General features: G+C 58.7%; 41 protein-coding genes and 5 pseudogenes (2 of these 46 cut by a window edge). 23 read left to right on the top strand and 23 right to left on the bottom strand.

The window, feature by feature from the left end:
* The 3 genes and pseudogenes from BM321_RS17030 to BM321_RS31340 all read right to left on the bottom strand — a co-directional run.
* Window positions 1-765, bottom strand: the 5' portion of a protein-coding gene (locus BM321_RS17030; protein WP_092443519.1) for an aromatic ring-hydroxylating oxygenase subunit alpha. Its footprint begins 309 nt before the window's first position; 765 of the gene's 1,074 nt are visible here — the first part of the coding sequence; it begins with the start codon at window positions 763-765; its stop codon lies beyond the left edge, outside the window.
* A gap of 42 nt (window positions 766-807) precedes the next feature.
* Window positions 808-2,022 (bottom strand): FAD-dependent oxidoreductase, encoded by a 1,215-nt coding sequence (locus BM321_RS17025; RefSeq protein WP_092443517.1) that lies wholly within the window; start codon window positions 2,020-2,022, stop codon window positions 808-810.
* 549 nt (window positions 2,023-2,571) lie between these two features.
* Window positions 2,572-2,684: pseudogene (locus tag BM321_RS31340) on the bottom strand (short-chain dehydrogenase); the annotation flags it as partial.
* 136 nt (window positions 2,685-2,820) lie between these two features.
* On the opposite strand from BM321_RS31340, the gene BM321_RS17020 reads away from it, so the two are divergent.
* The 4 genes and pseudogenes from BM321_RS17020 to BM321_RS17005 all read left to right on the top strand — a co-directional run bounded on the left by BM321_RS17020 (window position 2,821) and on the right by BM321_RS17005 (window position 6,644).
* The gene (locus tag BM321_RS17020; protein ID WP_175534972.1) at window positions 2,821-3,717 is read left to right on the top strand and encodes a LysR family transcriptional regulator; all 897 of its coding nucleotides are present in this window, start codon (window positions 2,821-2,823) and stop codon (window positions 3,715-3,717) included.
* 57 nt (window positions 3,718-3,774) lie between these two features.
* Window positions 3,775-4,025: pseudogene (locus BM321_RS17015) on the top strand (transposase); the annotation flags it as partial.
* 299 nt (window positions 4,026-4,324) lie between these two features.
* Window positions 4,325-5,245: an SMP-30/gluconolactonase/LRE family protein gene (locus BM321_RS17010; RefSeq protein ID WP_092443513.1), complete on the top strand. Its 921-nt coding sequence runs from the start codon at window positions 4,325-4,327 to the stop codon at window positions 5,243-5,245.
* A gap of 55 nt (window positions 5,246-5,300) precedes the next feature.
* Window positions 5,301-6,644, top strand: a complete 1,344-nt coding sequence (locus BM321_RS17005) for an MFS transporter (RefSeq protein WP_092443511.1) — start codon at window positions 5,301-5,303, stop codon at window positions 6,642-6,644.
* Here BM321_RS17005 and BM321_RS17000 read toward each other — a convergent pair.
* A complete protein-coding gene (locus BM321_RS17000) occupies window positions 6,631-7,875 on the bottom strand; it encodes an MFS transporter (protein WP_092443509.1) in 1,245 nt (414 codons plus the stop codon). The two genes, BM321_RS17005 and BM321_RS17000, sit on opposite strands and share 14 nt — an antisense overlap.
* Window positions 7,876-7,957: 82 nt before the next feature.
* Window positions 7,958-8,635 carry an RraA family protein gene (locus BM321_RS16995; RefSeq protein WP_092443507.1) on the bottom strand — a complete coding sequence of 226 codons (678 nt, stop codon included), beginning with the start codon at window positions 8,633-8,635 and terminating at the stop codon, window positions 7,958-7,960.
* Window positions 8,636-8,860: 225 nt separating this feature from the next.
* Between BM321_RS16995 and BM321_RS16990 the strand changes: the two genes are divergently transcribed.
* The 5 genes and pseudogenes from BM321_RS16990 to BM321_RS16970 all read left to right on the top strand — a co-directional run bounded on the left by BM321_RS16990 (window position 8,861) and on the right by BM321_RS16970 (window position 14,171).
* Window positions 8,861-9,838 (top strand): hydroxyacid dehydrogenase, encoded by a 978-nt coding sequence (locus BM321_RS16990; RefSeq protein ID WP_092443505.1) that lies wholly within the window; start codon window positions 8,861-8,863, stop codon window positions 9,836-9,838.
* An 86-nt stretch (window positions 9,839-9,924) separates the two neighbouring features.
* Window positions 9,925-11,259 carry an MFS transporter gene (locus BM321_RS16985; RefSeq protein ID WP_092443503.1) on the top strand — a complete coding sequence of 445 codons (1,335 nt, stop codon included), beginning with the start codon at window positions 9,925-9,927 and terminating at the stop codon, window positions 11,257-11,259.
* Window positions 11,260-11,374: 115 nt separating this feature from the next.
* A complete protein-coding gene (locus BM321_RS16980; protein ID WP_092328606.1) occupies window positions 11,375-13,018 on the top strand; it encodes an acetolactate synthase large subunit in 1,644 nt (547 codons plus the stop codon).
* Window positions 13,019-13,062: 44 nt separating this feature from the next.
* A pseudogene (locus BM321_RS16975) lies at window positions 13,063-13,203 on the top strand (aldehyde dehydrogenase); the annotation flags it as partial.
* 101 nt (window positions 13,204-13,304) lie between these two features.
* Entirely contained in the window at window positions 13,305-14,171 is an 867-nt protein-coding gene (locus tag BM321_RS16970) for an amidohydrolase family protein (RefSeq protein WP_256573491.1), read from the top strand.
* Here BM321_RS16970 and BM321_RS16965 read toward each other — a convergent pair.
* Window positions 14,164-14,904, bottom strand: coding sequence for an IclR family transcriptional regulator (locus BM321_RS16965; RefSeq protein WP_092328611.1), 741 nt, complete (start codon window positions 14,902-14,904; stop codon window positions 14,164-14,166). The two genes, BM321_RS16970 and BM321_RS16965, sit on opposite strands and share 8 nt — an antisense overlap.
* A gap of 238 nt (window positions 14,905-15,142) precedes the next feature.
* Here BM321_RS16965 and BM321_RS31335 point away from each other — a divergent pair.
* From BM321_RS31335 to BM321_RS16945, 5 genes and pseudogenes are all read left to right on the top strand, one after another.
* Window positions 15,143-15,961: pseudogene (locus tag BM321_RS31335) on the top strand (MCP four helix bundle domain-containing protein); the annotation flags it as partial.
* On the top strand, window positions 15,956-16,819 hold the full coding sequence (locus BM321_RS31330) for a methyl-accepting chemotaxis protein (RefSeq protein ID WP_371856631.1): 864 nt from the start codon (window positions 15,956-15,958) through the stop codon (window positions 16,817-16,819). The pseudogene BM321_RS31335 and the gene BM321_RS31330, both read left to right, overlap by 6 nt.
* Window positions 16,820-17,021: 202 nt before the next feature.
* Window positions 17,022-17,756, top strand: a complete 735-nt coding sequence (locus BM321_RS16955; protein ID WP_092443497.1) for a gluconate 2-dehydrogenase subunit 3 family protein — start codon at window positions 17,022-17,024, stop codon at window positions 17,754-17,756.
* Between the two features lie 6 nt (window positions 17,757-17,762).
* Window positions 17,763-19,541 carry a GMC family oxidoreductase gene (locus BM321_RS16950; RefSeq protein ID WP_092328618.1) on the top strand — a complete coding sequence of 593 codons (1,779 nt, stop codon included), beginning with the start codon at window positions 17,763-17,765 and terminating at the stop codon, window positions 19,539-19,541.
* A 1-nt stretch (window position 19,542) separates the two neighbouring features.
* Window positions 19,543-20,814, top strand: coding sequence for a c-type cytochrome (locus BM321_RS16945; protein ID WP_092443495.1), 1,272 nt, complete (start codon window positions 19,543-19,545; stop codon window positions 20,812-20,814).
* 282 nt (window positions 20,815-21,096) lie between these two features.
* Here BM321_RS16945 and BM321_RS16940 read toward each other — a convergent pair whose 3' ends face one another.
* From BM321_RS16940 to BM321_RS16905, 8 genes and pseudogenes are all read right to left on the bottom strand, one after another.
* A complete protein-coding gene (locus BM321_RS16940; RefSeq protein WP_092443494.1) occupies window positions 21,097-21,660 on the bottom strand; it encodes a TetR/AcrR family transcriptional regulator in 564 nt (187 codons plus the stop codon).
* 234 nt (window positions 21,661-21,894) lie between these two features.
* A pseudogene (locus BM321_RS16935) lies at window positions 21,895-22,595 on the bottom strand (glutathione S-transferase family protein).
* Window positions 22,596-22,920: 325 nt separating this feature from the next.
* Window positions 22,921-24,243, bottom strand: coding sequence for a purine-cytosine permease family protein (locus BM321_RS16930; protein ID WP_092443492.1), 1,323 nt, complete (start codon window positions 24,241-24,243; stop codon window positions 22,921-22,923).
* A gap of 111 nt (window positions 24,244-24,354) precedes the next feature.
* Window positions 24,355-25,329, bottom strand: a complete 975-nt coding sequence (locus BM321_RS16925; RefSeq protein ID WP_092443490.1) for a 5-oxoprolinase subunit C family protein — start codon at window positions 25,327-25,329, stop codon at window positions 24,355-24,357.
* Window positions 25,326-26,198 carry a 5-oxoprolinase subunit B family protein gene (locus BM321_RS16920; RefSeq protein WP_092443488.1) on the bottom strand — a complete coding sequence of 291 codons (873 nt, stop codon included), beginning with the start codon at window positions 26,196-26,198 and terminating at the stop codon, window positions 25,326-25,328. Before BM321_RS16920 ends, BM321_RS16925 begins: the two co-directional genes overlap by 4 nt.
* Entirely contained in the window at window positions 26,195-27,568 is a 1,374-nt protein-coding gene (locus BM321_RS16915; protein WP_092443486.1) for an acetyl-CoA carboxylase biotin carboxylase subunit, read from the bottom strand. Before BM321_RS16915 ends, BM321_RS16920 begins: the two co-directional genes overlap by 4 nt.
* A 10-nt stretch (window positions 27,569-27,578) precedes the next feature.
* Window positions 27,579-27,824 (bottom strand): acetyl-CoA carboxylase, encoded by a 246-nt coding sequence (locus tag BM321_RS16910; protein ID WP_092443484.1) that lies wholly within the window; start codon window positions 27,822-27,824, stop codon window positions 27,579-27,581.
* A 95-nt stretch (window positions 27,825-27,919) separates the two neighbouring features.
* On the bottom strand, window positions 27,920-28,678 hold the full coding sequence (locus BM321_RS16905) for a 5-oxoprolinase subunit PxpA (protein ID WP_092443482.1): 759 nt from the start codon (window positions 28,676-28,678) through the stop codon (window positions 27,920-27,922).
* 125 nt (window positions 28,679-28,803) lie between these two features.
* Here BM321_RS16905 and BM321_RS16900 point away from each other — a divergent pair, with 125 nt between their 5' ends.
* Window positions 28,804-29,721: a LysR family transcriptional regulator gene (locus tag BM321_RS16900; protein ID WP_092328642.1), complete on the top strand. Its 918-nt coding sequence runs from the start codon at window positions 28,804-28,806 to the stop codon at window positions 29,719-29,721.
* Window positions 29,722-29,844: 123 nt separating this feature from the next.
* Here BM321_RS16900 and BM321_RS16895 read toward each other — a convergent pair whose 3' ends face one another.
* On the bottom strand, window positions 29,845-30,861 hold the full coding sequence (locus tag BM321_RS16895; RefSeq protein ID WP_092443564.1) for an alpha/beta hydrolase: 1,017 nt from the start codon (window positions 30,859-30,861) through the stop codon (window positions 29,845-29,847).
* A 271-nt stretch (window positions 30,862-31,132) separates the two neighbouring features.
* Between BM321_RS16895 and BM321_RS16890 the strand changes: the two genes are divergently transcribed.
* On the top strand, window positions 31,133-32,011 hold the full coding sequence (locus BM321_RS16890; RefSeq protein WP_175535175.1) for a LysR family transcriptional regulator: 879 nt from the start codon (window positions 31,133-31,135) through the stop codon (window positions 32,009-32,011).
* Between the two features lie 99 nt (window positions 32,012-32,110).
* Here the strand turns inward: BM321_RS16890 and BM321_RS16885 are convergent, their stop codons facing one another.
* Window positions 32,111-33,049 carry an AraC family transcriptional regulator gene (locus tag BM321_RS16885; protein ID WP_092443478.1) on the bottom strand — a complete coding sequence of 313 codons (939 nt, stop codon included), beginning with the start codon at window positions 33,047-33,049 and terminating at the stop codon, window positions 32,111-32,113.
* 22 nt (window positions 33,050-33,071) lie between these two features.
* Window positions 33,072-33,905 (bottom strand): oxidoreductase, encoded by an 834-nt coding sequence (locus BM321_RS16880; protein WP_092443476.1) that lies wholly within the window; start codon window positions 33,903-33,905, stop codon window positions 33,072-33,074.
* Window positions 33,906-34,114: 209 nt separating this feature from the next.
* On the opposite strand from BM321_RS16880, the gene BM321_RS16875 reads away from it, so the two are divergent.
* The 3 genes from BM321_RS16875 to BM321_RS16865 all read left to right on the top strand — a co-directional run bounded on the left by BM321_RS16875 (window position 34,115) and on the right by BM321_RS16865 (window position 38,094).
* A complete protein-coding gene (locus tag BM321_RS16875; protein WP_092443562.1) occupies window positions 34,115-34,630 on the top strand; it encodes a sigma-70 family RNA polymerase sigma factor in 516 nt (171 codons plus the stop codon).
* Entirely contained in the window at window positions 34,617-35,600 is a 984-nt protein-coding gene (locus tag BM321_RS16870; protein ID WP_092443474.1) for a DUF4880 domain-containing protein, read from the top strand. The genes BM321_RS16875 and BM321_RS16870 overlap by 14 nt, the downstream gene beginning before the upstream one ends.
* A gap of 124 nt (window positions 35,601-35,724) precedes the next feature.
* Complete coding sequence (locus BM321_RS16865) at window positions 35,725-38,094, top strand: TonB-dependent siderophore receptor (RefSeq protein ID WP_092443472.1); 2,370 nt, start codon at window positions 35,725-35,727, stop codon at window positions 38,092-38,094.
* Window positions 38,095-38,215: 121 nt separating this feature from the next.
* On the opposite strand, the gene BM321_RS16860 is transcribed toward BM321_RS16865, so the two are convergent.
* A complete protein-coding gene (locus BM321_RS16860; RefSeq protein WP_092443470.1) occupies window positions 38,216-39,697 on the bottom strand; it encodes a hypothetical protein in 1,482 nt (493 codons plus the stop codon).
* A gap of 488 nt (window positions 39,698-40,185) precedes the next feature.
* Between BM321_RS16860 and BM321_RS16855 the strand changes: the two genes are divergently transcribed.
* From BM321_RS16855 to BM321_RS16845, 3 genes are all read left to right on the top strand, one after another.
* Window positions 40,186-40,458, top strand: a complete 273-nt coding sequence (locus BM321_RS16855) for a hypothetical protein (protein WP_092443468.1) — start codon at window positions 40,186-40,188, stop codon at window positions 40,456-40,458.
* A 469-nt stretch (window positions 40,459-40,927) separates the two neighbouring features.
* Complete coding sequence (locus BM321_RS16850; protein WP_092443466.1) at window positions 40,928-41,548, top strand: hypothetical protein; 621 nt, start codon at window positions 40,928-40,930, stop codon at window positions 41,546-41,548.
* A gap of 351 nt (window positions 41,549-41,899) precedes the next feature.
* The gene (locus BM321_RS16845) at window positions 41,900-43,093 is read left to right on the top strand and encodes an IS4 family transposase (protein ID WP_092443464.1); all 1,194 of its coding nucleotides are present in this window, start codon (window positions 41,900-41,902) and stop codon (window positions 43,091-43,093) included.
* A gap of 340 nt (window positions 43,094-43,433) precedes the next feature.
* Here the strand turns inward: BM321_RS16845 and BM321_RS16840 are convergent, their stop codons facing one another.
* The 5 genes from BM321_RS16840 to BM321_RS16820 all read right to left on the bottom strand — a co-directional run bounded on the left by BM321_RS16840 (window position 43,434) and on the right by BM321_RS16820 (window position 56,847).
* Window positions 43,434-43,736, bottom strand: coding sequence for an immunity protein YezG family protein (locus BM321_RS16840; protein WP_092443462.1), 303 nt, complete (start codon window positions 43,734-43,736; stop codon window positions 43,434-43,436).
* Window positions 43,726-53,130: a hemagglutinin repeat-containing protein gene (locus tag BM321_RS16835; RefSeq protein ID WP_256573485.1), complete on the bottom strand. Its 9,405-nt coding sequence runs from the start codon at window positions 53,128-53,130 to the stop codon at window positions 43,726-43,728. Before BM321_RS16835 ends, BM321_RS16840 begins: the two co-directional genes overlap by 11 nt.
* A 23-nt stretch (window positions 53,131-53,153) precedes the next feature.
* Window positions 53,154-54,860 carry a ShlB/FhaC/HecB family hemolysin secretion/activation protein gene (locus BM321_RS16830; protein ID WP_092443460.1) on the bottom strand — a complete coding sequence of 569 codons (1,707 nt, stop codon included), beginning with the start codon at window positions 54,858-54,860 and terminating at the stop codon, window positions 53,154-53,156.
* Between the two features lie 235 nt (window positions 54,861-55,095).
* Window positions 55,096-55,995: a proline iminopeptidase-family hydrolase gene (locus tag BM321_RS16825; protein WP_092443458.1), complete on the bottom strand. Its 900-nt coding sequence runs from the start codon at window positions 55,993-55,995 to the stop codon at window positions 55,096-55,098.
* Window positions 55,996-56,085: 90 nt separating this feature from the next.
* Window positions 56,086-56,847 carry a LuxR family transcriptional regulator gene (locus BM321_RS16820; protein ID WP_092443456.1) on the bottom strand — a complete coding sequence of 254 codons (762 nt, stop codon included), beginning with the start codon at window positions 56,845-56,847 and terminating at the stop codon, window positions 56,086-56,088.
* A 165-nt stretch (window positions 56,848-57,012) separates the two neighbouring features.
* Between BM321_RS16820 and BM321_RS16815 the strand changes: the two genes are divergently transcribed.
* A protein-coding gene (locus tag BM321_RS16815; RefSeq protein WP_092443454.1) for a proline iminopeptidase-family hydrolase crosses the window boundary here: on the top strand, window positions 57,013-57,671 show its 5' portion. The gene runs 229 nt beyond the window's last position; 659 of the gene's 888 nt are visible here — the first part of the coding sequence; the start codon lies at window positions 57,013-57,015; the stop codon falls past the right edge of the window.

Genomic DNA, 57,671 nt, shown 5'->3' with positions numbered 1-57,671 from the left:
GCCCGCATCTACCGCGCCAGTCCAGATGAGTAGATGGCTAATGTGAAATTCGATTTCCTGCCATCGATCGACGTTGCCGGTGAAGGGATACGCCGCAGTATAGGTTGGAGGCGGCACAGAGTTGAGCATGTGTCGGACTACCTTTACGCTGTTCTCATCACTGTCCACTTTCATCTCGGCATTCATATGAATACGCGCGTTACCGCCAATAGTGCGCAAGTGCACATAGCCCAGATGACTAAGGTCGAGCAAATTGTCATGGATCAGTTGGTAGGGGGCATCGTAGTGGTAAACATCACCTTCAAAGAGATATTGCTTATCGTTGTGCACCTCATAAGAGGGTGGCTCAGAGGTCGGTTGCGAATTTGCTCCACTGCCATGCCAGATCCACACGATCTGATCCCGTTCTCGCACCACATAAGCCGGCACTAATGCCTTGCTCGGGACCCGCTCCTGGCCTGGCACTTCGACGCACTTGCCTTGAGCATTGAACAACAGGCCGTGATAACCACACCGCAGCCCACATTCCTCCAAAGTGCCGTTGGAGAGAGGCAATGCCCGATGACAGCATCGGTCCTGCAGCGCAGCGACCGAACCATCTGCGCAGCGAAACAGAACAACGGGGTTGCCCAGTAGTGTTCGTGCTAGGGGGGTGTCTTTCAGCTCCCAGGCCAGTGCCGCCACGTACCATTGATTGACCGGAAATGTAGCGAGGGTGGGTGTCACTGAAGCGTCGCCTGAGGCATTCACGACGGATACACTCATGGTGTCTTCACCTTTACAATTATTCGATGAGGTCAGTCTCAGTCAGACCGGACTGAGTACGGCGCGCAGCAACGCCTGTGCGTCCCGAGTCACGCCCTTGCTGATCATCTTCGCCGGCAGATTAGAGTGGTCCAAGAACAGGTCGCGCAAGCGGTCGAATGGCGCAGGTACGCCGTGGTACATCCGTCCAAGAAAACGCGCAAACGCGGTTGTTTGGTTGGTGTACTGAACCCGCTGCTCGTCATAGCGATCAAGTCCGGCTGCGAGAGTTATCAGGTTGCCAAGGTCGCGACCCTGAAGGTACTTAGCCAGAAAATAACCGTCCTCGATGGCCATACCCGCGCCATACGCGGCGTAGGGAGAAGTCGGATGCGCCGCGTCTCCCATGATGGTAACTCGCCCTTTCGACCATTTTTTCAAGGGGTCTCGGTATTTGACTACCCAGCGGAACAAGTTATGCGAGCTGTCGGTGGCCTCGATAATTTGCGGGCTGGGATATGAGAAACCACCAATACGCTCTTTCACATACGCAGCTGGATCTCCCGGCTCGGCTTGGTTCACTGCACATTTTTCGACGAACCACCATTCGAAGCATTCCTTGCCCTTGTGCAGCAATGGCGCATAGCCCATCTGGAAGGCATGGTCATGCTGAATGACGATCTTCTTACGTTCCGGCCCAGAGAGCTCGCACCATCCCAACCAGACAGCGATACCCAAATGCTTAAGCTCTGAAACGCCCCACAATTGTTCACGGACTTTGGAATGGATACCATCGGCGCCGATGACCAAATCGGCCTCGTAACTCTGCCCTTCGGCAAAATGTACTGTGACGCCGTCGTATGTTTCCTTGTAATGGCTGAAGGTATGGCTTGGGACAATCATGCCTTGCGGAGCAGCCACCAACAGGCGCTCGTACAGTTCCGAGCGCATCATCCCGGACTGCCAACCGGTGACGCCAGCCTGGTTCATCAGCTCCATATCGATGTCGAAATTCACCCGGACGCGGCCGTCGTGACGCCGAAACTCAGGCAAGCCAGCTGCGAAAATGTCGTCTACCTGAACACCGAGGCTGCGCAAAATCACGATGCCAGTGGCATTAAGAATGATAGCGCCGCCTAGTGGGCGAAGTTCGGGGTGACGCTCAAAGACTTTAACGTTGAACCCGGCTTTGCTCAGGGCAACGCCCGCTGCGATTCCACCAGGACCGGCGCCGATGATGGCGACGCGCCTGCCCTTGGCACCGAAGAATTTACTCATATCCAGAGCCCTCTTTCTTGTATTTATAGGGGCAGGTCGCTGCCTACCAACGCTTGGAAGGAGGCTAGACCTTAACGCTTCTTGACTTCTAGCTACCAATCACATCCCGCGCTAGGAGGTATCGGCAACTGCAATGCTTGAATTTCACTGAATGGACGAGCGCGTCACTGCATGAGTCAAGCCTTTGTGCAGCCCGTTTTTCCATAGGAACAACCAGATCTCCCGATAGACTTACGCTCCATCGCGCTTGACTGGGTCTGGGTCTGGGTCTGAACCGATTAGTGATAAGTCTCGTCCGCCATTTTGTCACTCAAAGCAAAGCCTCTAAGAAATTGGCATGAGTTGACGTCAGAAGTAGAGAACCAGATCAGGCCGTGGGCGCTCGGTTATTTACCTCACCCTCCGTACCGTAACGCTTGTCAGCGGATTCCAAGAAAAGCTAAACCTATATCACCAAGGCGGCCAATCATCCCGGAGTCGCCATGCCCACCCCATGCCCGCAATGCCGATCAAGAAAAACAGCTTCGATAAAAGCAACGCGACGCCTCGCACACCAGTGACGATCACCCGAGCGCCTTCTGCGAGAAATTGCTTTGCGGTCTCCAGAGCAATGCCACTTGTGCCGCAGTGATGAGCGTACGCTTGCCTTGTAAACGGGACATGTAAATTTCCTCCCATGTGTGACGACCAGTCGGACGACTGACCTTCTGAGAGCAACTACGTATTCATGCTATAGCGTTGATAAGATAGCCAGATAGAATACATCTCATGCAAAATCCGCATGAAAGAGGGCATGTGATGGATCGGTTGTTACTGATGAGCTGCTTCGTACGCGCCGTCGAGACCGGCAGTTTTTCAGCTGCGGGACGTGATCTTGGACTCGGACAACCGAACGTCAGCCGTTACATCGCCGCACTCGAAGATCATCTGCAAACCAGGCTGCTTCATCGATCGACAAGAAAGCTGACGCTCACACCGGAAGGTGAGCGGTACTACGCAGATGCGCGACGTATTTTGGACTCAGTAGAAGAGTCAGAGTCCTCTCTAAGAGGGAACGTGGCGCCGTCTGGGTTACTGCGCGTCGCATGCCCGACTGCATTGGCGCACACCTTTATCGTGCCCCATGTGGCCAGCTTTCTGGAACTCTATCCAGAAGTGTCGCTCGATCTCCAGATCAATGATCGCTACGTCAATCTGGTCGACGAGGGAGCCGAGCTCGCGATTCGCATTGGCCACCTGGAGGACAGCGCAATGCGTGCCCGGCCACTGGCGTGGTTCGAGCGTGTGTGTGTGGCCAGCCGAGAGTACTTGGAGAAACGTGGCTCTCCCTCTTCGCCTGATGACCTGAAGGAACACGACTGCCTTATTTACACTCTGCTATCCACCGGTACTCACTGGCGGTTTAAAGACATTGATGTCCCGGTCTCCGGTCGCCTGCGGGTCAATTCACCCGAGGCGATACGTGAGTACGTCAATGCAGGATTAGGAATCGCGCAAGGCCCTCAATGGCTTTATGAGGAAGGGCTAAGAAGTGGCAATCTTCAGCTGCTGCTTAGCGACTACGTAGCACCACGGGTACCGATCCAGGTCGTTTACCTAGCGAATCGGCTGCTGCCCAAGCGAGCCATCGTTTTCATGGACTTCATGGCGGATGTGTTTGCAGAAAGCTCTGCATTCCATGAACGCCGAAGGTAGCCTCAAACCCATGACCAGCGTGCGAACGGATAACCAGAACCAAAACAGGGATCGCCCATTAAGCGTTTTATCCAAGGTGGACATCGAGGCCAAGGCACCTTACTTCCCGAGAGCCTCGACGATTACGTCAGCGATACCAATCCGGTACGCGTAGTCGACGTCTTCGTCGACGAACCGGACCTGGTCAACCTGGGTTTTGATGGTGCCATTCCCGTTGATACTGGCCAGCCTGCTTACCACCTCGCGATCCTGCTGAGATCTACATTTACGGCTATCTGGATTCAGGCGTCTCGCCTTCGGCCAGGTTGAACGTGTAGTCATTTAACCGAGGCCTTCTCCCCCTCCTTCGCTGAGCTATCTGCCGCCGTGCTGATAAATTTCGAATTGCTGATGGGCGTATGGGCGTCTTGTCAGTGGCATTATCAAAATCAAATTCCAAAAACACCTTCGTCTTACACCCTTCTTGCGTCGGCTGACCCACCGTGGCAGGCGACGACGTGCTTGCAAAAGCGCTCGCGCACAATCCAAAAATGATTTATTTTTGGAACGCAATTCTATTTTAACAATAATGCCGCGCCGCCACGGCCGGATCGCTGCAGGAGCACTTATGAGCTTCTTCCCCGCCCCAACCGCCACTGAAACAACTGTTTTCACTCGCCTCCCTGAGCGCTTTCGCAATCCACGCCGCACGACATGGGCCGACGCCAATCGGCAGGGGAAAATAATCGACTCATTCCTAGAGGGCCCCTCTTTCGACAGAGAAGGCAACCTCTATGTCACGGACATCCCCTACGGCCGGATTTTCAAAATTTCCCCCACTGGCGAGTGGACGCTGGTGAGTGAATACGACGGCTGGCCGAATGGCCTGAAAATTCACCAGGACGGTCGGATTTTCATCACCGATTACAAGCGCGGCATCATGTTGCTTGATCCGCAAACCGGGAAGATCGAGCCGTTTCTGGAATCGGCTGGCTCGGAAGGCTTCAAGGGGGTGAACGATCTGGTGTTCTCACCAGCGGGCGACATGTACTTCACCGATCAAGGCCAGACCGGCCTGCAAGACCCTACCGGGCGCGTCTACAAACTGGATGCTGCTGGCAACCTCACTTGCCTGATCAATACCATTCCCAGCCCGAACGGGATTGTGTTCGACCCCAAACTCAATCATTTGCTGATTGCGGTCACTCGCGCACAACAGATTTGGCGTATCCCGCTGGGTAACGGCTCGATCATTAGCAAGGTCGGCGTCTTCGCGCAGTTGCACGGCGGGCTCGGTGGCCCGGACGGCCTGGCGCTCGATGACGAAAGCAATCTGTATATCGCCCATACCGGTTTTGGGTCGGTCTGGCGACTCTCAAGGGTCGGCGAACCGATCCAGCGCTATGTTTCCTGCGAAGGCATCAGCAACACCAACCTCGCTTTCGGGGGCGCTGACGGCCGCACGCTGTTCATCACCGAATCGGAGTCGGGCTCCATCCTGCAGGTTCGCGCACCTGTAAAAGGCCTGCAGATGTATTCACATAGTTAAAGCGCCGCGAGACCACATACAAGTCCTCTACAACAACGATAAAAGAAGTGACGCCATGACTCCGGAAAAAATGACCACCGCCCCGCTCTCCGATGCTGAAGGTGAACAGCTGCTGCGCCGTGTTCTGTTGCGCATCGTTCCGTTCATCTTTGTCTGTTACGTGATCAGCTATCTCGACAGAACCAACGTCGGCTTCGCCGCCATCAGCATGAACAAAGACCTTGGCCTGACCGCCACCCTGTTCGGATGGGCGGCGGGCCTGTTCTTCTTCGGCTACTTTATTTTCGAAATCCCGAGCAACCTGCTGATGCAGCGATTCGGCGCACGCATTTGGATCGCGCGAATCATGATCACCTGGGGGTTGATTTCGATGGGGACGGCGTTCGCCACGGGCCCCGTCAGCTTCAGCATCATGCGCTTCCTGCTGGGGCTTGCAGAGGCAGGCTTCACCCCAGGCGTGTACCTGTATTTCACGTACTGGTTTCCGGGCAAATGGCGGGCGAAGGCCACGGCAGCGTTCCTGCTGGGCATCCCGACCGCCAATATCTTCGGCTCCCCGCTGTCGGGATGGCTGCTGGACATGCACGGGATCCTGGGCCTGAAAAACTGGCAATTCTTGCTGGTCGCCGAAGCGATCCCTGCCGTATTGCTGGGCATTGCCTGCCTGTTCGTCATGGTGGACACCCCGGCCAAGGCGCGTTGGCTGAGTGAGCGGGAAAAGACCTGGCTGCAAAACAAATTGAGCAGTGAGCAGGCTTCGATCAGCGCCTCTCATGGCAACACCTTGCGCGGCGCACTGACCAATCCAAAGGTCTTCGTGCTGGCAGCCATCAACTTCTGCTGCATCGTCGGTTCGATCGGCATAGGCATCTGGATGCCACAGATCATCAAGAGCCTTGGCATGGAGAACAGCACCGTCGGGCTGATCGCCGCCTTGCCTTATGTCTTGGGCGCAATATCCATGACGATCTGGGCTCGACTGGCTAACCGCAGCAAGCACCGTCTGCCGTATGTGGTGGGAGCCCTCGCGTTCGCCGCGATCTCACTGGTCGCGGCGGCGTTGATCGACCAACCGGTATTGAAGATCGCCAGCCTGGCCTTGGCGGTTGCCAGCATTCTGTCGTTCCAGGCGACGTTCTGGGCAATCCCGTCGTCGTTCCTGACCGGACGTGCGGCTGCGGGCGGTCTGGCACTGATCGTCTCGATCGGTAACCTCGGCGGGTTCGTCGGCCCCTTCATGATCGGTCTGATCAAGGACACCACCCAGTCGTATTCCGGACCGTTCTATGCAGTAGCTTCTATTCTGATGTTGGGCACTTGCCTGATGTTGTGGCTGGGCGATCCGGCCAAGCAGCAGGCAAAGTCCGATGCTGCTGCAAAACCCGCTACTGAGTGCTAGTGGGGCGCGAACGCGCTCGCCAGTAGAAGTGATCGAACAGCATATAGCCCAGCAACAACGCCCCGGCAATCCCCATCGTCGCCGGGGCTCCCCAGAAAACCGAAACAACCCCTGCGAACAGGCCACCCACAGCCTCGAAGCCGAAGCGCATGGAAAGATAGAAAGCGACCACACGACCTCTCAACTCGGCGGGCGCCTGGCTCTGCAGGAGCATGTTGCTGCTGACGTTGCTGGCAGTGATGCCAAAACCCAGAATCGCCAAGGACAACATGGCCCATCCCAATGGCATATTCAGCGCCAGACCGGTAAGGCCGCACGCGCAGCACGCGGCGGCAACCACGATGAAACGGGCAAGTCGAGGCAACGAACCGCCCAACGCCAGACAGAGCGAGGCCACGAAAGCACCGGCTCCGGCCGCGCCCCACAACCAGCCAAGCGTGGTGGCGTCGCCTTGATAGGACTGGCGGGTGATGACAGGCAGCAACACGGCATAGATGGATGACAGCAGATTGACCACGACCACGCCCAGCAACAAGCGGCGCACTTCGAGCGTGCCCCACATGTAGGTGAGGCCCTCACGGAAGATCTGCCCGGTCTTGCCAGCCACCCGGGCCGAGGGCACCCCTTTGACCTTCATCAAGGCAAGCAACAACAGGGAGAATGCACAGGCGGTGACCAGGAAGCACACCGCTTCGCCACTGTACGCGATGAGCGCGCCCGCCAGCGGGGGGCCAATGAAACGCGCCGCATTGATCAGCATGGCATTGAGCGCCAGTGCATTGGGCAAGTCCGCCGGCTCTGCAACGAAGCTGCCGATCAGCGCTTGGCGAAGAGGCGTCTCGAACGCATTGAGCACGCCAAGCACGAGCGCCATCGCGATGAGCCAATAGCTGTTCATGCCGCCCAGCCAGGTCATCACCGAAAGAAACAGCGACTGAGCAGCCAGGAAAGCCTGGGCGATCAACAGGAGCCGACGCTTGTCGTGTTTATCGGTCCAGGCTCCGGCGAGCGGGCCGATACACAGCTGCGGCGCCAACGATAAAAAGGTCAGTAACCCCAGCAATGAGGCCGAACCGGTGAGGTGATAGGCCAGCCAGGTCAACGCGACCTGCTGCACCCATTTGCCTAGCGTGGAAACCGCTTGGCCGAGAAAGTAAACCTGGAAATCACGATGCGCCAGAGCCCGAATAGGTGTCGGCCAATGTTTATGGGGAGCGGTAGGGGACGTCATTCAGACCTCTGTCGCGGGCCTCAGGCCGCCCGCTATGGATAGGAAGCAGGCGGCTCGCACATGGTCATGCATTCACGCCGAATTACTCCGGCAGCTGACAGCCCTTCTTTTTCAAAACTTCGATGACCCAACTGCGGTCGTTTTCGCCCCGAGCAATTTGATCCATTTGTTTGAGCTCCGCATGATGCTTGGCGGTGGCGCGCTCGTACACCTCAGCCACGTGATCATACGGCACGCAGAGCAGACCATCTTCATCACCGATCACCAGATCGCCCGGCTCAATGACCATGCCATCGATAGCAATAGGCACATTGATCTCACCCGGACCGTCTTTGTAAGGACCGCGATGGGAAATGCCTGCCGCGAACAATGGGAAATCACCGGCGCCGATACTACCGGCATCACGAATGGCCCCGTTGATCACGATGCCAGCCACGCCACGCTTGACGGCGTAGGCGACCATCATCTCGCCGATAAGAGCGTTGCTCAGATCACCACCTGCATCGACCACAATCACATCGCCAGGCTGGGCGATGTCGATCGCGTAATGCAGCATCAGATTGTCGCCCGGCCGCGCCTTGACCGTCAGTGCAGCTCCCGCCAGCACGCCTTCACGGTGCATAGGCCGCAGACGTGCACCACCGGCGGTCATGCGGTGCATGGAATCGCTCACGTTGGCGACGGGTACTTCGCGATAGCGTGAAATCCACTCCGCGCTGACTTTACGTGTGGCATTCAGGACTCGGAATCCGATAGACATGGCATCTCTCTCTTAAAATTGTGGTGTGCCGACGGGAAATACCCGGCCGAAATAATAGAATCGCATTTCATTATTTAGCATTCAACGATTTTTATCTCGATATCCTAGGCCTTTCGTCGTAAATTTATTTTCTGTATTGAAATGGCATTTCATTGTGCTAGGTTTAATCTCAGCACATGACGACCTCATGGGTCGGTATTCACGATAAAAACAAGGTAGATATCCATGACTCGCAAAATCTTGCTGACAGGCCCTGCCCTGACAGCCGATGCCATGAACCACGCCGACAGCCTGGGCATCCGGATCATTCCCACCACGCCCTATATGCCCGCGGAAGAATTGACCGCCATCATTCGTGACGAGCAGCCGGATGCGATCATCGTTCGCCAAGGCAAGCTCACAGCGGAGATGATCAAGGCATCAGCCAATCTCAAAGCGATTGCCAAACACGGCGTGGGCTATGACTCCATCGACATTCAGGCCGCGGCAGAGCGTGGCGTGCCGGTCACAATCGCTGTGGGCGCCAACGCACAGTCGGTGGCAGAACACGCATTCGCGCTGTTGTTCAGCGTTGCACGTCAGACTGCCTACCAAGACGCGCGGCTGCGTGCCGGTCACTGGGACAAATCGACGGCCAACGGCACCGAGCTTTTTGGCAAGACCCTGGGCCTGATCGGTCTGGGCTCGATTGGCGGAATCCTGATGGACCTGGTGACTCCGCTGCAGATGAAGGTCAAGGTCTACGACCCCTTCCTGAAAGCCCTGCCTGATCGCGCGCATGTCGAGCGTGAAGACGATTTCGACAGACTGCTCGAGAGCAGCGACATCATCAGCCTGCACTGCCCGCTCACCGACCAGAATCGCAACCTGTTCAGCACCGCCCAGTTCAAGCGCATGCGCCCGGGCAGCATTCTGATCAACACCGCTCGCGGCGAGCTGGTCGACACTCCGGCTCTGGTCGAAGCACTGCGCAGCGGGCAGATCGCAGGCGCAGGCCTGGATACATTCCACCCTGAGCCGCCACCTGCGGACAGCGAACTCTGGAGCTTGCCCAACCTGGTGGCGACACCCCATGTTGGCGCCAACACCAGCGAAGCCCGCGACCGCGTCGGTCTGCTGGCCCTGCAACAGGTCATCAAGGTCTGGGAATGTGAAGCCATGGACCCTAGATGCGTCGTAAATCGTCACTTGATGAATGACTGACCTCACGATCGTATGAGTGCCGCAGAACGGCGGCACGAGTCCGTTCCGAATCGTTTCTCCAAAAAAAATAAGCCCAGGAGAGCACAATGGCCGTAAAGCCTGCCACCGCCCCCGTCAGCGAACTCGAACGCGCCACCATGCATCGAGTTGCCTGGCGGCTGCTGCCCTTTCTAATCGTCTGCTACCTGATCGCAATCATCGATCGGGGCAACATCGGAATGGCCTCGCTGCAAATGAACCATGACCTGGGCCTGACGCCAGCCATCTTCGGCTTTGCCAGCAGCCTGTTTTTCGTTTCCTACTTTCTGATCGAAGTGCCCAGCAACCTTGCGCTGCAGAAATTCGGCGCAAGAATCTGGATCGCCCGCATCATGATCACCTGGGGCATCATTTCCGCAGGTACCGCTTTCGTCCAGGGAGCCAACTCGCTGTACGTCATGCGCTTCCTGTTGGGCGCTGCAGAAGCTGGCTTCTTCCCGGGCGTGCTGTTGTACATGACCTATTGGCTGCCTTCGGCCTACCGGGCTCGCATGGTCGCGATCTTCATGGTTGCCATTCCCGGCGCCAACTTCCTGGGCTCGCCCCTGTCCGGTTTCCTGCTGACGCTGGACGGCTGGATGGGCATGCGCGGCTGGCATTGGCTGTTCATTCTGGAAGGCATCCCTGCTGTATTGCTCGGGATCGCGTGTTTGTTCGTTCTTACCGACCGTCCAGAGCAGGCAAAATGGCTCAGCGAGGAGCAGCGCAACTGGCTGGTCAACCGACTAGATGAAGAAAAGCAGCGCAAAACCAACATCGGTCACATGTCGCTTTGGAAGCTGCTCAAGCACAAGGACATCTGGGTGCTGGCGCTGATCTACTCCGGAGCATCCGCAGCAGGCAGCACCATGAGCGTCTGGGCGCCTCAGTTGCTCAAGACCTTCGGTCTGTCCAACCTGGAGATCGGTTTCACCAATGCCATTCCTTACGGGATCGCTTCGGTCGCAATGATCATCTGGGGGCGCAGTTCCGACCGAACCAACGAACGTCGCTGGCACACATCGCTCACGCTTCTGCTGATCGCCGCCGGCCTGCTGCTGGCGCTGGTGACCTCATCTCTGCCAGCCACTGTGCTGTTACTGACCATGGTGCTTATTGGCGCCTACTCGATGAAAGGCCCGTTCTGGGCACTGGTATCGACATGGCTATCCAGCAGCACGGCTGCGGCGGGCCTGGCAGCAGTCGGTGCCTTAGCGAACCTGATTGGTGGGGGCGTGATGGTTAACGTCTATGGCTCCATCCACGACGCTACCGGAAGCTACGCGCTGGCGATGCTGCCGCTGGCTGCCCTGTGCGCCGCCGGGGGTATTGCGGTACTGCTGATGGGTCGCAAGCTCAGACGGCAGGCCGTTGAAGCACCGAGCTCGATCAACGCCAACTGAACTTGGAAAAGCGCTTCTGCTGCGCCCATGGATCGGACGCAGCAACGCGCTCGTCATCTCGATTAATTTTGCCCTCCCAGGGCTCCCCACAACCTCGATCAAGGTACCCCGTAACATGGCCAAGGCCGCGGATCTCGTCGTGCAATGTCTCGAAAACGAAGGCGTGAAGTACGTGTTCGGTATACCGGGCGAAGAAAATCTGGATCTTCTCGAATCGCTGCGCAAATCTCAGATCAAGCTGGTGCTGACCAGGCATGAGCAGTCGGCCGGCTTTATGGCCGCCACCTACGGTCGCCTGACCGGCAAGACGGGTGTCAGTCTGTCAACGCTTGGCCCTGGAGCGACCAACTTGGTCACAGCTGCCGCCTACGCCTATCTCGGTGGCATGCCGATGCTGATGATCACCGGGCAAAAGCCGATCAAAAAATCCAAGCAAGGTCGGTTCCAGATCATCGATGTTTGCGACATGATGGCTCCGATCACTAAATACACCCATCAGCTCACCTCCGCCGATAACATCCCGGCGCGCATGCGCGAGTCCTTCCGCCTCGCCGAGGAAGAAAAGCCAGGCGCCGTGCACCTCGAGCTGCCGGAAGATATCGCCGCTGAGCAAACCGACAGCATGCCGATCCCACCCAGCCTGCATCGTCGTCCGCTGGCCGAGCACAAATCAGTCGAAGCCGCTGTCGAGAAACTGCAGAAGGCGCGCAGTCCGATCCTGGTGATCGGCGCTGGCGCGAACCGCAAGATGACCGCCAAGGTTCTACAGCAACTGATCGACAAGACCGGCATACCGTTCGTGACGACCCAACTCGGTAAAGGTGTGGTTGATGAGCGCCATCCGCGCTTCCTCGGCAACGCCGCGTTGTCGTCTGGTGATTTCGTGCATCGCGCCATTGAAGCGGCTGACTTGATCATCAACATCGGCCACGACGTCATCGAGAAGCCGCCATTCTTCATGGTTCGTGGCGGCACCGAGGTCGTCCACATCAACTTCCGCTCCGCCGAAGTCGACGCGGTGTACTTCCCACAGATCGAAGTGATCGGTGACATCGCCAATGCCGTGTGGCAGATCGGCGAAGCGCTGACCGACACCAGCCACTGGGACTTCACTCGCCTGCTGGAGATCCGCGAAGCCAACGAGGAGCAGATCGCCGAGGGTGGCGACGATAATCGCTTCCCGATCTACCCACAGCGCCTGGTGGCTGACATCCGTCGTGTACTGCCGTCCGAAAGCATCGTCGCACTGGACAACGGCATCTACAAAATCTGGTTCGCCCGCAACTATAAGGCGCACAAGCCGAACACCGTGTTGCTGGACAACGCCTTGGCGACCATGGGCGCCGGCTTACCATCGGGCATGGCAGCCCACTTGGTTCACCCGGATCGTCCGGTCATCTCGGTGTGCGGCGACGGCGGCTTCATGATGAACAGTCAGGAGCTGGAGACCGCAGTCCGTCTAGGCATGCATATTACCGTTGTGATCTTGCGTGATGACGCCTACGGCATGATTCGATGGAAGCAGGCCAACATGGGCTTCACCGATTTCGGCCTGGATTACGGCAACCCGGACTTCGTCAAATACGCCGAAGCCTACGGTGCGAACGGCCACCGCGTGGAAAGCGCCGACGGCCTGCTGCCACTACTGGAACATTGCATCAAGACACCGGGTGTGCACGTGATCGATTGCCCAGTGGACTACTCCGAGAATGACCGCATTCTCAACATGGAACTACGCGAGCGTAGCGCGTCCGTCTGAAGGCGACCCGTTAAACAACGAGACTCTGGGCACCGTGCCAAGAGCGTGCACTGACCGCCAAAGAACGTGGCGTCAAGCTGCGTCGCTGGTTCGAGCTGATGATCGAAAACCAGGACGATCTCGCGCACCTCATGACATTGGTCTTTAGCGCAAACGGTTGCCCAGATGCCGAGGTTGAACTTGAGCACCTTTTTTTCTTTTCGAACGCCACAACAACAATGAGAAGTTCAGCATGGCCATAACTCGACGTAAGTTCGTTCAAGGTAGCGTTTCACTCGGGGCCTTCATGTCGCTTAATGCATTTGCGGGATTCCGCTATTCCAGCGGCGAAAACAGCTCTTTGCTCGTACCTCCGGCAGGAAGCGTGGATTGCCACATGCACCTGTACGATGATCATTATCCGGCAGCATCGGGGGCCACTTTGCTGCCCCCCAATGCCTCGTTGGAGGATTATCGTCAGGTGCAGCAACGCCTTCACGTCAGGCGCATGGTCATTGTTACACCGTCTACCTATGGCACCGATAACCGGGTCATGCTCAATGGCTTGCTAGACGCGAAAGGCGACGCTCGTGGCGTTGCGGTGGTCGCGGGCACAATTGCCGACAAGGAGCTGGAAGAACTCCACGCTGCGGGCGTCCGCGGCATTCGTTTCAACCTGAGCTACGGCGGCGCCAACCTTGACGATCTTGAAAAACTGGCGGCGCGCGTCAACGAACTGGGCTGGAACGTGCAGGTCGTTGCGCCTGGCACGCAACTGACCGATCTGGAAAGCCGTCTGGCGAAGCTGCCATCCCGGCTGGTCATCGATCACATGGGCCATGTGCCTCAGCCAGAGGGCGTGAAGTCGGATGCGTTCGCTGCAATAACTCGATTGCTGGACAACCAGCGCACGTGGGTCAAGCTGTCAGGCCCGTACATTCGATCCAAGGTTGGCGCTCCCAGCTACAGCGACGTTGGACTGGTTGCGCAGGCGCTGGTGAAAATAAACCCGGAAAGAATGCTGTGGGGCAGCGACTGGCCCCACCCCACCGCGGCCGAAAACAAGCCCAACGATGCAGACATTCTTGATCTGCTCTACCACTGGGCGCCATCGGAGCACGACCGGACACGTATCCTGCGGGACAACCCGGTCAGCCTGTACGGCTTCAGTTGATATCTTCCGGGGCTGGGGCGTGATGCATGCCCTTTTCCTCTCGAGTGGATTTGCCGCCCAGGCTGCGAGTCAGGTCCTCAGCCACTGCAACAAATACATTCCGGATGGATTTGGCATAGTCGCTGGTCAGTCGGGCCGCCGGGCCGGATAGCACCAGAGCACCGATGACTTCCTGTAACGGACCGTAGATCGGCAAAGCCATCGAGGCTGCGTGTGGGTCGGTGGCGCCGCTTGAGTAAAGCGGCTCCAGCCCATCCTTTGCACGGCTGAACGGCGTTCGCAACGCCTCAGCGCCCGCCGCGCCATCCATGGGGCGCATTTCCCCTTGCTGCAGGTGCAAACGCAGGCGGTGCGGTGAGTTGACCCGATACTGACAAAGACGATAGGCGCCGTGACGCACGTAAAAAGAGGCCGTCTCGCCCGTTTCGTCGGTCAACTGGTGCAGCCTGGGCACGACGTGTCGCTCCAGATCCAGCGCCTCCTGATACACCGCGTTCAGGCGCATCACTTCGCTGGCAAGCATGTACCGACCATCAGCCATCCGATTGACGAAACCATACGTCTCCAGAGAAACCATCAGCCGCATGATGGTGCTCTTGATCAGACCGGTACGCTCGACCAGTTCGACAAGATTCAAAGCGGTATCGCCGATCCGGAATGCGGACAGAACGGTGAGCACCCGATCGGCTGATGCCACACCGTTGACCGCTGGGCGCGGACGCGTTTTGACCATCGTTGACTCTCCTTGGCGACTGACTGAACGTCGAAAGCGAAACTGGACGGCATTATCCGATAGCTGAAAGTGGATAGCTACCGGACGGGACTAATCCCTGCGTTACACGTTACCACCTGTGCTCACGCCAATGCCCCCCGACCTCACTTCTGGAAGCCAAGGGTTACAGGCATTACCACAATTTTGAAATATCGTTTCATTAAACCCTTAAGAGTTAAGCGCCTACGCCGACATAAAGATGTTTCCACACCCGTGGCAGGTTCATCCTTTATCTCGCGCCGAGGTTCGCACCATGATCCGCAATATCTCCATTTCTGCACGATCTGCGATCAGCTTTACATTGATCGCCTCCATCGTGGTCATCGTCGGCCTCTACGGCTTGTTCAAGATGTCCCTCATCGACAACACCAATCGCACCATCCAGCAGACCGGCATCCCCTCGTCAGCTGCATTGGGCGCCATGCGCGAAGCCATATTGGGTCTGCGGGTCAACTCGCTCAAGCTAGCGTTCTATCCCTCTGCGGAAATGCGCGAAGACAGCACCCGTCGCCTGGAAATCCAGCTCAAGAAATACAGCGAAGCGCAGGCCGCCTACTCGGCCAGCATCGATAATCCAGACGAGCGCGCACTGTTTGAAACCATCAAGCCACTTCTGCAAGCGACCGAGCCGGGTATCCGTCAACTGATCGAGCTGGGCAAGCAAGGTCGTGAAAAAGAAATGATCGAACTACTCAATGGCTCGCTGCGACAGAATTCTGAACAGTCGTTTCCCAAGCTTTACGAACTCACAGATCTGAACAACCGCAACATGAAGGAGCTGTTCGAACAGTCAGCCCAGACCTACCGCAGCTCGCGCAACAATGTCGCGCTGATCATCGTGCTCGCGGTGCTGATCACAATCGCCGTGGCCATCCTGATCAGTCGCAGCATCGTGCGCCCTATCGGCATCGCCCTGTCGGCGGCAGAAAAAGTGGCGGCGGGGGACCTGACGCAAACGATCAAAACAGACGGCCGGGATGAAGTCACCCGACTCAACGGCACGCTTTTGACTATGCAGGCCAACCTCAAGAACACCTTGCAGGAAATTGCGCGCTCGGCCGAAGTTATTGCGTCCTCGTCCAGCCAATTGCGGGCGGTCACTTCGGAGTCCAATCAGAACCTGGCTCAACAGAACGATGAAATCGAGCAGGCGGCGACCGCTGTTACAGAGATGACCGCCGCCGTGGAGGAAGTGGCACGCAACGCGGTGGCCACCTCGCAGGCTTCGCAAGAATCCCGCTCGGCCAGCGAGCAAGGCAACGCTCGCGTCGGTGAAACCATCGAAGCGATCGAGTCCATGGAGCGCAACGCGGCGCGAAGCGCGGAACGGGTGGCAGGCCTCGCCGAGCGCGTCCGTGAAATCGCCAAAGTGCTGGATGTCATCCGCGGCATCGCCGAACAGACCAACCTGTTGGCGCTGAACGCTGCAATCGAAGCGGCGCGTGCCGGCGAAGCGGGTCGCGGGTTTGCGGTGGTGGCCGATGAAGTGCGCGCCCTGGCGGCCCGGACGCAACAATCCACCTTCGAAATCGAATCGATGGTCACCACCATCCGGGAGGGCTCCGATCACGCAGTCTCCGCCATGAAGGAGAGCACCGAGCAAGCGACACAGACGCGAACCCTGGCACGTCAGTCCGGCGATGCCCTGCGGGAAATCATGAACAGTGTGCTGCAGATCAACGAGCAGAACATGGTGATCGCCAGCGCTTCGGAAGAGCAGGCCCAGGTGGCCCGGGAAGTGGATCGCAACCTGATCAACATTCGCAATTTGTCGATCGTTTCCACCGAGCAGGCCCGCCAGACCGTCTCGGCAAGCGAAGAACTGGAGCAACTGGGCCACTCGCTTACGCGCCTGGTGGCCGGTTTCAAAATATAAGCCGTGGTTAAAATAACGAATTAGTGAAACGACATTCTATTATTTGCCATTTCACTGAGATACCATTCTTCGCCCGGATGCAGCTGTGGCCGTTTAACGAACGCGTCCACAGCGCCGGATCCTCCCTGAATTTCCCAAACGTCCAAGATGGTCAACAGGCCACTTCACAAGCACCTTCTGCCGCACGCCTGACGGAGCAACCATGACCGATACACCCAATTCCCGACGCGAATTCCTGCGTCGAAGCGCAATTCTGATCCCCGCCGTAAGCCTGGGCGGGTATTCGACGACGCAGATAGTGGCTCCGGCCCCGGCACAGGCCGCCGTCGCGGAAGACAAACCGGCTCATGCGCCGAATGCCTACGAACCAAGCTATTTCACGGCTGCCGAGTGGCAATTCGTCAATGCAGCGTGCGCTGTCATCATCCCCGAAGACGAAGAAGGTCCTGGCGCAGTGTCTGCGGGCGTTCCCGAGTTTCTTGACCGCCAGATGGAAACCCCTTACGCCTATGGCCGACTCTGGTACATGCAGGGCCCTTTCATCACCGACCAACCTGTGGAAATGGGCTTCCAGTTCAAGCTGGTGCCGCGTGAGATCTATCGCCTGGGCATCGCGGAGGTCGACGCTGTCTGCCAGAGCGCCCATGGCAAGCGTTTCGCCGAGCTGCCTGAACAGGTCCGGATCGCGACGCTGACGGCGCTGGAAAAAGGCCAGCTCAAACTGAATAACGTGCCGGGCGAGATGTTCTTCGCGCTGCTGCTGAAAAACGTCAAGGAAGGCTATTTCGCCGACCCCAAATACGGCGGCAACCAACACATGGCAGCGTGGAAAATGATCGGCTTCCCCGGTGCGCGCGCAGATTTCATGGACTGGGTAGATCGTCCCAACGAGCGGTATCCGCTCGGCCCTGTGTCCATCAACGGACTCAAGGGGTAAAGGCAGATGGCTATCAAGAAACCGGAAATCGATGCCGTGGTCGTCGGTCTGGGCTGGGTGGGATCGATTCTCGCCGCCGAATTGACCGAGGCCGGGCTGAACGTGGTCGCCCTGGAACGTGGGCCTGATCAAGACACCCCTGACGACGCGAGCTACCCGAAAGTCATCGACGAACTCGCCTACACGGTGCGCGGCAAGCTGTATCAGGACTTGTCCAAGGAAACCGTCACCATTCGGCATACGCCCTCCGACGTCGCGGTTCCGTATCGCCAGCAAGGCACCTTCCTGCTGGGCAACGGCGTTGGCGGCGCGGGCTTCCACTGGAACGGCCTGACCTGGCGTCCACTGCCCAGTGACCTGAAATTGCGCAGCCATTACACCGAGCGCTACGGCAAGAACATGATTCCTGACAACATGACCATTCAGGATCATGGGGTGAGCTACGAAGAGCTCGAACCCTTCTTCACCCGCTTCGAAGACGTCGCCGGCATCTCCGGCAAAGCGGGCAATATCAAGGGTCAGCTCATCGAAGGCGGCAACCCGTTCGAGGGCCCGCGCAGCAAGGAATTCCCGCTGCCACCGCTCAAGCCGGTGTATGGCGACTCGCTGTTCGAAAACGCCGCGAAGAGCCTGGGTTACTCGCCATTCAAAATCCCGGCCGGCAACGCATCGGCTCCCTACACCAACCCTTATGGAGTACGTCTGGGGCCGTGCAACTTCTGTGGTTTCTGTGAAAACTACGGTTGCTACATGTATTCCAAGGCTTCGCCGCAGACCACCATTCTTCCCGTTTTGCGCCGCCGCAAGAATTTCGAATTGCGCGCGCTTTGCCACGTTACCAAGGTCAACCTGGACTCCACCGGCAAGCAGGCGACAGGCGTCACTTACATCGATGCGCAAGGTAACGAGACCGAGCAACCGGCACGGCTGGTCATCCTCAGCGCGTTCCAGTTGCACAACGTGCGCCTGCTGCTGCTCTCCGGCATCGGCAAGCCCTACAACCCACAGACCGGCGAAGGTGTGGTGGGCAAGAACTACGCCTATCAGATGCTCGGCGCGGTCAACGTGGTCATGCCCAAGGGCACCTACCTGAACCCCTTCATCGGCACCGGTGCGGGCGGATCGGCCATCGACAACTATAACGGCGACAACTTCGACCACACCGGTCTCGGTTTCATCGGCGGCGCCAACATCGGTCACCACCGCACCGGCGGACGGCCAATCGGGCAGACCAGCGTCGCCAAGGGCGCGCCGAACTGGGGCAAAGGCTGGAAAGCCGCAGTGGCCGACAATTACCAGCGCAGCCTGAACATCTACACCCAAGGCTCGGTGATGACCTACCGAGACACCTACCTGGATCTCGACCCGACGTATCGCGACTCGTTCGGCCAGCCACTGTTGCGCGTCACCTTCAATTGGCATGACAACGACATCAAGATGTCGCAGTACGTGACAGGCAAAGCGGCGGAAATCGCCAAGGCCATGAATCCTGAGTCCTATCAGGTCAACGCCAAGAAGATCGGCACGCTGTACGACACCCGCTTCTACCAGAGCACGCACACCACCGGCGGCGCCATCATGGGCACCAGCCCGTCCAACAGCGTGGTCAACCGCTATCTGCAGTCCTGGGATGTGCCCAACCTGTTCGTGATCGGCGCGTCTGCCTTTCCGCAGAACATCGGTTACAACCCGACGGGACTCGTCGGTGCCCTCGCCTACTGGTCGGCCAATGCCATCAGACAGCACTACCTGAAGAACCCCGGCAAGCCGTTGGTGGAGGCCTGAGATGATAACGTTGAACACACTTTTGAAGTGGAGCGCATTGTGCCTGGGCTCGATCAGTCTGCATGCCATGGCCGCGTCGGTAGATCCACAGGCGGTGCAGCGGGGTGAATACCTGGCCCGCGCGGGCGACTGCATGGCCTGCCATACGGCCAAGGGCGGCGAGCCCTACGCCGGCGGGTTGGGCCTGGAAACGCCCATCGGCGCGGTCTATGCCACCAACATCACCCCCGATCCGGTGCACGGTATCGGGGAATACACGCTGGAGGACTTCGACAAGGCAGTGCGTCACGGCATCCGACGCGATGGCTCGAGCCTGTATCCGGCGATGCCGTTTCCGTCATATGCCAAAGTCTCCGATCAGGACATCGCCGACCTCTACGCCTACTTCATGAACGCGGTGAAGCCTGCCGCAACGCCCAACCGCGATGCCGATATCCCATGGCCTCTGAGCATGCGCTGGCCGTTGGCGATCTGGCGCTGGACATTCGCACCGGCAGTGGCGAGCACGGTGCCAGCCTCGTCGGATCCTCAACTGGCGCGCGGTCAGTACCTGGTCGAAGGCCTGGGCCATTGCGGCAGCTGTCATACACCGCGTGGCATTGGCATGCAAGAAAAGGCGCTGTCCGCCGATGCGCAGGGTCAGTTCCTCTCGGGTGGCGCGCCGCTGGAAGGCTGGGTGGCCAAGAACCTGCGAGGCGACACCCATGATGGTCTGGGCGCGTGGAGCGAGGCGGAAATCGCCCAGTTCCTCAAAACAGGTCGCACCGACCGTACGGCAGTGTTCGGCAGCATGACCGATGTGGTTCAGCACAGCATGCAGTATCTGACCGATGAGGATCGCCTGGCCATCGCTCACTACCTCAAGAGCCTGCCCGCTTCTGGCCCTGCGCCCGCAGCATCAGGCGCCTCCGACACCGCCAAACAGATGGCCAACCTGAACGTGCAAGCGGTCGGGGCCCGGGCCTACGCAGACAACTGCATGGCTTGCCATCGCAGTGATGGCAAAGGTTACGCGCAAGTGTTCCCGGCGCTGGCCGGCAACTCGGTCGTCAACGGCAAGGACGCGACATCGCTGATTCACATCGTGCTCGCTGGCGGCTACCTCCCCGGCAACCAGCATGCGCCGACGGCGTTCGCCATGCCGGGTTTCGCTTGGCGTCTATCCGATCAGGAAGTGGCTGACGTGGTCACCTTCATCCGCACAGGGTGGGGAAACATGGGCACACCGGTTAGCGCTGCTGACGTTCAGGCCCAGCGTTCGACTGGCCACTAAAGCTCCACAATTTGCCACCAACGGCCCTATAGCGAGCCCCTCGATGGATGGGGCTCGTCATCAACAACAGTCCGTTTTGACCTCAGGGACCTTCGAAGTACCGATTGAGGTCGAAGGCTATCGGTAACCGATGGCTGCTATCGAAAGCTGTCACTGGCGTGTCCATTGCCCGTACATCAAGATCTCCTGGCAAAAAGGATTTCGCACCAGATTGCGCAACGGTTTCTTGTAAACCTTGCAGAAGTCGAGGGAGTGTCCGCCTTGGGTCGCGGTAGCAGCCACTTATGCTGGCAATGGTCCATATGCACGATAGGTATCTATCAGCGTGTCAAACAGCGAAATGTCCGATCGGCTTCTGGCAATAAGCTGAGCACCCGCCACGGCCGAAAAAATCGCACGGGCCCGCTTCTCACTGTCTTCTGGCTCGCATACGTTGGCGGCTACGAGAAGCTTGCTCAGCCAAGCCACATTCACCTCCGCAAAAGCCTGAATTTCCTGAGTCATCTCTGCCGGCAAATTGTCGGTTTCAGCGCCCACGAAGCTGCCCAGACAGAGACGGTTATCGGCCTCAAGTGAGCGACGAAAAATCTCGGGAAAACGACGCAGGGCCTCGAGAGCATCTGGCGTTTCCTGAGAGATCGCCTCGAGTGCCGCCGCGCCGTCTTCCCAATACCGCCTGGCGACAGCAAAACCAAGATCAGCCTTGCTCGGGAAGTGGTAATAAATACTCGCGGGCTTGATTCCAACCTTACTGGCCAGATCGCGGAAGTTTAAGCCGTTGTAACCTTGGGACTGAGCGATATTTCTCGCCTCCAGCAGAATGGCTTCTCGGGCGTTGATCGTCATTGCTTTGCCTTTGTTCTTTGGTCGAGTGATCGGAAGACCACCATGCTAAATCAAAAGCCTACCTTTTGTTAGGTAGCCGCGCGATGCATCTGTCATCGGACGTTATCAATTCAACTCATGCAGAGGAGGCACCTTGTCACACCTCCCATCATCCCTGGCGCCCCGAGTCAGAAATAGCTCCGCCGGGAGCGCCATGCATTGCGGTCCCGACGACTCTACTCCCACAACGCGAGATCACTTAGACGGCGAATCCAATTCCGGAATTCCGCTGCTCCGATCAGCGTAGGCAGCCTGGAAGCTTGGGCGTTTCTGCCAGCGCTTCCAATAGGCGTCGATGAACTCGAAACGCTCATCCAAAGGGGTGGCGTTGACCGGGAACTTGGAGAATGCAATCGCGGTTGCCAGAGTGATGTCAGAGAAGGTTGGAGCGCTGCCGCCCAGCAACCATTCACGGCCATCGGACAGATGACGATTGACCAACGCTGCATGGGCTAACGCTTCCTTGCGACAGTGCTCGCCCCACGCCTCATTCTTCGTCAGTTCAAGCTTGAAGCCCAACCCGGTGTGCAACACGTGAAACGCCGTCACAATCCGGTAAAGGATATGCACCCAGACCCGGTTATCCCACATGTTATCGAGCCCTTGCTCCAATGCTGTCTCGCCCATGATCTTGCGACCCGGATAGGACTGATCGAGGTAGCGAACGATAGCTGCCGTTTCGGAAATGAAACTGCCGTCCGCGAGTTTCAGCGTGGGCGTTTCACCCCATGGATTCATATTGAGGTGACGCCATCCACGCTGTTCCCCCCGGGAGCCATGTCATAAATCGTTTCTTCGAACAGGTCCGCTATTCCCTTTTCATGCATGAACAGACGCAGGCGTTGAGGGTTGGGGAAGGCGGATGGAGAGGTGAAGAGTTGCAGTTTAGCGGTCATGGTCAGCTCCAGAAGGAAGAAAAAAAATCTACCTAACGCTTGTTAGGTATGAGCGAATCTATTCCTCATTCTCCTCCAAGTCAACACCTACCTAACGATTGTTAGTCTTGCAGTTTCGGCTAATTTCCAAGCGCGCCTGACCACGAGCTCGAGGGACGAGTGCCGGCGAGGTCTAACGATGAATGTGGAAGGCATTCGTCGAAAATAAAGCGGCGGAGCCTGCTTACCCAATTCGGGAAAGCATTCAGCGAATTTGTAATGAGCTTCCCATTGCCTGCTCTACCTAGTTAGAGCAGGCAGGTATGGGGTGAGTGACTGCAAAACTCTACTCTGCCAACCGTATCCGCAACCGGCTTCGATGGGACAAGCCTGCTTGCAAGGCAAATGCAACTATCACGGTAGATGGCGCGGAAAAGCTGCTCGGGCCGGCGCCGGAAAACATCAACGCAAGGCCCAATGCGGTGGCGCCAAACCAAGCCGTCAAGCCCACCGGGTTAAACGCGGCCACCCGCTCCAGCGCTGCCACGTCGCTGCGTCCGTAGACAATCTGCGCCAACGCCACACCCACCCAGGCCACCACGAAAATCCCCTGATAGGCCAACGCCTTGAGGATGTAGGCAAACACGTCCGCGAGCATCAAACCGTAGACGATCACCCCCACCGCCACTGCCCACATCAGGTACGAACCGCGAAGGCCAAATCGACCGAAGAACGCCTGCATGTTCAGGGTCGCCAAGTAATAGTTGGCGGTGTTGATCCGGGTTTGCGTGGCCCAGACAAACAGCAATCCCCACAGGCCCATCAACTGCAAAATCGCCATCACCACCGAGACTTCGTTCAGCGCGCCTTCGTGGGGAATGCTGCTGACCAGGTAAATGCCCGCCGCGCCGTTGAGCAGAAACGTCACCGCGTAGAACGGCATGCCGAAGTTCCAGCGACCGTGGTACTCGGCATCTTCAGGCTTGCCGAAACGCGCATAGTCGAAGGTGAACAGCATCAACACCCAGACGCCCATGTAGGCGACAAAACAATCCCACCAGCCGAATGCACCAGGCGTTGCCGGGCCGAACTCCAGCCATTGCGGCTGATAGCCATAACGGCTGATCGATAGCCCCACCGCCACCAGCAAACCACCGAGGTATACCGGCAGCAGTAGGCCGTTGAGCTTGTCCAGCCAGTGCTGCACGCTGCCCAGGATCATTGGCACGCTGTAGAGCACCACCACCAATGCCGCCAGCGGATAGACCAGTTCCGGGTACAGGTGATTGAGCGCGACGGCAATCACCGAACCTTCGAACACCGCGTAATAAATCGCGGTCGAGAAGAAAATCAACGTCGCCAAGCACGCCCCGGTGCTGCCGAACAACAGCCGTGAAAACAACGCCACCGACAAACCGCTGCGAACCGCAAAGCGGCTGAGCACGCTGTTGACCAGTCCATAACTGATCACCGACAGGACCATGCCGATCAGCGCATTGCGCGCACCGAACGACAACGCCAATGAAGCACCCACCACGATGTAAAACATCGCACTGCACACCGCCCACCAGGCCATGGTCAGGGACAGTCGACCCATGCGCGCTTCGGTGGGCACAGGATGATGCGCCGGGTCTTGCCCGGTTTGACTCGATTGCGATAAAGCAGCCATATGCGTGAACTCCAAAACCAGTCAAAGGTTGAAGCGCGGGTAGCCGTCACCGCACCGAAGTGCGGCGTTGGCGTACCGTTTGGCATGGCCCGCGCTAGACGGCGGGCAGAATCAGGAAGGGAACAGCTTGCTCAGGCAGTTGAGTTTTTTCTTATAGGAGTGTCGCGCTTGCAGCGCCTCTTCGAGGGTTACCGCGACAAAGCGGGCCTTCTGGTTGGGTTGCATCTGGCCGATCAAGTCGAGGTCGGCGCTGATCACCGTGCCAATCATCGCGTAGCCGCCACCGGACACCGCATCACGGTGCAGCACGATGGGTTCGAGCCCGGCGGGCACCTGGATCGAGCCGATCGGGTAGCAACTGTCGACGATGTTCGACGGATCGGAACCGGCGCCAAACGGCTGCTCCCGGGGCTGAAAGCTCAGTGCGCTGCCGCCCTTGAAGCGATAGCCGATGCGGTCGGCCTCCGAACCGACCGTCCACGGCTCGGCGAAAAAGCGCTTCGCCGCCGATTCGGTCAAGCGGTGGTCGTACAAACCGGGCACCACCCGCAGGGTGATTTCGCCACCCAACGATTGCCGTAACGCCATGGGCAAACTGGCCCCGGCGCGGCTCTTGCCACTGGCGACGCCCACCGGCAATTCGTCGCCTGCAATCAGGCGTCGCCCCTGAAAACCGCCGAGTGCGCCGAGCGCATAGGTGGAGCGACTGCCGAGCATCACCGGCACATCAATGCCGCCGGCCACCGCCACATAAGCGCGGGCACCCGCCTTGGGAAAGTCAAAGCGCAGCACTTGCCCGGCCTTCACGGTGAACGCGGTGTCGTGGTGCATTTCCACGCCATCGACCCGTGGCGTCATGTGCGCGCCGCTGACCGCCACCAATGCATCCTGCTGAAACTCCAACTCAGGCCCGAGCAGCGTGCATTCCAGCGCCGCCAAACCTGCCGGATTGCCGACCAATTGATTGGCCGCACTCAAGGCGTAATGATCAAGCGCGCCGGACGGCGGAATGCCCAAGTGGTAATACCCTTCGCGCCCCAGGTCTTGTACCGAAGTGGCGAGACCGGGTTTGAGGACCTTGATCATGCCAACACCTCCTGCAACGACTTGGGATAGCCAACGGGATCGGCGAGGAACGCGTCCAGCGAAAACTCCACCGGCCGAATCCGCAGATCAAAGCAACCGGCTTCCACTTCGGCCACCGCGTGGTCGTAGACCTCACGGTCCATCGGTTTGAACTGCACGATGTCGCCTGGACGGAAAAACACCATGTGTTCTTTCAGGTACGCGAGGTTTTGTTGCGGGTCGTAGATCGGCGCGGGCGTGACGCCAAACATCTGATAACCGCCGGCGCCACGCACCGAGTAAATGCAACCAAAGCAACCGCCGTGACCAAGGGTCAATTTCGGTGTGTCGGTGCGTGGGCGCAGGTACTTGGGCACCTGCAACTGACGCTCGCGCTCGACCATCTGGAACATGAACGGCAACCCGGCAACGAAGCCAACCATCGAGACAAACCACGGCGCGCCACTGTGGGCCGCGATGAATGCATCGACGTCGGCCAGACCGTTGATTCGTGCGGCGTATTCCAGGTCCGTGGCGCTCGGGTCTTGATGGCGGTCGCGAAAACGCATCAGGGTTTCGTGGGTCCAGGGATCGTTGTAGAGCACCGGAATCTCGATAATCCGCGTCTGCAACGTGCGCTCGGCAACGGCTCCGGCCTCGGCGATTTTTACCGCTTCGAGCAAGGCGTGAGGGGCGATGCGATCCGGGTCGAAACGAATCTGGAATGACGCGTTGGCCAGGCAGATATCGAGCACGCCATCCAGCGCCTGCTGTTCCACGGCGCGGGTGACGGCCAAGCCTTTGAAGAACGCGTCCAGGGACATGCTGTCGCTGACTTCGGCAAACAAATGCTCATCGGCGCCAAAGCTGTAGCGGATGGGAGTACTCATGCTTCACCTCCGCTGCGGCGCTCGGTCAACCAGGTTTCCAGAGTGCCGGTGTGAAAGTCGGCGCTGTGCAGCCACGGTTGTTCCAGCAATTCACCGTGCAACGCCAAGGTGTTGGCCATGCCGGTGAGCGTGGTGTGCGCCACCGCCATTCGCGCTCGGGCCAGGGCTTCGGCGCGATCCGCACCGTGAATGATCAGTTTGGCCAGCAACGAGTCATAGTACGGCGGCACACGGTAGCCTTGATACAGATGCGTATCGACGCGAATGCCCTCGCCGCTCGGCCAGATCAGTTCCTCGACCAGGCCTGGGCTCGGGAAGAAATCCCGCGCCGGGTCCTCAGCGTTCAGGCGCATTTGCAGGGCGGCGCCGTTGAGCCGAATGTCACTTTGCTTGAAGCCCAGCGGCTCGCCGCCAGCGATGCGCAACATGGCCTGGACCAGGTCGATGCCGGTGATCAGTTCACTGACCGGATGCTCCACCTGAATCCGCGTGTTCATCTCGATAAAGAAGAACTCGCCAGTGGCGTCGTCATACAGGTATTCCAGGGTGCCGGCACCCTTGTAGCCCAACGATTCGGTCAGGCGCACGGCGCTTTCGCAGAGGGTTTCCCGCTGCTGTTGGCTGAGCACTGGCGACGGCGCTTCTTCGAAGATTTTCTGTCGGCGCCGTTGCAGCGAACACTCGCGCTCAAACAAATGCACCGCGTGCTGACCGTCGCCCAACACCTGCACTTCAATATGCCGAGCCCGGCTGATAAATCGCTCCAGATACACCGCGCCATTGCCAAACGCCGCTTGGGCTTCGCGCTGGGAACGGGGAAATTCTTCGCTCAGTTGCTCGGCGTTTTCCGCCAGCCGAATACCGCGCCCGCCGCCACCGGCCGAAGCTTTGATCAACAACGGGAAGCCAACGGATTGAGCAGCCTTCAGCGCCGACTCGAGGTCGAACAATTCACCCGGCGACCCCGGCACCACTGGCACGCCATTGGCGTGTGCGGTACGCCGTGCCTCGGCTTTATCGCCCATACGCCGGATCGTCTCCGCGCTCGGGCCGACGAATATGGCGCCGGCAGCCACCACCGCTTCGGCGAAATCAGCGTTCTCCGACAGAAAGCCGTAACCGGGATGCACCGCGTTGGCGCCCGTGGCTTTCAAGGCGCCGAGCAAGGCCTCGACGTTCAGGTAACTTTTGTCGGCACGGGCCGGGCCAAGAATGAGCACCTCATCGGCCATGCGCGCGGCCTGGGAATCGACGTCCGCCGCGCTGCACGCAGCAACGGTGGGAATGCCCAGTTCTTTGGCGGCGCGGATAATCCGCACGGCAATCTCGCCACGGTTGGCGACCAGCAGTTTACGAATGGCTTGGGTCATGATCGCCCCCTCACTCGTCGTCGAGCGTTGCGACGACTTGACCCGGCTCCACCGGATCACCGTCTTCCACCAAGAAGGCATTGAGGCGACCAGCCGTCCCGGCGGTCAGTTCGGAGAACTGCTTCATGACCTCGATCAGGCCAATGACCGTGTCGGCGCTGACCTGCGCGCCGACCTCGACGAAGTTCGCCGATTCCGGAGAGGCTTTACGGTAGAAGGTCCCCGGCAACGGGGTGATTACAGTGTGTTCAGCCATGTCTGTTCCTCTTGGAATAGTTATAGAAAGGCAGGCAAAAAGTGAATCGGTGGGCAAACCCTGGCGTCTGTGTGCCAGGTGTTTTTCGTTCGGTCTCAGCGCGGTGCTCGGACCTCTATGCCCGCGCCACCCAGTGCATGACGCGTGGCTTCGACCAACGCCAGGGCGCCCGGCGTGTCGCTGTGCAAACAGATGGAATCGAATTCAATCGCCAGGTCTTCGCCCTCGACGGTGCGCACCACGCCTTGTTGGCAAGCACGCAGCACTCGCTCGGCGACGTGGGCCGGGTCGTAGGCCCGCACATTGCGAGTGAAGACGATGGAGCCGCTGAGGTCGTATTCGCGATCGGCGTAGAACTCGCGAATCACCGGTTGGCCAAGTTCCGTGGCAACCCGCCAGATCACCGAATCGGGCATGCAATACAACAGCAATTCCGGCTCCAGGCGCTGGAGGTTTTCCACCAGCAAACGGGCGGCCTCTTCGTCGCGGGCCAGGTGCATGTAGAGCGCGCCGTGGGGTTTGATGTGTTGCAGGGCCACGCCTTGAACCCGGGCGAGTTCACGCAGGGCACCCAACTGATAGAGCATGTCGTCGACCAGTTCCTGGGCCGGCGCATGGATGTGCCGACGGCCAAAACCAACCAGGTCGCGAAACCCCGGATGCGCGCCGATGGCCACGCCCAGGCGCTTGGCCTGCTCGACGGTGCGGCGCATGGTGCTGGGGTCGCCGGCATGAAAACCGGTGGCGATGTTGGCCGAACTGATAAAGCCCATCAGCTCATTGTCGACGCCATCGCCGATGGTCCAGGGACCAAAGCCTTCGCCCATGTCCGAGTTGAAGTCTACTGCCTGCATGACGCTTGCCCCCAACGCTTGTGACTTCGTGGAGGCCAAGTTAGATTCCTCCCCACCCCTTGGGAAGATCTATTATCAGATAGGCCATCTTCTGAAAAACAGATACACCGTCACCTGGAGTGCTCATGTCCTTGACCCTGCGCCAAGTCCGCTATTTCGTCGCCACCGCCGAGATCGGGCAAATCTCTCAGGCCGCGATTCATCTGAATATTTCCCAGTCGGCGGTGACCACGGCGATCAAGGAACTGGAAGGCATCCTCGGCACGCTGTTGTTCCAGCGCTCGGCCCAGGGCATGAGCCTGACCGACGCCGGGCGGCACTTTTTGAATCGGGCCTACGTGATTTTGCGCAGCGTCGATGACGCGTTGAACAGCCCGTTGCCGGACATCCGCGCCAGCGGCGTGTTGCGCTTGGCGGCGAGCTACACAGTGATCGGTTATTTCCTCCCGCACCATTTGCAGCGCCTGGAACACTGGCATCCGGACGTGGCGATTGAAGTCCATGAACAGGAACGGCAAGCCATTGAACAAGGCTTGCTGGAAGGTCGTTTCGATATGGCCGTGGTGCTCACCGCCAACCTCACGCACCCGGACATCGTTTCAGAGATTCTCTTCAACTCCGAACGGCGGTTATGGCTGCCCAGCCGCCATCCGTTGTGCGAACGCTCGGCGGTCAGCCTCGCCGACGTCGCGAAAGAACCCTACATCCTGCTGACCGTCGACGAAGCGGAACAAAGCGCCATGCGCTACTGGGAACAGGCGCATCAACAGCCAAACGTGCGGGTGCGTACCAGTTCAGTCGAAGCGGTGCGCAGCATGGTCGCCAATGGCAGCGGCGTGGCAATCCTCTCGGACCTGGTGCACCGCCCCTGGTCATTGGAAGGAAAACGCATCGAAACCCTGACAGTCACCGACGAGGTGACGCCGATGAGTGTCGGACTGGCGTGGCATCGCGAGCGCGAATTCAGCCCGGCGATGCAGGCGTTTCGTAACTATTTCCACGATGCATTTTTGGCGCCACAACAGCTGTCCGCGCGACGCTGAAAACAGTGAAAACCATGCCTTTTTTTGTGGAGTTACGATGAGAGTTTTGGGCCATTCCGGTCTGTTGTGACGGGGAAGATTCTGGTCGTTTTCTGCCCGTCACGAATGACCGGTTCGGGGGCATCAAAGTTTTTTACTTTGAAGCCAGTGATCAATGGCAACAACGAGTTCCGACTTGCACTCCACTGGCAGCCAATGGGCGCCTGGCAGGCTCGTTATGGTGAGGTCTGCACAAGCCGCTCGCATCGGGTCGCCCAGCCGATTGCCCTTGATGTTGTTCATCTGGTCGTAGTCGCCATTCACAAACAGGACAGGCAATGACAACCTGCCGCCATTAGGCGCGCGACGAGCGTAGGCGATGTTGGCGTCATCGTTCAGATACCATGCGCAGGGAGCGCGGAAGCCTCGCTTCTCGAATGCCTGCACCAGTACGGCGAAGTCCTCCATTGGCCACAGCGCCGGATCAGGCTGGGTAGGCGGGGCACGATGACTGGCGCCGAACCGCCCTCCTTTGCGTGTCACTTCGGCATTCGAGGCGACCTTGCCAATACTCTCCGGGTCTGCTCGTCGGTAAATCGAAGCCAGCGATGCCGCTATGTCGGCGTCCAAATCAGCGACGGCTGATGCGAAGTGCGTAGTGTAGTAGCGGTAATAATCCCATTGACCATCGGGAAACCGGCTGGCCGGATAGATCTTCCGGTCGACCAGTGGAACCAGCGTCGGTAACGCGTTCGTGTTGGGGAAATACGGCACGGAGATCAGCACCACACCGCGACTGCGCTGTGGTTCGTGAGCCACCCATTCACCGGCCACCACACTGCCCCAGTCGTGGCCAACCCAGATGGCGGGATGGCCGCCGAGGTGGTCATGAAGTTCGGCCATGTCCGTCACGATCTTTTCCATCGTGTATTCACGGGTGGATTCTGGAGCGGAAGAGCGGCCATAGCCGCGCATATCCGGCGCAACGCAGTGCCAGCCTTTTGCAGCGAACGCTTGCATCTGCGCGCGCCAGACCAAGCCAAGCTCCGGCCATCCATGGAGGAACATCATCAGCGGCCCGTCGGCTGGCCCGGCCTCCAAATAATGCGTCGTATGGCGAGGGGTGCTGAAAATGCGCGAGGTCAGCGTGAAGGTGGACAAGAGAGCTCCCCATGTTTTACCACCGGACATCAGCACAGCGGCTGCGCCCATATTGATAAGTAGAGCCCGTCGACTGAGCGATAGCGCTGTCGACGCGGGTTCTAGCGAGCTGGCGATAAGGTCAGTGTCCATTTTTTAATGTCTTGGTTCGTCGTGTAAGACATCTTACGATGAGCGAATCCTCGCTATTAGCCCCATAATCGAGCATGAGGCTTGAAGTAAAACTTAAAGGTCTTACATGCGACAGAAGGACAGTACCGAAGGTGTGGCGATGTTCGTGGCCGTTGCAGAAGCCGGCAGCTTTTCCGAGGCTGCGAGGCAGCTGGGCATTTCGCCATCCGCCGTTAGCCAGGCGATCAGCGCTCTTGAAGAGCGGCTAGGTACATCGCTTTTCCGCCGTTCCACCCGAAGCCTCAGCCTGACAGACGTCGGGAACGACTATTTGCTTGCGACGGGCCCTGCGCTGTCGCAGTTGCGGCAAGCCGCGGAGGAGGTATCGGGTCGGGCAGGACGACCCACCGGCCCTTTGCGGCTCACGATGCCACGCGCACCGTTCGAGTCATTCATCGCGCCAGCGTTGAAGGCATTTCAGAATATCTACCCCGATATCGAACTCGAAATTGCCGTTGAGGCACGGCTTATCGACATCGTCAAACAAGGCTATGACGCGGGTTTACGCTACGGCAATTGCATTGATAAGGACATGGTGGCGGTGCCCATTGCGCCTAAATCGGAAGCCGTGCTCGTCTCATCCCCAGCTTATCTTCGCGACCAAGCGATACCGAAGCATCCCGACGACCTGCTCGATCACCGCGCGATCATGTGTCGCAGTCAGATCGATGGCTTGATCATCCCCTGGACACTGGAATCTGCGAGCGAGGTGGTACAAATCGCCCCGCCGACACGCATGATTGTTCACGATCTGGCATCGCAAATCGAGCTAGCTCTGCGGGGATTGGGGATCGTTAACGCGCCTGCCGCGTATGTGGCCGGCCTTCTCGAATCGGGAAGGTTGGCGCGGGTCCTCCCCTCATGGTCTTGTCCTCAGGAGGCTGTTTACCTCTACTTCCCAAGTCGTCGCCACCAATCGGCAGCATTACGGGCGTTCATGGCTTTTTTAAAGGCTGCGGATTTTGGCGATGCTACCTGATGAAGCCGGCCTTTTCTGGAAGCAGAGAAAATAGGTAAAGACGACCTGTCGAAAGGCAGTGATCACCCGTGCCTTTTTTGTATCCGGGCTGGCCGGCCCTTAATGCGACGACACATAAATGGACGGCCCGGCAGGCGCCGGCAACGCATAAGTCGCCTTCATCCATTCAATCTCCGCCTGGGGCGTGCGGCCAAACAGGCGCTTGAACTCGCGGCTGAATTGCGAGGCGCTTTCGTAGCCGACGCTGAACGCCGCCGTCGAGGCGCTCATGGTGTTGCGCAGCATCAATAACCGCGCCTGGTGCAGGCGAGTCGATTTCAAGTACTGCATGGGCGTGGAGTCCGTCACGCTGCGAAAGTGCAGGTGAAAGTTGGGAATGCTCATGTTGGCTTCGTGGGCGAGTGTTTCGACGTCCAGATGCTCGTGGTAGCAGCTGTGGATCTTGCGTATCGCCCGGGTGATCTTGCCAAAGTGCCCCTGGCGACTGAGCGCGGCGCGCATCGAGCCGCCCTGCTCGCCGGTCAGGATCCGGTAGTAGATTTCCCGTATCAGCGAAGGTCCCAGGATCTGCGCTTCGCCCGGGCGACTCATGGCCTCCAGAAAACGCAGCGTCGAGGTGCGCAGCAAGTCGTCCATAGGCGAGGCGTACATGCCTTTGGGTTGTGCATCGCTGGGGCCCAGGGTTTCGTCCACTTGCAACATCAATTCGCTGGCCAGTTGCAGGTCCAGGCGCATGTAGACCGCCAGCATGGGCTCCGCGGCGCTGGCGTCGGTCTCCATGGTGAAGGGAACCGGGACAGACACCACCAGGTAATGCTGGGCGTCGTAGACATAGACGTCGTCGCCCAGATAGCCACGCTTGCGTCCCTGGCACAGGATCACGATGCCGGGCTCATACAACACCGGCGTGCGCGTCAGCGGTCGGTTCGAACGCAGAAAACGGATGTCCTCCAGCGCGCTGAGGTTGTAGCCCTCTACCGGTGCGAGCTTTTCCATCAACCGCACCATGCGCGCGGTGCAGGCATCCACCTGGGTCATTGACGAGCCTCTTGCTTGCCATTCAATCGTCCGTCGAACGGCTCAGCGCTTCCCATTGATCGATCTCCCTGGCCGCACGGCTCAGCTTGTCGCGCACCAGGCTGAGGGCATCACTGCCCAGCAGCAAGTGGGCCGGCGGTGTCGGGCTGTCGATCAGCTGCAACATCGCTTGGGCCGCCTTCTGCGGGTTACCCGGCTGCTTGCCGCTTTTCTCTTCTCGCGCCTTGCGTATCGGGTCGAAACTGGCGTCGTAGTCGGCAATGCTTCGCGGGGTGCGTTGCATCGAACGCCCCGCCCAGTCGGTGCGAAACGAGCCCGGTGCCACGGCGGTCACGAAAATGTTGAACGGCAGCAGTTCCTTGCTCAGCGTATCGGAGATACCTTCCAGCGCAAACTTGCTCGCGCAGTAGTAGGCAATGCCCGGCATGGTGATGGTGCCCCCCATGGAGGTGATGTTGAGGATATGACCGGCACGGCGCTGGCGAAAATACGGCACGAACGCCTTGGTCACCGCCACCGCGCCGAACACGTTGACGTCGAACTGGCGACGCATCTCTTGCAACGGTGACTCTTCGAAGATGCCCTCATGGCCATAACCGGCGTTGTTGACCAGTACGTCGACCGGGCCGTGGCGGGCTTGTGTGGCGGCGACCACGCTGTCGATCCGCTCGAAGTCGGTGACATCCAGGAGCACGCCATGGGCCTGATCCGGGGACAGTGCCTCGAAGGCCTGCAACGCCGCGTCACTGCGCACGGTGCCGATCACCCGATGGCCCGCCGCAAGCGCTTCCCGCGCCAGGGCATTGCCCAGGCCACTGCTGACGCCGGTGATGAATAGGGTTTTTCTGCTGCTCATGGCGAGCCTCCAATCAGGTGGGAACGAGGCCATGCTATCGGCGCAACACCTCGGCACCTATGCCGGTTTGCCTTGCAGCATTGCCTATTCCTATCAGGGCCCGGATACCAGGGCCCGTCTCGACCATAAGCTCCGGCACATTTGCACTGACGTCAGCCGCCTGAATATAATGCGATTCATTATCAATTATGTATGTTTCCGGGATGCTGATGCGCAGCAACGACACACTGGGCAATGCCGACCTCACCCTGCTCTATCGCAGCCACCATTCCTGGCTGCATAGCTGGCTGAGCCGGCGCGTCGGCTGTCACGAAAGCGCGGCGGACCTGGCGCAGGACACGTTTGTACGTCTGCTCAAGTCGCGTCAATTGAGTCCCTTGCGCGAACCCCGGGCTTATCTGAGCAGCATCGCCCGTGGGCTGATGATTGATCGGTATCGCCGTCGCGAGCTCGAGCGCGCCTACTTCGAGAGCCTCGCGCTGCTTCCTCCACAAGCGGCCCTCTCTGAAGAAGAGCGACTGCTGATTCTTGATAGCCTCGAGCGGATCGACCGCCTGCTGGACCTGCTCAAGCCAAGGGTGCGCGAGGCGTTTCTGCTGGCCCAGCTCGACGGTTGGACCTGCCAGCAAATAGCCGAAAAACTGTGCGTTTCCCGCTCCACGGTGGAACGCGACTTGGCCAAGGCCCTGCAACACTGCTATCGCTTGCGTTATGCCGAACAGTGAAGCGCAAGCGCTGGATTCGGCGGTGGTCGACCAAGCGATCCACTGGCTGGTGCGCCTGCGCTTCAACCCTGCCGATGAGCAAACCCAGCGCAGTTTCGAGCACTGGCTGCAGCAACGTCCGGAACATCGGTTGGCGTGGCAGCGTGTGGAAGCGCTTGGCGATGACTTCGCGGGCGTACCACCTGATTTGGCCCGGCACACCCTCAAGGGCGCCCGCCCAGGCCTGCATCGGCGCCAAAGCCTCAAGCTACTGGGTGCATTGGCCACCTTGGGTGGCGCGGCCTGGCTGGGCCGCGACTACACGCCGCTACCCGCCATGCTTGCCCAGCAGCACAGCAAGACCGGCGAGCGAAAGCGCTTCCAGCTCGATGATGGCAGCCTTATCCAGCTCAACAGCAACAGTGCGGTCGACAGCTATTTCAACCCGCAGCGGCGCCTGATCGTTCTGCGGCGCGGCGAAATCATCGTCAATACCGGCGCCGATGCGGGCTCGGCTCAACCGCGTCCGTTCTGGGTACAAACACGCGACGGATTGATCAGCACTCTGGATGCCCGTTTCCTGGCGTACGAGCGTAACGACGGGACCCTTCTAGCGGTGCAACGCGGCGCAGTCAGCGTATTTCCTGGATCCAGCAAAACCCTTGCGGTCAACGACACTGTCCAGGCCGGCAACCAGCGGCTGTTCACCTCAGGTGGCATTCGTGAGTTCAAGGATAACGGCCTGGATGTATGGAGCTGGAGCGACGGAGTGATCAGCGCACGCAATATGCGCCTCGGTGATTTCATCGGGGCCTTGTCGCGCTATCGCCCCGGCCTGTTGCGCTGCACCGAAGAGGTCTCGGGCCTGCGGGTTTCCGGCACCTTTCAGCTCGCCGACACCGACCGGGTACTGGCATTGGTTGCGCAGTCACTGCACCTGCGGATTGATTATCGCACCCAATATTGGGTGACGTTGAGCGCCGCCAGCTAAATGTTTTCTTCGCCGTACATCAACATCAAATAAAAATGAGGTGATTTCTCATTCTCGTTCGGCATGTAAGAAAAGGCCGACCTACAGGCCGATCTGCCGATCCCCTTTTCCACGGAGCGAGTTAATGAGTGCGTCCCCGGTTCCCCAGCGTCATCGACTGAATCGTGCCATCCACGGTGCGATCTTCGGCGTCATCGTCAGCAGCTATGCGCTACCCGCCCTGGCACAACCCTCGACCGTTGAGCAGACCCAGGTTCATCAGTGGAACATTCCCGCCGGTCCCCTGGCACCGGCGCTTGACCGCTTTGCCCGCGAGGCGGGTATCAGCCTTTCCTTCGATGCTTCAAGCGTAGCGAACCGCAATACCGGGGGCGTGAGCGGCACACTCGATACGTCCGAAGCGCTGTCGTCGCTGTTGCAGGGGAGCGACATCGCCATACAGCAGCAAGGCCCGAACGCTTACTTGCTGACGCCGCAAACCAAGGCGGATGCCGAACTCGAGGAATATCGCCTTGCGCCTATCCTCGTCAACGCCAAGGCCAGGGTCGATGGCACCGAAGACGCCAACTCGGTGGTGGCCCAGGAACTCTGGGTCGGCGGCAAAGTGGCCACCAGCATCCTCAACACGCCCGCCTCGGTGTCCGTGGTGACCGACAAGGAAATGAAGCAACGCAGCGTGAGCACGACCGAAGAGCTGCTGCAATACACGCCCGGGGTGATTACCGACTATTACGGCACTGACGACCGTAACGATTATTTCCAGATCCGCGGCTTCCAGGCCACGACCTATCGGGACGGCCTGACCCTGGGTTCGATGCGCGGTGTGCGCGAGGAACCTTTCGCCTATGAGCGCGTTGAAGTAATACGCGGCGCCAACTCGACGCTGTTCGGCCCGGCCGACCCGGGCGGCTCGGTGAACTTTGTCAGCAAGAAGCCACGCTTCGACAAGTTCGGCCAGGGCTACGTCACCTACGGTTCTTTCGACCATGTCGAAACCGGCATCGATGTCGGCGACTCGTTGAACGAGGACAAAACCGTGGCCGGCCGCTTCACGGCAAAGATGCAAGACAGTGATCGCGAGTACGACCACTCACGGGACGACAACAAGTTCTTGATGGGCGGCCTGACCTGGTCACCCACGGACTTCACCTCGGCCTCGGTGATCGTGGATTACCTGAAAACCCAAAGCTCGCCCAACAGCGGCGGTTACCCGCTGGACAAGGAATACGACCGTGACAAGTTCTACGGCGAGCCCAGCTACAACTTCCACGACGTCGAACGCACCAACATCAGCGGCACCTTCAGCCATGATTTCGACAATGGCTTCGTGCTGCGCAGCAACTTGCGCTACAGCAAACTGACCGATGATTTCGGCTATGTGTTCCTCAGCGACTCCCCTACCCGCACCGGCACCACGGTCCCGCGTTACATCTTTGGCACTGACAGCGACGCCGAGCAACTGAACGGCAACTTGATGCTGCAATACGATGCCCGCTTCGAAAACATCGACAGCAGTACATTGGTGGGCGTGGAGTATGGTGATTCTTCCACCGAGGAACGCTCCGTCTATGCCACGACAGGCTCCATCGACCTGGCCAACCCCGTGTTCACGGGTGTACCCAGCGGCGTAGCGCCTTATAGCAACGACAAGCTCGACACCAAAACCAAGGCCGTGTTCCTGCAGCAGAACTTGTCCTTCTTTGAGCGCTTTATCGTCACCGCCGGTGTGCGCAACGACTCGCTGGATCTGTCCAGTACCGACATCAACAACGTAAAGGAGTCGGATGATTTCTCGGAAACCTCCTATCGCGGCGCACTGACCTATATCGTCAACGACGAAGTGTCGACCTACGTCAGCATGGTCGAGTCGGTCTCGCCACCCACGGTCGGCGTTGTCCCCAAGACAGGCCGGCAATATGAAGTGGGTGTGAAATATGCGCCCATCGGCATGGACGCGTTGTTCTCGGCGGCGGTCTACGACCTGACCCAGGAAAATGTCAGCATCGCCGTCGTACTGCCCAGCGGTGTCATCGAGCAACAAACCGTTGGCGAATCACGGGTACGCGGCCTGGACCTGGAAGCCAAGGCTGAGCTCACCCCTAACCTGAGCCTGGTGGGTGGCTACTCTTATATGGAGTCCGAAGTGTTGCGCGGTACTTTGTACGACGGCAGTTCACTCAAAGGGAATGAGTTCGCCACGGCCCCCAAACACTCCGCGTCGCTGTGGAGCTATTACAACATCCCCGACACCGATGTCAGCGTTGGCCTGGGTGCACGTTATGTGGGCTCCTATTACTTCGACGCGGCCAACACCGGCACCAGCGATGGCACGACGCTCTTCGATGCGGCCTTCAACTACAAACTCTTCAAAGGCACTGACCTGGCGATCAACGTCAGCAACCTTCTAGATGAGCAACATGTAGTTGGTTCGGGGACTGCGAACTACTACAACCCGGGCCGTGAAGTCACCGCTAAGTTGAGTTACAACTGGTAAAGAGTTGGCCGTTCATGATGGGGCTCGGCTTGATGCGGCTCAGTCATCGAACGGCGAAAACCTGTGGGAGCACAACTTGCTCCCCCAGGTTTGAACCTACAGAGCAATACTGCGGCGAGCATCAAATACCTGGGCCGCTAACGCGAGCCGACAACCTGGCCAGCCGATCCCAACCCTCGGCACTGATCCCGGAACAGTTCAGCAACCACAGTGTGTGCAACGGCAATTGCTCCAACACCGGCACTGCGGCTGAGGTAATCCGCGATTCCCCGGGATCTGCCGAGATCGTCAGATCACTCAACGGCAGCCGAGCAAGGTGGGCCACTCCGGCGTCGGTGAGCCAAGGGCTGTCATACAAACCCAGGCGCCGCAGCGGCAGATCGCACAAGCAGGCCAGGTCGGCATCGCGCAGATCCAGACCGCTTATTTCAAGTTGCTCCAACGGCAAACCCAACTCGACAAGCTTGCGCAGAACCTTCCCATCCACGCCGCGACAAAAGCTGAGATTCAGCCGCTTCAGTGGCAGGCCGGCGAGTTGTTTCAGTTCCTTCCAAGTGAGGTCGTTCAATGACAGGTCCAGGGACTCCAACGCCAAACCACGCAGATCGCTCAACGTATCTGCATCGATGCCTTGCACATCGGAAAGCCCCAGGCGCTTGAGTGGAAACCCGTGCAGCACATCGAGCCGCTCGATCACTTGTTGTGAAGATTTGAGATTCAGGTCGGCGAGTGGCATACCTTCCAATATCTCAAGGTCGTCCTCACCAACATACGAAGACTGAAGCGAAAGCCGTTCGATGGGCAGGTCCCGGATAGCGTGGAGCATGGCATCCGTTGCGTAACATTGATCCAGGCTCAGGGAGCGCAATGCGCTCAGGCCGGAGAGCCATGCAGGGTCCTCCAGAATTGCACCGTTCCAACCGAGGGACAGTTGCTCAAGGGGGTGACTGCATAAGTGCGCCATCCCACGGGACGTCAGCTCGCCAACGCGTTCCAACGTGAGCGACCGCAACTTGAGGTTTGACAGCCCGAGAAGGCCATCGTCGGAGACGTCATCGCAACGGTTCAGCGACAATTCTTGCAGCGAGCTATTGCCGAGTTGCTCGAAGAATTTGTCGTCGAAGTCCTGGCCGTAGGTGCTTAACGTCAGCCGGCGCAGCCGATCGAGGGAAGGCAGGCTGGTGGCGTTATCGTCTCGGGAGAATCCGCTGATTTCCAGGTTCTCGAGAGCGAGGCCTGGCAAGCGTTGCCATACACCTGGATCGCAGCTGAAACGTGGGCTGTTGAGCACCAACGTGCGCAAGGGCAGCCCAGCCAGGGCATCGCACCACGCCGGCTCGGCGTTATCCAACTCCAGATGATCCACCGGCAGGTTACGAAGCTGCGCCAGCAACGGCCCGGGGCGGTTGGCATGTGCCGTGGTGTTCAACTGAGTAATGACGACGTTAGCGGCCGGATCACACAGGCCTGCGGCGAGGCGTACGCCGTCCAATGAAACCTCGGCGGTGTCGAGCAGATCGCGGTACAGCGCGGCACGTGTGGTGATGTCATCGGGGTGGGTGGCGAGCTGGGTGGTCAGCGCGTTGCGGGTGGGGTTGTGCACGGTTTGTGAGTCCGAAGTCGGCGAGCGCTGGGCAGGCTGCGAAAGAGAAAAGTGGCCATAAGGGAAGCACAAAAAAGAGCCTTGCTGAAGAGGATGTTGAGACGGAAAACGAGGTACCCCGGCCTTGTTCCGAATTACAGATTTCTAGCAGAAGATCAACGACGGCGCCCCTCAGGACAACTCACCCACCTAAAGGCTGTACAAATCCCCTGTGGCGAGGGAGCTTGCTCCCGCTGGGCTGCGCAGCAGCCCCCCTCTATGAACGCTCCGCCCCCAAACGGAAGCAAACATCTCGCCGCCGCCGACAGCCCAACCCCACGTAACGAATACCACCACAGACAGGCTAAACGTCCTACATCAAGCTCGGAAAGCGGCGTCTTGTAGCACCCGGACAAGGCGGCCTATATTCCGTCGTCGTCCTAATGGCGGCTCGGGTTTGGCGACTCGATTAACGAGGTAGCTCCTTTCAATTGAATGAGGTACTACCGATGAAACGATACATGCCCATCACCGGCGTCGACTGCATCCCCGCCACCCTGCTCATCGACACCGAAGCCCCGCTCGACGTCCTCTTCGAAACCGCCGACTACCGCATCCGTACCGTGACCCAACTGCTGGAAAACATCGCGTTCCGCTCGGAAATCAGCTCCGACACGCTGGTGCTCTCCGACCTTTGCAAAATGCTGACGATATCGCTGCGCGATGGGTGTGATGTGATGGATGTTATTGGGAGACGGTTGCGGGCGCAGGCGGCTGAGTAAATGAAAACGGGCGACCTTTGGGGTCGCCCGTTTCACGATCCGTTAGAGACATTGCCACTGCCGCCATCGATGATGTGGTGAAGGACTGGAAGCGCTAGGGAGTCAATCTGCTAGGTTGGTCGATAACCCAATGCCACCCATTTATGCGGGGCAGTATTGGTTTTATTTGTGGCCATAACGTAGTCCCGACCGTCGGGAGCGACTACATCCATCTGCTGCGACGAGCTGTGGCGCAGTTCGTCAAGAACTGCGCCACAATTGCGCCAAAATCTCCTCAAACAGCGCCAACACAACCATGCCTTCGCCACGACCGGAATCGATCAAGCGAAAAAAGGGTAAGCGTCCAGTTAAGTCATCTACCGATCCAGCTATCACCATGAGGATGACTGCTTGCCGCCCATGCCGTAAGGTTCGCTACCAAAATCACCACAGCTTTCCAGTGGTGGCAATACAGCAAAGAGAGCGAACAATGAACACCTTCAGATCATCAATCCAAAACGTAGCTGCGGGCATAGGCCTCATCGCAGCAGTGACAGTCGGGGGATGCGTGATGATCCCTTATGACACGCCGGAATCAAAAGCCCAAATCCAGCGCGATCTGAAAATTGCACCATCGGATATTCAAGCCGTGTCGGAAACGAACTGGTGCTTGTTCCCATATGGAAGCGAAGGCAGCTGCAAAGCCACTCAAGGCCTGGGAGTGTTGACCAGCAAAGGCCTGATCCTCAGCCTCTACAACAACCACACCTACACTGAAACCGCACGCATCCTCCCAGAACAAGTGCAGTGCGTGAAGACAGTTGGTGGTCGCACTGGAGTCGAACCGTTCGTTGTATTCACCAAAGACCGAGCGATCATGCTCGCCGTCATTACGCCTGGTGGACAAATGAATGTGCCTGTGAAAGTCAGTTTCTTTGATTACCTGACGAAGCCAGGGCAGCAAGTCTTCACTGGAACGGATGGCGGATATGTGCGCAAGTCGGGTCGACAGCAAACCGTAGGCGGAATGGTGTCAGGCACTGCCATTCCGTGGCATACAACACTCGACGTAACCGAGGTTTTTAACCCTTGCCCGCAGGTTGCAGATTAACAAGGAGTGGTGCATTCCCTCGCAAGCGGTGCGCGCAGGCCGAAGCCCGTAGGTATGAAGGATGAAGCCCGAAGGGCCGAGACGCCCCGGTGGCTCGGCTCGCGACAGCCGCCCTCGAAGAGCCCCCCTGAGACAGCAATTAGAAAAAGGGGACTAAAAATGAAAAAGGTGACAGATTTATTTTAGAACACCGAGCAATCCAATAAGCCTACCCTCTCTGCTTCTCATAAAATAAATCTGCCCCTGAGGAATCCCCGAATTTTCTTACGAAAAATCAAGAAGTTGGAATATTGAAGAGACCTGCATGAGTCGGCAGCTTGTGTTGCACCACACAAAACAAGATCCCGCCCCATGCAGGCCATCCGATTCTTACACAGCTCGCTCGCTCATGCACTTCCCGGTGTTCATTCTCGTCGCCTGAAAACGTTGATGTGTTGTGTCAGCGCATTGCTACGAGGACGTCGGCTCACTCTGACGGGGCTTGGTCGATTTTTACCGAGCAAAGCCTATCCCAAACACACCATCAAACGAGTGGACCGGCTGCTGGGTAATCGGCATCTGCAAACCGAGCGCCCGCTGTTTTACTGGGTCATGCTGCGAGCCCTGTTGGGCTCGCTCAAGCATCCATTGATCCTGGTTGATTGGTCACCCATTGATGCGGCTGGAGAGTTCTTTTTGTTGCGCGCAGCCATCCCTTTGGCGGGACGCTCATTCCCGATCTATGAGAGCGTTCATGAACGTGAGGGTTGTCCGAAATATCAAAAACGATTGCTACAAACGCTGGCCGAAATGCTTCCCGAAGATTGCGTCCCGGTCCTTGTGGCTGATGCAGGTTTTCGCCGGCCATGGATCAAAGCCGTCGAGGCGCAAGGCTGGTATTACGTGGGGCGCGTGCGTAACCGGGATCTCTACCGAGCCGACGCAGACACTTGGCTACCCGTTAAAAACCTCTACGCTCTGGCATCGTCCTCACCGAAGTCATTGGGGCGGATCGAGATGACCCAAAGCGCTCCGCACATCATTCATCTGTACTGCGTTAGGCATTCGGCAAAAGGTCGCAAACACCAGCGTGTCACTGGATCAATCGCCAAAAACAAACTCAGCAGGCAATCGGCCAATCGTGAGCGAGAGCCCTGGTTATTGGCCAGCAACCTGCCGGAAGATCAATGGAATCCATCGAAAATCGTGGCCATTTACAAACAGCGCATGCAGATAGAAGAAGGCTTCAGGGATGTAAAAAGTGAGTATTTTGGCGTAGGCGTCACTCGCCATCGGAGTCACTGCCCACGCCGAATCGAAGTGCTTTTGCTGATCTCGGCTCTGGCTAATTACATCATTTGTTTAACGGGATTGCAGGCCCGCGAGGCGGGGCATGAGCGCCGCTTTCAAAGCAATAGCCTTAAACGCCGACGAGTGTTATCGCTATGGCGGCTGGGCCTGGAATACTGGCGTAGCGGACGCGGCTCAAACTCTCGAAAAACTTTGGAGAGACTTGAGCACGCGTTGCGAGCAGAGGTACATCAAGAGGCGCAGGCATTGGAATAGATTTGTGGGGATTCCTCAGGGACAGATTTATTTTAGAACACCGAGCAAGCCAATAAACCCACCCCCTCTGACCTCATAAAATAAATCTGTCCCCTTTTCGCACTATAAAATAAATCTGTCCCCTTTTCGCACAGATCCGCTGCATCTTGCTGAGCCGGAGTGTTTTTTTCCGCCATACGTAGGACCTGCAATATGTACATCTCCCGGCCCCTCTACAGCAGTAGAGTTTTGGTAGAGGAAAAAAGGGGGATTTATTTTAGAAACCGAGCAAGCCAATGAATCGACTCTCTCTGTACCTTATAAAATAAATCCCCTTTTCGCGGCACTGTGCATTTGAACATCAGTAATTAAACTTCGTTTTCACCTCACCCTCACGTCGATAGGACATTGAAAAAGAAAGCCATTCTTCACCTCGCGCCTTGCCCTCTGCCTTCAATTCCTTTATCAATCTATATAGTTTGGAGCTATTAAAATCAGTATCAGCATCGGTTACTTCAACACCATCCTTCTCAACAGTCAGCACCGACTCCATGTACCCTTCACCCACCTCAACCTCATAACAGAAAGAGTCATAACCCAAAACTATTCCAGAATCAATTAAAGAAAATATTTCCTTCACAATTTCTAAATCTTTAGTAACCATTACTCACCTCTGGAATTTTACCAGCTTCATTTTCAAAGGAGACCGTTCGAGTTTTACCATCGATAGTATAGGTCAACTCCATAGTATCCGGCCTTATCGAATCTGAATTTTCACGCTTAAATTTTATAGTCGTAGGCCCTATAGTTCTCGACGGATCACTCAACGCCTCACGCATTCTATTCTCATAATAAACTTTATATGCCGAACTGTTAAAGTTTCTATCTTGAGGAAACAAATTATAACCATCACAGGTACCGCCCTGACTACACGCTTGAGCATGCCCGCCAACGTCTGTTTCGCGTCCCTCCTTACCAGCGGCTGTTTGTCTGGAATCCCTTGGGACTTTGACATTAACAGGTGTAAACGTCAGCTCTTCTACCATGCCATGACTATTCGTAACGAAGGAATCGCCATTATCCAGCTCATATCGAGTATTAGGGCTCCTGGCATTTGGATTATTAAGTATTTCGTAAGTGGGCGACCCTTTGACTGACTGGCTAGTATCCACCTTCACGACAGGATACGAAGCATGCGATTCAGCTGTACTGCCGCCGGCATTCGGTTTCGATCCGTCAGGCGTTACCGACGATTGATTGTTTTTCGGCCCCGCTTCCACCCACCCCTTCGACGGCGTATCCCCAAACTCCTTGGCCCAATCAGGATGCTTCGGATCAATCTCCAGCCCATCAGCGCCCTTCGCTATACCCTCCGAAGGCCCCTTACCAACAATACCGATGACCTTACCCGCCCCAGATCCCACCGCGTTCCCGACGGTCCCCAAAGCGATATTCAGCAGCGTCGTTGCGCCACGAACGTAAACATCTCCAGATTGTTTATCGCGGCCTTGCTCGTGGCGAACCTTGAAGAGATTATCGCTAATCTCCAGGTCAGCCTTATCTTTGTCACTGAGTTCACTGGCAATCGATTTCGATATTGAATCTTTTGCCGCAGCTATTTTGTCGCCAAACAGCTTGTCGACCACCACGTTCCCGGCGAGACCAACCGCCATTTTGGCAGGTCCCATGACGGCCTGAATCCCCAAGCCCAGGAGCTGAGCTTGTTCTACTGGAAGACCGTCCAAGTATGTCTGCAATCGCGCAGTTTCTTGCAGCAGCTTTCTGCCCGGCGTGTCCACACGAACGTCTTCGACCTTTCTCCACTTTAAGGTGCCATCGGTATCCGTATACCAAGCAAGAGTACGAGGCTTTTTCTCCGAATCATTTGATACACAGCCCCCCTTGGCGTCGCAACTTTCTTGCAGCTTGGCAAACTCTTCAAATCTCTTCGCGAAGACTTGGATAGCAGCTACATCCTCAGGCTCCAGATCCTTGATATCCCCAGCATCCTTGCCATTGCGAACAAGATTCTTCGCAATATTCAGCGCAACCTCATCCCCCAGCGCAGCTCTCGCCGCAGCAGGCACCTCATCAATCGAAACCCGCTGCGCCTGAATGTTGGTCCAGATCTGCTTGGTGGCCTGGACCGGCCCATTAACCAACTTGAGTGCATCCTCATACGCCTTCAAGCTGCTATCGGGATAGCTTTTGATGCTGTTTTTCCAAGCCTCCACCGTCCCGGAGGTATCCATCACAGCGTCCACCGAGGACTTGGTGACATACAGATCGGTCCGAGACTCTTCATCCTTGGTGATCTCGTAAGCCCTACTCACGTCCCGGTTGAGTCCAACCGTCGAATCAGCCCCGGTCTGAGCGTCATTACGCACCACCACATCGCCGGCCCCAACGGTCGCCCGGACGATCTGTTGACGATCCTTTTCGTACTCCCAGCCGCTGACGCTCCAGCCGTTTTTATCTTTCTCGCCTTTGCCAACCTGACTGCTGTCCTGGGCGCCGCCGCCACCTTGGGAATAGCTGCCACCGACATTCAGGTAGTAGCCGTGCTCCTTGTCCTTACCGGCGATGTCGCTGAAGCCCAGGGTTTTGGTGTCCAGTTTGAGGTTGCCGTTATCGGCGGCGATCAAGGCGCCATCCAGTTGGGTGTGATCCTCGGTGCGGATGTCGACTTTGTTTTTGCCGGTAATGCTGGTTTGTTGTCCAACCCAATGGGTCTCACCGGTCGTTTTCCCATACCCCACCGAGCCGCTGACGCCGGCGCCAGGACCAAAGGTAGCGGTAACGCTTAGGTCGAACTCCTTGCCTTTGACCGTGCCTGTATCAGGGGCCGAGGAAACGTTCAGGTCACCGCCAACACGGCCAACGACCTCATCGCCGCGCAGGGTGCCACCGCTGATGTTGGTGTCCTTGCCGCTGGTGAAGCCCAGGCGATTACCTGCGTAAAGGTAAGCGTCTTGCTGACGCTCGCCTTCACGTTCTAGATCACCCTTACCGATGTTCACGCTGACGTAGACGCCTACGCCTTGGGAGCCGAACGTCAGGCCGGCCTCGCCACCACCGTTGTGGCGGTTTTTTTCGCTGCTGCTGTCGTTCTGCGCCGAGCGAATATTCAGCTCATTACCCGCATCGAGCGCGATATCTCGCCCGGCCTTGACCCGCGTTCCTATCAGGTTGATGTCATGGTTGGCATCCACGTTGAAATCCCGCCCAGCGGCAACCTGGGTGGCAGTGGAACTGCCATAGACGCCATCCTCCGTGGCTATCCCGTAACTGCCGCCCACCCCCAATTTGAAGCCGCCACTGGTGCCACCATGAATCCCACTCCAGCTTTGGCGCTCGCTGCTTTCCTGGGTGACACTGCCCTTTGCCACATCCAGCGCGACGTCGCGCCCCTTGACGTTGATATCTCGCCCGGTCTTTAGCTGACCACCTTTGACCGTGACGTCGTTGCCGGCATTGAGATTAAGGTCGTTGCCCGCATCGAATGTCGACGCGCGGTTGGTCTGCTCAATGACCTGCTGGCTGCTGGTTTGCGTGCTGTTGCCGAACTTGACGTCAACGGTCGGTCCGTTGACGAATTGGGCGACGGCATCAATACCTTTAAGGGTGCTGGAACCCTTGCTGACGCCGTTCTCCCCTTTACCCGCGCCGCTGACCGCATCCTTGGTGTTGCCATAGTTATGATTGAACGAAATGCCAAGGCCATTACGACTGGCTTCGCGCTCCTGCTCGATCCGTTGGGTTTCGCGTGCCGCATCGATGCTGATGTTGTGGCCGGCCGTGAGGTCAATATCACGGGTGGCGCGCAGATCTGAACCGACCTGGTTGATGTCCCGCACAGCGTTGACGGCAACGTCCTGTCCTGCGCTGATCTGGCTGGCAGCAGCGGTTTGCTGCTCCAGCCGGTTTTTCTCTTTGGTGCGGTCCGCACCGGCGAAGAAACTGATGCCGTTTGCATCCGAAGACACACCGATCCCGGCTTGTTTGTTCTTTTCCCAGTCCTGCTCGGAACGGCTGTTCTGCGCGGCCAGCACATTTACGTCGCGTCCGGCATTCAAGCTGACGTTGCGCCCGGCATCGATGCCGCTGCCGATCAGGTTGATATCGCGTTCTGCCTGCAGGGTCGCATCGCGATCAGCGGAAACCTGGCTGCCCACGCTGGTACTGCTTTGCGCTTGCCGGCCCGCTTCCTTGGCCGAGGAGATCGAGAGGAAACCACCCGACACCGATAACCCGTTTTTCTTCTTGTACTCCTCACTCCGGCTATAAGCCGTATCGTTGGCCGAGACGAGGTTAATGTCGCCACTGTCCTTGACCAGACCCGCACGCAGTTCCACATCATTGCCAGCAGTGGTCTCACTGGCCCGCACGCGCAAGTCGTTGCCTGCCGCGATCACCACGTCGTTGCCGGCCTCTAGCTCACTGGCTACCTGGGAGGCCGTAGTCTTCAATTCGCTCTTGCCGCTCTTGGACAAGCCGAGGAAACCCGATTTGGTTTTCTTGCTGTAGGAGCCATGCTCCTCGACACCCGATAGCACTGCCACATCACCCGTGGCACCGACGACCAGGTCATCACCGGCCTTCAACTGACTGCCGATCACGGTGACATTACGACCGCCATCCAGCGTGACACCGCCACCAGCGGCTTGGCTGGTATTGACCGTCAGGTCCTGCCCCGCCTCCACCACGGATGCGATGTTGGTGCTGTGGTAGCTTTCCCGTTGTTCGCTTTTACTGCGGCCAAAGGAGCCTTTGCTTTTCTTCGAGTAGAACTCCGCGGCTTCATCCGTTGCGGACAACAGATTGATATCGCGCGTGGCGTCGAGGGCAACGTCCTTGTCGCCTTTCATCTGGCTGGCCACCAGGCTCAGGTCTTGTCCCGCCTTGGCGCTGAGGTCGCCTCCCGACTGGACAAGCGATGACTGCTGGCGGACCAGATCGCTGCTGCTTTTGACTTTTTTGCTTTGGGACGCGCGATGGCTTTCGTTGGCCGCGGACTCGATGGCGATATCGCGCCCGGCTGTCAGCGCCAGGCGGGTCTGGGCGATGACGTTGCTGGCAACGACCCTCAGGTCCTGCCCGGCCGTGACCTTCAGCTCGCGGTCAGCCGTCACGCTGGAACCATTCTGGTTAATGGTCTGGTCCCGGTGTTTGCTGCCCTGCGTATGGCTGTCCACCTGCTTGGCGGAGGTGAGGTTCACATCACGCATCGCCTGCAAGTTCGTGTCGTTGCCACTCCTGAGCACACCACCAACATTGACGATATCCCGCCCAGCGCCCGCGCTCAGATCATGACTCGCCTCAATCCGCGCCGCGCTGTCGGCAAAATCACGTCGCTCGGTCTTGGAGCCGGTGCTGCTGGCATGGGTGGTGATGGTTCGCTCATTGGTCAAATCACCGGCCACCGCCACAACACTGACATCCCGCCCAGCAATAACCCCACCCGCCCTGTTAGTCAGGTCATTACTCGCCAACGCATCCAGCCGCCCCCCCGCCTCCATCAACCCACTGTTGACCAAGCTGTCGCCAGCCGAGGCCCTCAGGTTGCTGGACGCCCGCAAGGTGCCCGCATTGTTCAGGTTTTGACCCGTGATCAGGCTGATGTCGGCGCCCTGAATCAACGCACCATTGGCCGCGAGGCGGTTGTTGGCCTGGGCCAGGTAGAGCACCGGGACCAGCACCTGCTCGTTGTTCACCGTGCGGGTTTCCATCCAGACGATGTCATGGGTCAGGGCCGCGACTTGTTCGGCGGTTAGGCTGACGCCCAAGGACAGGTTCAGCGTGTCCTTGCTGGCGATGGCGTTGTTCATCAGGTACTTGAACATGCCGTCGTCTGAGGTCTGGCCGTCGAGGAAGCGCTGGCCGGTGCGGGCGATCACGGCTTGTTGGATCAAGCGTTGTTCGTAGAAGCCGTCACCCAGGCGCTTGGCGGCGATGTCGGGGTCGTAGCCCAGGTTCGTCAGCAGGTAGTCCGAGCTCATGAAGCGGCGCATGTCGGTCAGCGCCGGGTTGGTCTCGATCAGGTATTTTTGCGGGTTGGTCCGGAACGAGCTGTCGGGCAGGCCGCGCACTTGGGTCAGGCCTGAGCCTTGGGTCGGTGTGGTCGAGCCGTCGCCGCTCATGCGGAACAGGCCGTTTTGCCCGGTCGGCAAGTCAAAACCTGGCAAAGCCAGCGGATCGACCTGTTGCTGGGTCAGGTTCGGGGGTAGCTGCCGATTGACGCTGATGCGGGTCGAGAAGGCGTTGTCGGCCTGGGTGTCGGTGCGCGGGCCGGCACCGACATAGTTGTAGCCGCCACGCACGACGCTGTTGTCGGTGTTGCCCAAGGTGCGGACATCGACTGCGCCGCCGGCCTGGATAATCGCGGCGTAGGTCTGGTTATCGGTAGTACTTGTCTGGGTGCGGAACTGCGGGAGCTCACGTTCGGTCATGCCGATGAAGCGGCTCATCGCTGCCTCGAGGCCACCCAGGTCATTGGCATTGTAGCCTGGGCTCTGCAACCAGTATTTGTTGGTGAAGTCATTGGCGGCGGCGCGCCAGTCACCTGGGCTGCGCGTGCGCTCGGACATGAAGGTGCGCGAGGTTTCGGTCTCGCCGGTCTCGATGCCGATGTTGTCCAGGCTAACGAGGTTGGCGGTCAATGCGCCGCCGACGCCGATGCTGCTGCTCCGGTTGGTCAGGGTGCCGCCCTGGATATCCAGGTTACCGCCGGTGGTGATGCTGGAGGCGGCGCTGGCTGCGGTGACTTCAAACTTGTCTCGCTGGACGATCTGCCAGACGTGGTTCTCCTTGCCACCGCTGCAGTCGCCGGCGTTGACCCCTTCGATGCAGGCGACTTCCCTGATCGAGGCGGTGTAGATGCCTGCATCGTGGGTGGTCAAGACCTCTCGGACATTGTCGATCGTGCTGGCCGCCAGGCGCATGTTGCCGTCGCTCTGCAGCGAGCCGGAGCTGTTGAGGATGCGGCTGGCACGTGTGCCGAGGCCGTCGCGATCGATGCTCAGGTCACCGAGGCTGTAGATATCGGCATAGCGGTTGGTCAGGCTATTGACGCGCAGGCTGGTAGCGCCGCCGCTGAAAATCAATCCGTGCTCGTTGAGCAGGTCGCCGGTCGATACGCCGAGCGCGCCGGCACTGCCGAGGGTGCCGTAGTTGTTGATCGTGGCGGCAGTGACGCTCATGTCCGCCGCCGAGGTCAGGCGACCGTAACTGTTGAGGACGCCATCGACCACGACGGTTGTGCGGCCGCCGCCGGCGATGCTGCCGTTTTGCTCCAGGTTGATCAGCGCGGCCTTGAGGCCCAGGGTGCCGAGACTGCTCAAGCGGCCGTTGCCTGCATAGGCGCCGGTCAGTTGCAGGTCGATCGCCCCATCGCTGCCGATCAGGCCGTCGACGCGCCAGTTGCTGCCACGGCCCACCATACTATCGGTACTGAGCAACTGGCCGGTGGAGGTCTGGGTCAACTGGTCGACATCCACGACCAGGTGCCCGGCCTGGATCGCCGTGCTGTTGGTCCAGCGATCAGCCGTCACCGTCAGGTTGCCGTAGGTCACCAACTGCCCGCCCGCCTGGCCCAGGTTGGCCTGGCTGATGCCGAACACTCCCAGGCCGGTGTGCAACAGCTTGCCACCCGCGTTCTGAATGCTGCCGGTGTCCAGGCTCACATTTTGGCTGGCGGTTTCCAGGGTGCCGTCGTTGTTATCGAACAGGCCACCGATGTCGAACACGGTGGTGCTGTTCTTGCCCAGGGTGCGCAGTTGGCCCTTCTGGTTGCTCAGGCTCGCGGCCAGAATATCCAGGCTGTCCTGGCTTTCGATGATGCCCGCGTTGTTGTTCAGCGCGCCCGAAAGGTCAAAGTCGATGCGACTGGCGCTGACCTGCCCGCCGCCGCTGTTGTCCATGTCCCGACCAATGACCTGGACCTTGCCCGTGGCGTATATCCCACCGTTGCGATTGTTGATATCCGCACCCGCGTTGGTGATCACGACATCGCCGGCTTGTGCAGCGATGCGCCCGCCGTCGTTGAACAGCCCAGCCAAGGCTTGGATGCTGAGTCCTTGGGCCTGGATCGTGCCGCCCCGAAGGCTCACGTCATAGCCGTTTTTCAGCACACCCGTGGCCCGCGCCTCCAGCGCGGCTTTGACGCTGGACAGCACGCCGCCGCGGTTGTCCAGGTTGGTCGCGAAGACACTCAGCTTGGCGTCCTGGGCGATGATGCTGCCACCCTGGTTATCGATATCACCTGCGACATCCACGGTCACCAGGCCCTTGCCTTGCAACGTGCCCTTGGCGTTGTTCAGGCTGGCGGCATCGAGTTCGAGCGCGCCTTCACGGCTGGCGATCAGGCCCTTTTCGGCGTTTTTCACCGAGTCGCTGGCACTGACCAGCAACTTGCCATTGGCGGCGACAGTACCTTTGTTGCTGTTGTCCAGGCTGGCGGTGCGCACGGTCACAACGCCCTGGCTGGACAATTCACCGCCCTGGTTTTTGATCGCGCCGGTGCTGGTGATGTCGAGGTTTTTACCGGTCATGACCAGGCCGGTCAGGTTGTCCAGGCTGCCGAGGATCAGCGTCGCGCTGTTCAGGCTCGATAATTCACCGGCATTGTTTTCCAGGTGGCCCAGGTTGGCCGTCAGCAGGCCCTGGCTATTGATCAGGCCGCCCTGGCTGTTGAGGACCTGATCGGCGGTCAGGTGCAGTTCGGTGTTGCCGAGGATGCGGCCTTTGTTGCGGTTATCCACTGCGTTGCCGGTGACGGTGGTATTGCGCTGCCCACTGAGCGTACCGCCCTGGTTGTTCAACGCCGTGGTGGTCGTGACGTTCAGGTCGCGACTGGCAATAACGGTTTTGCCGCCGTTGTTCAGTTGCTTGGCCGTGAGGGAGACATCGCCCGTGGTATTGCGGCTGTTATCGGCGTTGACGCCGGCTTCGATGATGCCGTTGTTGCTGAGCCTACCGCCGCTGTCCAGGTGAATGCTGTCGCGGGCCACCAGGTTTTTCTGGCTGGTCAGGTCGCCCTGGGTCTTAACGTCCAAGCGGCTACCAGCGTACACCTGGCCACGGGTTTCCAGGCTTTTGGCCACGATGTCGACAGCACCGGCGGCGGCCGTCTGCGCCAAACTCAAATGCCCATTGGCATCCAGCTGAATATCCCCCCCACTGGCGACCATCTTGCCGTCCAGCTTCACCCCGACTCCGGCCTCGGTACCCACCAGCTTGATCGCCCCGGCGTACATACCACCCAAGGCCGAGGAATCGATGGCCAATTCAGGTTTGGCACTGCCGTCATCGGCGCGGGCAGTGGCATTCAGGGTGCCTGCGTTGACGTCATTGCGCCCAGCCACGATGGTCAGGTTTTTTGCCTGAATCTCAGCGTTGATCTTGGCGCTGCGGGTGATGATTTCGAAGCGGTCGACGTTGTTCGCGTTCAGGCCTGCGCCTTCGATGGCGACGCTGCCCTGGTCCACCTGATAGCGACCCACTTGGCCGTTTTCGATGATCGGCTTGCCCGTGGTCAGGGTCGCCTTTGGGGTATTGATGAAACCGCAGCCGTTACAGCTGATGCCATAAGGGTTGGCGACGATGACGTGGGCCGACTGCCCTGCCACTTCGGTGTAGCCGCGCAGTTGGCTGGGGTTACCGCCGTTGACTTCGTTGAGGATGGTGGTGGCGGCCGTGCCCTGGAGGTTCGGGTTGCCGAGGATGATCCCACCCAGTTGCGTGGCCTGGGCCGGGTTGGTGGCGTTGTTGAGGATCACGCCGTTGCTGCCGACGTTGTAGTCCTTGAACTGGTTGTGAGACAGCCCGCTGCCGTTGGGCTTGGCGATGTTGACCACCGGCACGCCGTTGCCGGCCTGGCCGAGGCTGGTGCCCGGGGCGCTGACCACGATGCCGTCGGCCTGGGCCCACATCGGTTGCCAGAACATGACGTTGGCCAGCAGGAACGCCAGGCCACGCTTGGGCATGCCCCAGAAGGCGTCGCGGGTTTTCAGGGCAGCAGAAGGCTGGCGGGCCAGGAAGGCGTGTTGGCGGTCGTCCATGATCAGATCTCGTTACAGCAGCGTTAAATAGATACATCCAAGCGGAAGTAGATCGGCGCTTCGCGCTCGGTCAGGGCATCCGGACGTTCCAGGGAATGGGCGAAGGTGACGCTGGCGTTCAGGTGCTCACCGCGGGCGAACAGCTCCAGCGAGTTGCTCGACATGCGCCCGTGCTGATCACCGTTGTAGCGATCGCCACGAATCACGCCCTGGTCATAACCGAGGCTGGTGCCGTATTCGGCGAACACCGGGCGCAGCCACTCCATGGTCACCGGGCGGCTCCAGCGCAGGTCGTTGCGCCAGTAGCCGCCGCTGTCGCCGGACAGCGTCTGGTCCTTGTAGCCACGAACCGACGACAGACCGCCCAGGCTCATGCGTTGCGGGCTGAACAGCACGTCCTCGCTGCGCTGGCCGGTCATCAGGCTGCTGAAGCTGAAGGACTCGCCCCCCAGCATGAAGGGCTGCAAATAGCTGAGGGTGGCGGTGTATTTGCGATAGCGCGCATCCGGCAACCCCGGCCCCGGCTCATGATCGCCCTGGGCATCGAGGACACCGATACCTTGTTGCAGGCCCAGGTCGAGGTTGACGAAGGCATTGCCGATCCGCCGGCCATGGTTGATGCCGAACTGCGCCTCGCTGATGCGATTGCTGCTTTCGGCGAGCTTGCTGTCTTCGATGAAGTTGTTGGTGCGCAGGTACGAAAGGCCGGTGTTGAGTGAGGTCTTGCTCACGGCATCGCGATGGACCACCCGCTCCAGGCGAACCTGATGGTTCTGGCTGTCGCCGCTCTGCTTGAAATTGAAGCCGTTGGCCTGGCCCAGCGCGCGGTACTCGCTCTGGCTGTAGGTGTAGCTCAGGTTCCACCAGCCAAACGGCAGGTTGTAATAGAGCATGCCATTGCGTGAGGTTTTCTGATGGTCGCTGACGGCATCATGGCCGCCGCGCAAGGCCAGTTGGTCAGCCAGGCCCAAGGGGCTGTCCCAATCCAGGGAAGCGCCCCATTGCTGCTCGCCGGTGCTTTTCTGCCCATCGTTATGCCGTGACAGGCCGGCGCGCCAGGGTTTCTGCGGGGTGTTGTCGACCCGCACTTCGCTGCCACCGATGTTCTGCCCAGGCGTCAGCACCATTTGCGCACGGTTGGACGGCAAACGGTTCAGTTGATCGACCATCTGCTCCATCTCCCGCAGGTTGAGCAGATCGCCGGTTTTGCCGGGAAACGCCATCGCCAACTCACGGTCCGACAGCTGGCTGTTCTCGGCACCTTTCAGGCCTTCCAGGCGGCCCTCGACGACCAGCACTTGCAGGTGACCGCTGGACAGGTCCTGTTGCGGCAAATAGGCGCGACTGGTGACCAGGCCCTTTTCCAGGTAGTGATCGGTAATGACCTTGAGCAACTGGTTAAGCTGCGGTACGCCCAGGCATTGGTTGAGGAAAGGTTTGAGCAGGCGTTGGCGCTCGCCTTCGGACAACGCACCGGCGCCCTTGAGCTCGATGGTCTTGATCGGGAAGCAACGGGTATCGACTGGTGCGGTCGGCTGGGCCGGCTTCGCGTCCTTGCCGGGCAGGTCCTTGAGCTCTTCCAGGCGCCGACGTTGCTCTTCGAGCAGACGGTCCTGGCGCTCACGGATCAGGTCCGTGTCGCCGGGGGTCGGCGCAGCGTAAGCAAGTGTTAGCGGAGACAGGCACAGCAAAGCCAGGCACGACCTCGCCCACAGGGCGGGTGAGAACATGTTCGATCCCTCGATACAGAAATGACAGCAAGCTCGTGAGCGGACGAAGAGCCGAATGCCGGCTTACCCCCCATGAAACACTCACGTTGCTGATGCGCAAAACCACGCGCACACCAGACCCTGCATATCGCTTTCGGTTCAAGAGAGCGGGAATTTTCCATCCAAAAAAGAGACGCGTCTCACAGGACGCGTCGAAAAACACAACACAAAACGACTGCTCGGATTGCGCAGACGCCTACAGACGCTCATCCAGGAAACTCACCACGGTTCCCATGCAAGCCATCCGTTCCTCGATATGGGGCATATGGCTGGAGTGTTCGAACAACGCCCAGCGAATGTCGGGAACATGATCCACATAGGGTTTGACCACCAACGGCGTCGCTTCATCGTATCGGCCTGAAATCAGCAGGGTCGGCACGCTGATCCGAGGCAAGCGATCGGTGATGGACCAGTCCTTCATGCTGCCGATCACATGGAATTCGGTGGGGCCATTCATGGCGTGATAAACGGTAGGATCGGCATCGATCTGGGCAAAGGTCCGGGCGACTTCATCGGGCCAGGGCGTGACACGGCAGACATGACGGTCGTAGAAAACCCGAGCGGCCTCAAAATACTCGGTAGACGTCAAGGTTCCGGCCCGCTCGTGCTTGAGCAGTGTTTGCTGCACCTCAAGGGGTAGAAGCTGGCGCAAGCGATTGACTTCAAGGAGCCACGTGGACATGTCCGCCGGGGAGTTGGCGATAATCAACGCGCGCAAGCCTGCGGGCTGAAGCACCGCATGTTCGCTGGCCAACATGCCGCCCCAGGATTGCCCCAACAGTGCGTAATTGTCGCGAAGGCCCAGATGATCCAGCAGGTTCTCCAACTCATCGAGAAAGAGCGCCACGTTCCAGAACGAGGGGTCTTTTTCCGGAAGATGGGTGGAACGCCCATTGCCCAGTTGGTCGTAATGAATCACCGGATAGCCACTGTTGGCAACATCCTTGAAGGCATCGACATAATCGTGTGTACAGCCCGGGCCGCCATGCAGGATCAGCAGCGGCGTACGGCCACTGCTGAAATCGCCCGTGATGCGATACCAGGTCTGATACGGACCAAAAGGTGCAAAGCCTTCGTGCGTTACGGGAAGATCCATTTCGTGCCGCTCTCTAGAAATCCTGCGGAACACGATACCGGGGACTGGACAGCGGAATAACTAGAGAAACAGATAGGTTTTTACCCGATTTCAGCTATCGAGCAACCGATAGTGCACCGCCCTGACCACGGCCTGGACTCGATTCCTGGCGCCAAGCTTGTGCATTGCAGAAGTCAGGTGGAGGGTGATGGTGGCCAAGGAACGATTCAGTTGCCGGGCGATGTCCGCCGCCGTCAACCCTTCAGCGGCTAATCTCAAGCACTCACGCTCGCGCTTGGTCAGGCGAACCGGGCATGCGCGGGCCTCCTTGCCGAGCAGCGGAAAAGCCGCCTCTTGCAGGGCATGGGAAATCAGGCTGAAGTCGCCCAGCGTTTGCCGGACATCCTGCAGGGTGCTCCCCTTCGTATCGGTGCGCAGCCCGGTCAATGTCGCAAAGCCACCTTTGGGCAAATGCATCGGCACCGTCACGCCACAGGTCATGCGCGAATCCCGCAGGTAGCTCACGACCGGTGCATGACTCTGGCCGATGAACGACTGCAGCACCGTGTCGGCCTCCGGTCGATAGGACCAGACAAAAGGAGATATGGCATTGATTGCCAGATGCTGGACGGGGTCGATCTGGTAATAACCTGCTTCACACCAGAGCGAATGCCAATCATGGGGGGTATTGCGCAACTTCAGCACAGTCGGGGTGATCAGTGCCCCATCATGATCCAGCGGCACCGGACTGTAGTCGTACACCAAGGCTTCAAAGCCCAGTGCCTGGACCATCCCCAGGGTGTTATCCAGCTGTTCGTCCAGGCTCCTGCCAGACAAAAGACGGGTATTGAAGTCAGACAGCTTGGCCTGCATCCATTCAGCTCCCTTATTAATTTCAATCCTGAAATCGTGCAAGTAGAATGCCACGCCTGAGCGAGGGAATGCCAGAGATCAAACCTATAAGAATTGCTAGCTTATGGGCGCGTAGCTTCCTCGGTAAGGTTTAGCCAACGGGCGCACCTGAGCAGGAGAGCAATGATGTGGCGTGAGATCAAGCCAGACCAGCGGTACGACGTGGAAGTCGATGGTCATCGTCTGGTGGCCTATGGCTTTGGCGACGGCGACGACGTGCTGTTGTGCCTCAATGGCGGCCCGGGATTGCCTTGCGATTATCTGCGTGACAGCCATGGCTGGCTCAAGGAAAAGGGCTTGCGGGTCATCGCTTTCGATCAGTTGGGTACCGGCGCCTCGGCCAGGCCTACTGACGAATCCCTGTGGGACATCACCCGCTATGTGGCGGAGGTAGAGACCGTCCGCCAAGCCCTCGACCTGGGCAAGGTGCACCTGCTGGGGCACTCCTGGGGTGGCTGGCTGGCGATCGAGTACGCCATTCATCACCCTCAATCGCTGAAAACCCTGATCCTGGAAAATACCGCCGGCGATATTCCTCATCTGTCCCTGGAGCTGGAGCGTCTACGGGCTGCCCTGGGCAGTGAGACCGTCGCGATGATGCAGCGCCATGAAGCCTTGGGCACCCTGGATCATCCGCAATACCAGGCGGCCATCACCCTGCTCAACTATCGCCATGTCTGCCGTCTGGACGAGTGGCCAGCACCGGTGACACGTTCCCTGGGCGACTGGAACATGGGGCCTTACATGACCATGCAGGGCCCCAACGAATTTCTCTATACCGGCAA

Origin of the sequence: Pseudomonas sp. NFIX10 (assembly GCF_900111955.1) — a bacterium.
GTDB lineage: Bacteria > Pseudomonadota > Gammaproteobacteria > Pseudomonadales > Pseudomonadaceae > Aquipseudomonas > Aquipseudomonas fluorescens_AA.
The sequence above is the reverse complement of the archived record's forward strand: the minus strand, read 5'-3'. Positions and strand labels throughout refer to the sequence as shown.

Bases quoted from the DNA above. Each gene is read 5' to 3' on its own strand.
- BM321_RS31330 (WP_371856631.1), top strand. From the start codon at position 15,956: ATGCAGGCCAACCTCAAGAACACCTTGCAGGAAATTGCGCGCTCGGCC.
- BM321_RS17020 (WP_175534972.1), top strand. From the start codon at position 2,821: ATGGATCGGTTGTTACTGATGAGCTGCTTCGTACGCGCCGTCGAGACC.
- BM321_RS16990 (WP_092443505.1), top strand. From the start codon at position 8,861: ATGACTCGCAAAATCTTGCTGACAGGCCCTGCCCTGACAGCCGATGCC.
- BM321_RS16835 (WP_256573485.1), bottom strand. From the start codon at position 53,130: ATGGACGACCGCCAACACGCCTTCCTGGCCCGCCAGCCTTCTGCTGCC.
- BM321_RS16950 (WP_092328618.1), top strand. From the start codon at position 17,763: ATGGCTATCAAGAAACCGGAAATCGATGCCGTGGTCGTCGGTCTGGGC.
- BM321_RS16825 (WP_092443458.1), bottom strand. From the start codon at position 55,995: ATGGATCTTCCCGTAACGCACGAAGGCTTTGCACCTTTTGGTCCGTAT.
- BM321_RS17000 (WP_092443509.1), bottom strand. From the start codon at position 7,875: ATGACGTCCCCTACCGCTCCCCATAAACATTGGCCGACACCTATTCGG.
- BM321_RS16885 (WP_092443478.1), bottom strand. From the start codon at position 33,049: ATGACCCAGGTGGATGCCTGCACCGCGCGCATGGTGCGGTTGATGGAA.
- BM321_RS17010 (WP_092443513.1), top strand. From the start codon at position 4,325: ATGAGCTTCTTCCCCGCCCCAACCGCCACTGAAACAACTGTTTTCACT.
- BM321_RS16845 (WP_092443464.1), top strand. From the start codon at position 41,900: ATGCAGGCCATCCGATTCTTACACAGCTCGCTCGCTCATGCACTTCCC.
- BM321_RS16890 (WP_175535175.1), top strand. From the start codon at position 31,133: ATGTTCGTGGCCGTTGCAGAAGCCGGCAGCTTTTCCGAGGCTGCGAGG.
- BM321_RS16995 (WP_092443507.1), bottom strand. From the start codon at position 8,635: ATGTCTATCGGATTCCGAGTCCTGAATGCCACACGTAAAGTCAGCGCG.
- BM321_RS16945 (WP_092443495.1), top strand. From the start codon at position 19,543: ATGATAACGTTGAACACACTTTTGAAGTGGAGCGCATTGTGCCTGGGC.
- BM321_RS17025 (WP_092443517.1), bottom strand. From the start codon at position 2,022: ATGAGTAAATTCTTCGGTGCCAAGGGCAGGCGCGTCGCCATCATCGGC.
- BM321_RS16880 (WP_092443476.1), bottom strand. From the start codon at position 33,905: ATGAGCAGCAGAAAAACCCTATTCATCACCGGCGTCAGCAGTGGCCTG.
- BM321_RS16955 (WP_092443497.1), top strand. From the start codon at position 17,022: ATGACCGATACACCCAATTCCCGACGCGAATTCCTGCGTCGAAGCGCA.
- BM321_RS17005 (WP_092443511.1), top strand. From the start codon at position 5,301: ATGACTCCGGAAAAAATGACCACCGCCCCGCTCTCCGATGCTGAAGGT.
- BM321_RS16840 (WP_092443462.1), bottom strand. From the start codon at position 43,736: ATGGTTACTAAAGATTTAGAAATTGTGAAGGAAATATTTTCTTTAATT.
- BM321_RS16930 (WP_092443492.1), bottom strand. From the start codon at position 24,243: ATGGCTGCTTTATCGCAATCGAGTCAAACCGGGCAAGACCCGGCGCAT.
- BM321_RS16940 (WP_092443494.1), bottom strand. From the start codon at position 21,660: ATGACGATCAACGCCCGAGAAGCCATTCTGCTGGAGGCGAGAAATATC.
- BM321_RS16870 (WP_092443474.1), top strand. From the start codon at position 34,617: ATGCCGAACAGTGAAGCGCAAGCGCTGGATTCGGCGGTGGTCGACCAA.
- BM321_RS16900 (WP_092328642.1), top strand. From the start codon at position 28,804: ATGTCCTTGACCCTGCGCCAAGTCCGCTATTTCGTCGCCACCGCCGAG.
- BM321_RS16820 (WP_092443456.1), bottom strand. From the start codon at position 56,847: ATGCAGGCCAAGCTGTCTGACTTCAATACCCGTCTTTTGTCTGGCAGG.
- BM321_RS16830 (WP_092443460.1), bottom strand. From the start codon at position 54,860: ATGTTCTCACCCGCCCTGTGGGCGAGGTCGTGCCTGGCTTTGCTGTGC.
- BM321_RS16925 (WP_092443490.1), bottom strand. From the start codon at position 25,329: ATGATCAAGGTCCTCAAACCCGGTCTCGCCACTTCGGTACAAGACCTG.
- BM321_RS16985 (WP_092443503.1), top strand. From the start codon at position 9,925: ATGGCCGTAAAGCCTGCCACCGCCCCCGTCAGCGAACTCGAACGCGCC.
- BM321_RS16980 (WP_092328606.1), top strand. From the start codon at position 11,375: ATGGCCAAGGCCGCGGATCTCGTCGTGCAATGTCTCGAAAACGAAGGC.
- BM321_RS16920 (WP_092443488.1), bottom strand. From the start codon at position 26,198: ATGAGTACTCCCATCCGCTACAGCTTTGGCGCCGATGAGCATTTGTTT.
- BM321_RS16865 (WP_092443472.1), top strand. From the start codon at position 35,725: ATGAGTGCGTCCCCGGTTCCCCAGCGTCATCGACTGAATCGTGCCATC.
- BM321_RS16910 (WP_092443484.1), bottom strand. From the start codon at position 27,824: ATGGCTGAACACACTGTAATCACCCCGTTGCCGGGGACCTTCTACCGT.
- BM321_RS16915 (WP_092443486.1), bottom strand. From the start codon at position 27,568: ATGACCCAAGCCATTCGTAAACTGCTGGTCGCCAACCGTGGCGAGATT.
- BM321_RS16875 (WP_092443562.1), top strand. From the start codon at position 34,115: ATGCGCAGCAACGACACACTGGGCAATGCCGACCTCACCCTGCTCTAT.
- BM321_RS16970 (WP_256573491.1), top strand. From the start codon at position 13,305: ATGTCGCTTAATGCATTTGCGGGATTCCGCTATTCCAGCGGCGAAAAC.
- BM321_RS16965 (WP_092328611.1), bottom strand. From the start codon at position 14,904: ATGGTCAAAACGCGTCCGCGCCCAGCGGTCAACGGTGTGGCATCAGCC.
- BM321_RS16905 (WP_092443482.1), bottom strand. From the start codon at position 28,678: ATGCAGGCAGTAGACTTCAACTCGGACATGGGCGAAGGCTTTGGTCCC.
- BM321_RS16850 (WP_092443466.1), top strand. From the start codon at position 40,928: ATGAACACCTTCAGATCATCAATCCAAAACGTAGCTGCGGGCATAGGC.
- BM321_RS16855 (WP_092443468.1), top strand. From the start codon at position 40,186: ATGAAACGATACATGCCCATCACCGGCGTCGACTGCATCCCCGCCACC.